The sequence below is a fragment of the Cryptosporangium minutisporangium genome (assembly GCF_039536245.1).
Lineage (GTDB): Bacteria > Actinomycetota > Actinomycetes > Mycobacteriales > Cryptosporangiaceae > Cryptosporangium > Cryptosporangium minutisporangium.
Genome location: NZ_BAAAYN010000037.1, coordinates 1 through 55,632, shown reverse-complemented (window position 1 = coordinate 55,632; position 55,632 = coordinate 1). Strand labels below are relative to the sequence as shown.

The window sequence follows — 55,632 nt, the reverse complement described above, 5'->3', positions numbered from 1 at the left end:
CTGCGGGCACCGCCAGGCTCTCCTCGCGCAGCAGCCGCAGCCGGCCGACGACCACCTTCCGGCCGTCGACGGTGCCGCGCACACCGAGCCCCTCGACGTTGCCGAACTCCTCGACCGGCGGCAGCGGTCCGGTCGCTTCGGCGGCAGCACGGGCCACCGCCTGTGCGATCGGGTGCTCGGAGCCGGCCTCGACCGCCCCGGCCACGCGCAGCAGCTCGTCGCGGTCCTGCCCGTCGGCGGGCACCGTGTCGACGAGGGTCATCCGGCCGGTGGTGACCGTCCCGGTCTTGTCGAGCACCACGGTGTCGACCGTGCGGGTGGACTCCAAGACCTCCGGACCCTTGATGAGGATGCCCAGCTGCGCACCCCGGCCGGTACCGACCAGCAGCGCCGTCGGAGTGGCCAGGCCCAGCGCGCACGGGCAGGCGATGATCAGCACCGCGACCGCGGCCGTGAACGCCGCGGTCCACCCGGCGCCGGAACCGGCCCACCAGCCCAGCGTGCCGACGGCCAGGGCGATCACGATCGGCACGAACACGCCGGAGATCCGGTCGGCCAGCCGCTGCACGTCGGCCTTACCGGTCTGCGCCTGCTCGACCAGCCGGCCCATCTGCGCCAGCTGGGTGTCCGCCCCGACCCGGGTGGCCCGGACGATCAGCCGCCCGCCGGCGTTGACCGTTGCACCCGTCACCGAGTCGCCGACGCCGACCTCGACCGGCACGGACTCCCCGGTGAGCATGCTGACGTCGACCGCCGACGTGCCGTCCTCGATCACACCGTCGGTGGCGACTTTCTCTCCCGGGCGGACGACGAACCGGTCGCCGACCACCAAGTCAGCCACCGGGACGCGCTGCTCAGCACCGCCGCGCAGCACCGCGACGTCCTTCGCCCCGAGCTCGAGCAGCGCTCGCATCGCGGCGCCGGCGCGGCGCTTGGACCGCGCCTCGAAGTAGCGGCCGGCGAGGATGAACGCGGTCACCCCGGCGGCGGCCTCGAGATAGATCGCTCCCGCACCGTCCGTGCGGCTGATGTCGAGGCTGAACGGGTGCGTCATGCCGGTCGTACCGGCGGTTCCGAAGAACAGCGCCCACAGCGACCAGCCGAACGCGGCGAGCGTGCCCATCGACACCAGCGTGTCCATGGTGGCGGCGCCGTGGCGCAGGTTCGTCCACGCCGCCCGGTGGAACGGCAGCCCGCCGTAGACGACGACGGGCGCGGCGAGCGTCAGCGACAGCCACTGCCAGTAGGTGAACTGCCACGCCGGCACCATCGCCAGCACCACCACCGGCACGGTGAGGACCACCGACGTCCACAAGCGGGTACGCAGTGCGGACAGCTCGTCGGCCGGCTGGGCCTTCTCGGCCGGATCGTCGGTCGACGCCTTCGGTGGCGGAGGCAGCTGCGCGGTGTAGCCGGTCTTCTCCACGGTGGCGATCAGGTCCTGAGGGCTGACCTCCGCCGGGAAGCGCACGCTCGCCTTCTCGGTGGCGTAGTTGACCGTGGCGGTGACGCCGTCCAGCCGGTTGAGCTTCTTCTCGATCCGCGCGGCGCAGGAGGCGCAGGTCATGCCACCGATCGACAACTCGATCTGGTTCGGGGCCGTCGGCAACGGCCTGACGACGGATGCCATGGCTGCTCTTCCTATTCGTGGGAGTGCTCGTCGGCCGCGGACGGGGAGACCGCGGACGGGGGGACCGCGGACGGGGAGGCCGCAGGCGGGGCGGTCGCCGATGGGGTTCCGGCCGGCGCCGACCCGGAAGGCCCAGGCTCAGCCGTGCCCTCTCCGGACGATGCCGCAACCGCGGTGAACTCCGCCGTCCGGACCCGACCGCCGTGCTGGAAGTCCAGGTACAGCCGGTACGTGCCCGCCGTCGGCACGTCGGCGTAGAACGTCACCTGCGGTCCGGCCGGAGTCCTGCCGTCACCGGGAACACCGTCCGGGTGTACGTGAAGGTACGCCAGGTCGCCGTCGCGCAGCACCACCAAGTGACCGTACGCGCCCAGGTAAGGCTGCAGGTCGGTCACCGGCTTGCCGTTCCGGCTGACCGACAACGTCAGTTTCGACGACGATCCTGCCGTCAGCTGCCCGCCGAGCGTGACGGTGTATCCGTCGACCGTCGCGGTCCGCGCGGCGGCAGGCAGCGCCACCGGCCGGAACTCACCGGGCGCAGGTACGTCGACGCCCAAGGTCAGCCCTTCGGACCGACCGGCCGGCTGGAAATCGGCGAACACCCGGTACTGCCCTGCCGCGGCGACCCGCAGCGGAACCGACCACGTGCCGTCCGCCGCCAGGCTGGGGTGCACGTGCTGGAAGCCCGACAGATCCCGGCGGACCACGATCAGGTGGAGATCCTTGTCGTGGCTGCGGGTGTATCGGGTCACCGGTGCCCCGTCCGGCCCGAGGACGCGGAAGCGGAACGGCCGGACGGCGTCCGTGGCCAGCGCCGTGCTCACCGGCGCCAGCCGGTAGCCGTCCTCGGTCACCTGCAGGCCCGCCGGAACGGGGTCCGCCTCGCTGCGCGGCTCGGCTGCACCGCTGAGACTGTGCTCGGTGTGCGCGTCGGCGACCGGCGTCGCCGCCGTCCCCGGTACCCCGGTTACCTGGCCGAGACCCAGGCTGGCTGCGAACACCGCGACCAGCCCGAGCGCGAAGCCACCCACCCTGACAGAAGTTCGCACGACTACCTCGCTAGTTCATAGCCGGCCTCGTCGACGGCGGCCGCAACCGCGGCTTCGTCGACGGGCTGGTCGCTGGTGACGGTGACCTCGCCACTGGCCAGGTCGACCTGGACATCAGTGACGCCCGGGATCTGCTTGATCTCCGAGCTCACCGAGCCGACGCAGTGCGAGCAGGTCATGCCGGTCACGGTGTAGGTCTTCGTCGCCACGTCGATCTCCTCCTCGCGGCGGCCTCCGGCCGACGGTTGCCGACCGAGCTCGAGGACGCCCGCCTCAGCCACTATACGGCTACCCCCTAGGGGTATCAACCCGGCCCACGTTCCTCGACTCCGCGCGGCTGCCGGTCAGCCATCGGCCGGTTCCGCCGGAACCTGCGCATTCGGCGGCGGTACGGCCAGGATCGATTGCACCGTCGCGGTCACGACGCCGGCGACCTGCGCTGCCTCGAGGCGTCCGAGGCGATGCTCTTCGGCGGCCCCGTTCAAGACGTAGTGCACCGCGTTGACCAGCCAGGTGATCGGCAGGTCGGTGCGGTAGACACCCTGCTGCTGGCCTCGACGGATCAGCTCCTCGACCCGCTCGGCCGCGCCGGCGTGGAGGTCCCGCAGACGGCCGGCGGGCAGCACCCGCTGGGCCGCGGTCAGCAGCGCCGCCGACTCGGCGACCAGCGCCCAACTCGACGCGAGCAGCCGGGTCATCGCGTGGCGCGCATCACCGCCGAGGTCGACGCCGCCGAGCACCTCCTCGCCGCTCCGCAACGCGTCGACCAGGGCCGCCTCGACCAACTCGGGACGCGCGCGGAAGTGCCCGTACAGCGTCATCCGGCCCACACCAGCCGCCTTGGCGATGTCGTCGACGGTGGCGTCCGGATCGCGGCTGAGGCTCGCGCGGGCCGCGGCGACGATGCGGGCGATGCTGCGTTCGGCGTCAGCGCGCCGCCGAGGACGCGTATCGGCGGAGGTCATGTCCCCACATTAGCTCGTACGGGAATGTACGCGTTAGCCTCGGCCTTGTATCTCGTACTCCCGCATACGAGTTAGCGCCTGGAGGCCGACCATGAACACCCCCGACACCGCGACGACCACCGAGACGCCACACCCACTGCGATGGCGCATCCTGGGCTTTCTCGGGATCGCCCAACTGATGCTCATCCTCGACGTAACCGTGGTCGCGATCGCCCTGCCGCACATCGAGGCCGACCTCGATCTGAGCCGGGCCGCACTGACTTGGACCGTGAGCGCCTACACGCTGGCGTTCGGCGGTCTCATGCTGCTCGGAGGTCGCCTGGCCGACCTGGTGGGAAGCAAGCGGGTGGTCCTCGCCGGCCTGCTGATCTTCACGGCGGCGTCCCTGGTGACCGGGCTGGCCGGATCCGCGCAGATGCTGCTGGGCGGTCGCGTCGCCCAAGGCGTCGGCGCGGCGCTGCTCTCGCCGGCGGGCCTGTCGCTGGTCGTCACCCTGTTCGCCGGAGACGAACGCAACAAGGCGCTCGGCGTGTGGTCGGCACTCGGTGGCGGCGGCGCGGCACTGGGCGTGCTGCTGGGCGGACTGATCACCGCCGGTCCGGGCTGGCCGTGGGTCTTCTACATCAACGTACCCATCGGCCTGATCATCGTCGCCGCACTCGCGGTCATGCTCCCCAGCCGCGGCGGGGCGGCGCCGCGCGGCCGGCTAGACGTGTTGGGGGCGCTGCTGGTGACCGCATCGTCGACGGCCGTCATCTATGCCCTCATCCGCGCGGGCGACCACGGGTGGCTCACCCCAGCCACCGGATGGCTGCTGCTGGCGGCGGTGATCGGCTACGCGGCCTTCGCGGCCTGGCAGAAGCGGGCCCGATACCCGCTGATGGACGTCGCCCTGCTCGCCCGGCGACCGGTGGCGACCGGAACGTTCCTGATCCTCATGGCGACCGCGCTGATGATCGCGGTGTTCTTCCTCGGCACGTTCTACTTCCAGCAAGCCCGCGGCTACGGCGCCCTGCACACCGGTCTGCTCTTCCTGCCCGTCGCCCTGGCCACCATCCTCGGTGCCCAGCTCACCGGACGGACGATCGCCCGGCTCGGTGCCCGCGCGCTCGCGGTGGGTGGGCTGATCATCGCCGCCGTCGGCATGGCCGTGCCCGCGCTGTCGACCCACCCCGCCGCCGTCGTCTCCGGTGTGGCTGTCGCCGCAGCGGGCACCGGTGTTCTGTTCGTCGTCGCCTCGGCCACCGCCCTCGGTCAGGTTGCGCCGCACGAAGCGGGCATCGCCTCCGGGATCGTCAGCACGTTCCACGAATTCGGAGCGTCGATCGGCGCCGCCGTGGTCTCCAGCGTCGCCGCCGCCAGCCTCGTCGGAGACACCCTCACCGGGTTCCGCGACGGCTTCCTCGTCGCCGCGCTCGCCGCCGCGGGTGCGGCCGTCGTCGCCGGGCTGCTCACGCCCGGCCAACCGAAGAGCTAACGGCTCGAAGGCCGGGCGGGCACCGAACCGGGACGGCTCGGTGCCCGCCCGGCCGAGCGGGCTGCTGTCTCAGGAGACTTTGCGCCGGTAGACGGCCATGGCGACGGCATACGCGCCGACCAGGATGCCGACGCACCAGCCGAGGGAGATCCAGATGTCGTTGCCGACCGGCTGCTGTTCCAGCAGCGCCCTGATCGTGTTGACGATGGAGGTCACCGGTTGGTTCTCCGCGAACGCTTGCACCGGCCCGGGCATCGTCTCGGTGGGGACGAACGCGGAGCTCACGAACGGCAGGAAGATGATCGGATAGGAGAAGGCGGACGCTCCGTCCGGGGTGGACGCGGACAGCCCGGAGATCACCGCGACCCAGGTCAGCGCGAGCGTGAACAGCACGAGGATCCCGGCCACGGCGAGCCAGTCCAGCACTCCCGCCGATGAGCGGAATCCCATCACGAGCCCTACCAAGAGGATGACCCCCACGGAGATCGTGTTGGACACCAGCGAGGTCAGCACGTGTCCCCACAGCACGGACGAGCGCGCTATCGGCATCGAGTGGAACCGCTCGAAGATGCCGCCCTGCAGGTCGTTGAAGAGTCGATACGCGGTGTACGAGATGCCGGTGGCGATCGCCATGAGCAGGATGCCGGGCATCAAGTAGTTGACGTAGTTGTCGGTGCCGGCCTGGATGGCGCCACCGAACACGTAGACGAACAACAACATGAACGCGATCGGCATGACCGTGACCGTGATGATCGTGTCCAAGCTGCGCGTGACGTGGCGCACCGAGCGGCCGAGCATCACACCGGTGTCGCTGACGAAGTGCGCGCTCATCGCTGGCCCCCCTGGCTGCTCTCGGCGGTCTTGTCGCGTCCCACGATCGCCAGGAAGATCTCTTCCAGCGTGGGTTGCCGCTCCACGTACTCGGCTTTTGCGGACGGAAGCAGCTTCCTCAGCTCCGCCAAGGTGCCGGACACGATGATCGTGCCGCGGTGCAGGATCGCGATCCGGTCGGCGAGCTTCTCGGCCTCCTCCAGGTACTGGGTCGTGAGGAGGACCGTGGTACCGCTGGTGGCGAGGTTCTTGACCACTTGCCAGACCTCGATGCGCGCCTCCGGATCGAGACCGGTGGTCGGCTCGTCGAGGAAGATGACCGGCGGATCGCCGATGAGGCTCATCGCGATGTCGAGGCGGCGGCGCATGCCGCCCGAGTAGGCCGCGACCCGGCGTCCGGCCGCGTCGGTGAGACCGAATCGTTCGAGCAGGTCGTCCGCGACCCGGCGGGGGTTGGGCACCTGGCGCAACTTGGCGATCATGACCAGGTTCTCCCGGCCGGTGAGGATCTCGTCGACCGCGGCGAACTGCCCGGTCAGGCTGATCGACTCCCGGACCTGCGCCGGCTGCGACACGACGTCGAATCCGTTGACGCTCGCCGTGCCGTCATCCGGCTGGAGGAGGGTGGCGAGTATTCGCACGGTCGTGGTCTTGCCGGCACCATTGGAGCCGAGCAGCGCGAAGATGCTCCCGGCGGCCACCTCGAAGTCGACGCCTTCGAGCACGGGCAGCTGCTGATAGGACTTGCGTAAACCGTGGACCCGGATCGCCGGGTTCTGCTTCTCCATGCTTCGCGCCTTTCAGAGCGTTGGTCACGTCGAACAAGCCCGCTCGAGATCAGGAGCGGCGGATGGTGATGTCGCCGTAGCTGGTGCGGCCGCGGACCTCGACGGTTTCGTCGGCCTCATCGGGTCCGAGGGCGTTCTCCAGCAGGTTGCGGACGTGCCCGAACCCGGTGTTCACCTCCAGCCAGGCGGCGGTGCCTTCGGCGATGCCGATGTCCAGATCACCCGCGGCGGTCCCGAGGACGACCGAGCCGCGGACCACCTCGCCGAGGCGGATGTTGCCGTTGGACGTCTTCGCGTCGACGCCGGCGCCGGCCCGTTCGACGTCGATGTCGCCGTTGGCGCTACGCACTCGCACGTCGCCGGTTGCCGTGCCGATCGTGGTCTCACCGTTGGAGTTCTTGGCCAGCACATCGCCCTCGATCGCGCCGATCTGGATCTTGCCGCTGGCGGTGGAGACGTCGGCGCTGCCGGTGACGCTGCCGACGGTGACCGGGCCGAAGCCCGTGTGCAGGCGCAGCGCACCGGTTCGTTCGAGCCAGACCTTGCCGGTGGTCTTGAACGTGCACTCCCCGAGCCGGCCGGCGCTGCGGACATCGCCCATCAGAAGGTGACCGGCTACCTGGGAGTCACTCGGCAGCTCGATCGACACGTCGACCGACTTGGACTTCTTGGAGAAGTCGAAGGTGCGCTTCGGACCGGTGATCCGAAGGACACCGTCGGCGTAGTCGACGTGGACCTGAGCCGCGGTCTTCACGTCGGACTCGTCGGCCTCGTCGCTCGGCCGTACCTCCACCACGGTGTCGGCCCGGTCGCTCGCGGTGAGTCGTACTTCGCCGACGACGCCGAGTTCGATCGTGACGACGATCGGCTCGGGCGTTACGTAATTGGGCATAGTTGTCCCCACATCCTGGGTAGACGAGTCGTCCCCGCAGGTCAGGGACGATGTATGCGGAACGCGGTGCGGCTAGCGCACCCAGCCGGTGAGACCTTGCTTGGCCCGCTTTTTGCCGCCGCGCGACTCGGGACGCTCCTCGCGGTCGGCGCGCTGCAACGCGGCAGCGGCCGCTCGGGTGAGCCAGGCGTTGACCGATCTGCCCTCCTTGGCGGCGGCCTCCTCGATCGCGGCCTTGAGCTGCTCGGGCAGGCGGACGTTGATGCGCGCGGCCGGGCCGTCCTCGTTGATCAGCAGTTCGCTCTCGGGCGCGCCGGCCGCTGGCGTCGAGGCGCCGTCGGCTGCGGGGTCGAGCGGCTCCGCGGGCGGCGCGGTCACGACGAAGTCCGGATCGCGTCCGCGCAGGCGCAGCTCCACCGAGCCGGGCGCCAAGTCGCGGGTGATCTCGTCGGCGGCGGCCGACAGCGCCTCCAGCAGCGTCATCCGGATCGCCGACTCGAGCGACCCGCTCAGGCGCTCGACCAGCGCACGCGTCTCCTCGCCACCGGTTTCGGCGAGCGTGGCGAACTCACGCCCGAGGTTGCTCACATACGAGGTCAAGTCCATGACGCCATGATGGCACACGCATGGCACACAGGCAAGGAATTGTGGCTCAGACTTGGCACCACTGGCGTGCCACATCGATACAACCGCAGTTCAGAGCGGCTAGTGAATACGACGCTCGTGCCCGGCCCAAGCCTGCTCGCGCAGCAGGTACTTCTGGACCTTGCCGGTGGACGTCTTCGGCAGATCGCCGAACGTCACCTGCTTGGGGGCCTTGAACCGCGCCAGCCGCGCACGGACGTGCTCGATCAGCTCCTCCTCGGACACCGACACGCCTTCCCGCAGGGTGACGTAGGCGGCGGGCACCTCACCCCATCGCTCGTCCGGAACCGCGATCACCGCGGCCTCCAGCACCGCCGGGTGGTCCATGAGGGCCTGCTCCACCTCGACCGACGCGATGTTCTCCCCTCCGGAGATGATCACGTCCTTGGAGCGGTCGCGGAGCTCGACGTACCCGTCGGGATGGACGACCCCGATGTCTCCGGTGCGGAACCACCCGTCCGGGGCCGCCGCCGCGGTGGCCGCCGGATCGTCGAGGTACCCGAGCATCACGTTGTTGCCCCGCAGCGCGATCTGACCGGTCGTCCGGCCGTCGGCGGGCACGTCGGTGCCGTCGTCCCCGATCACCCGGGCGGTGCACGAGATCAGGTTGCCCACACCCTGCCGGGCCTTCATCCGCGCCTGCACGTCGGCGTCCAAGCCATTCCACTCCGGACGCCAATCGCAGATCATCGCCGGTCCGTACGTCTCGGTGAGCCCGTAGAGGTGCGTGACGTCGAAGCCCAACTCAGCCATCCGGCGCAGGATCGCCGGCGACGGCGGTGCACCTCCGGTGGCTACCCGGACGGTGTGGCCGGCCGGCAGCGGTGCCGCCTCCTTCGCGTACGCGATCATCGTCAAGACGGTCGGCGCGCCGTTCAGGTGCGTCACCCCCTCCTCGCGCACCAGTCGCCACACCTCCGCCGGGTCGAGCTTCGGCAGGCAGACGTGGGTTGCCGCGGCGGCGGTCACGGCCCAGGGGAAGCACCAGCCGTTGCAGTGGAACATCGGCAGCGTCCAGAGATGGACGGCGCTCGGACTCAGGCCGGTGTGGCCGACCATGGCCACCGACTGCAGATACGCGCCCCGGTGGGAGTACATGACTCCCTTCGGCCGTCCGGTCGTACCGGAGGTGTAGTTGATCGAGAGCAGAGCGCGCTCGTCCTCCGGTGTGCGGTGCAGCGGTTTCGCCCCGGCCAGCAGCTGCTCGTAGTCCGCGCCGGCCCGGATGCGGCGCGGTGGCGACGCGAGCCCGGCGCACACGACGTCGACCAGCGCGTCGAAGGACCGGTCGTGGATCAGCACCGCCGCGTCCGAATGCTCGAGGATGTAGGCGATCTCGGTCGCCGACAACCGCGTGTTGATCGCGACCAGCGGCGACCCCGACCACGGAACCCCGAAGTTCGCCTCCAACAGCACGTGCGTATTCGGCGACAGCACCGCCACCGGACGACCGGAGGCGAGCGGAGCGAGGCCTCCGGCCAGCCGGGTGCAGCGGTCGTGGAGCTGCGCATAGGTCCACCGCTGCTCGCCGTCGAGCACGCCGACGCGGTCGCCGTGCGCCGCGGCGGCGCGGTCTAGGTACGCGGTGGGGGTCAGCGGCTCGAACGAGAGGGACGCGGGCGCGGGGTGAGCTTCATCGGCCACGGTGACCAGCCTGGCCGTGGCTGGTCCGCATGGCAACGGCCCGGTGACGCGTCAGCCGGTCGCCTTCGATCAGGCCAGCAGCTGGTGAACGGCGGTTTTGAGGTCGGCCAGAGCCGCGCGGTAGAAGCGAGGGCCGTAGGACACGCGCGCCACCCCCAGTTCCCGGAGCGCGGCGAGATCCAGCTCCTTGCCGGTGTTGCCGTTGATCGGGCCGGGTAGCGCGACCAGGGCGGCGACGTCCTCCCTGCGCTGGGCACCGATCGGGTAGATGCAGTCGGCGCCGGCCTCCCGGTACAGGCGGCCTCGCCGGATGGCCTCGGCCAGGCGGTCCGGCTCGGCTACCCCGCTGTTCGGCAGGAACGCGTCAACCCTGGCGTTGATCACGACCGGCACCCCGGCGTCGTCGGCGGCCGAGCGTACGTCCGCGAGCCACTGCGCGTGCGCGCCGGCCTCGACGAGTCCGCCCGCCCGATGGTCGGTGTCCTCCAGGTTGCAGCCGACCGCGCCGACGTCCAGCAACCGGTCCACCAGTTCCCGCGGCGGCAAGCCGTACCCCGCCTCGGCATCGACCGTGAGCGGGACCGTCACTACCCGGCCGATTCGTCCCGCCGCGGCGAACATCTCCTGCCAGGGAGCGCCCTCGCCGTCGGGGTAGCCGAGCATCGCGGAGACGGCTGCGCTGGCCGTCGCAACCGCCGGGAACCCCGCCTCGGCCACGATCGTCGCGCTCGCCGCGTCCCACACGTTGGGCAGCACCAACATCTCACCGTGGTGCAGCGCTCGGAGCCGTTCCGCACGCGCTGTGAGATCCGCCAGGTCAGTCGCCATCGACAGCCTCCATGTTCGATCGAGCCCTTGGTCTGCAGCAACAACCCGCCCGATCGCACGCTTCCACTCGTCCTTGTGCAACCCGAGGGTTGCAGCTCATTGGGCAATGTGCAACTGTCGGGTTGCACCTGGGAAAGCGACGAAGGGAACGACCTCATGACCATCGATCGAGACGCGCCGACACAATTCAGCGGTCGACAGCGGCTGACGCTGGTCGTGCTCCTCGGCGCCGCCTTCATGCTGTCCGTGGACTTCTCCATCCTCAACGTGGCGCTTCCCCAGATGGGCGAGGGCGTCGGCCTCGAGATCGCCGACCTGCCCTGGATCGCCAGCGCCTACGCGTTGCCCGCGGCCGGCTTCACCCTGCTGTTCGGTCGGGTGGCGGACCTCTTCGGACGCCGCAGGTTGTTCCTCATCGCGATGGTCCTGCTCCTCGTGGCCTCGCTGTTGGGCGGGTTCGCCACCAGCGCCGGAGCCCTGCTGACCGCACGCGTCCTGCAGGGCTTCGCCAACGCGATCGCGATCCCCGCCTCGATGGCCCTCCTCATCACCGCCGTCGCGGACGACCGGGCCCGGGCACGCGTCCTCGGCCTCAACGGCGCCCTGCTCTCCGGCGGCTTCACCGTGGGCGCACTGGTCGGTGGCGGCCTGGTCAGCGCGCTCGACTGGCGATGGGCGTTCTGGATCAACGTGCCGGTCGCACTCATCATCGTCGCGCTGACTCCGTTCGTGGTGACCGAGAGCGTCCGCCCGACGGGCGTGCGACTCGACGTGCCCGGAGCCGTCTCGGTCACGACCGGCCTACTCGCGCTCGTCTACGGGGTCTTGCTCCACAACTGGGTCGCCGTCGTCGCCGGCGCGGTCCTGCTGGGCATCTTCTGGCTGATCGAGACCCGCGCCAAGTCGCCACTGGTCTCCCTGCGACTGCTCAACCGGCCGACCGTCAAGTGGGGAAACTTCGCCGGCGTAGTGGCGTTCGTGATGGCCACCGGCCTCAACTTCGTCCTGACCGTCTATCTGCAGGAGGTGCTCGACCTCGCGCCGTTCACCACGGGCCTGGTGTTCGGTCTCCCCGGTCTTGCCGCGGTGTTCGCCGGGATCCTCGCCGGGCGCCTGATCGGCCGCTACGGCTACCGGCCCGTCCTCGCCATCGGTCTGCTCGCGCAAGGGCTCATGGTGGCTCCGATGCTGCTGATCAACGGGTCGATGACGAGCCTGTACCTCGTCGTCCCGTCGTTGTTCCTGCTGTACTTCGGGCACGTCACCGCGATCGTGGCCTACACGGTCACGGCCACCTCGAACCTGGAGGAGTCCCAGGCCGGCCTGGCGACCGGCCTCACGTCACTCGCTCAGCAGATCGCGGTGACGATCGGCATCCCGATCTTCGCCGCCATCGCCGCCACTCAGGCAGATCTGACCGAGGGCGTTCAGCTCGCGATGCGGGTACAGGTCGTCGCGATTCCGCTCGCAGTCGCTCTCATCTGGATCGGGCTCCGCTCGTGGACCACGTCGACGCCCGTAGTGGACGCAACACCGGCACCGGACGCCATGGCGGAACGCTCGTCGGCCGCCTAGCGGGAGCGTTCCGAGCGGGTTACGGGTCCGCCCGCTCGGCCAGTTCCTTGATCCTGGCCAGCCGCGCGTCCCACCGGCTCGCCGCCTCGGCCATCCACCGCGCGGTCTGATCCAGCCGTTCGGTGCGCACCGAGTAGCGCATCTCCCGGCCGGCGCGCCGGCTCGTCACCAGGCCGGCGCGCTCCAGGACGCCGAGATGCTTCACCACGGCCTGTCGGCTCACCGGCCGGCCGACGGCGAGAACGGTCGCGGTGGTGCCGCCCCGGTCGGCGATCTCGTTGAGCAGTTGCCACCGGGTCGGGTCGGACAGAGCCGAGAGCACCTCCAGCTCGGCGACCATCTCCGCACTCCTCGACCCGACACCCTTTGCGCAACCCTAAAGTTGCTCTTCGTCGCTGGTCAAGGCGGGCCAGTCACCGACAACGAACCCGTCCGGTCCGTCCGCGCCGGAGAGCGGGCAGGTCTCTGGACCCCGCCCGCTCGATCGGCATGCACTCCTACGCCGGCGTATGAGCCGACAGGCGTCCGGCTCGGGCGCGCTCGCCTCCGCCGGACGCCTGGCCCTCTCAGATCCAGAACAGTCCCCAGTACACCGCCCAGGGGACGAACAGGGCGCCGCCGACGGCGAGGAAGCCGGTCCGGACCCGTCCGACCGCCCCGATCGTCTGCGGGTTCCGGAAGGCCACCGCTACCGCGACGGCCGCCACCGTGGCGGCCACCGCGAGCAACTGCGCGACCAGCCAGGCAACCGGTGCGCCCGCGACCACCGGACCGGTCACTTTGCCTGCGGTGACCAGGAGGAAGAACTGGTAGCCGAGCGTCCAGAGGATGGTGACCGGGGCGAGCACGGCGAGCCACCGGAAGGCACGCGGGGACCGGCCACCTCGGAGCACTCCGAAGGCGAGCGCGCACAGGAGGATCACCGCGGCGGCGATCGGCGCCCAGATCGTGCCGTGATCCCTCGGGTCCGGGCCGGCGGACTCCGACGCGAGAGCTACGCCGGTCGGCGGGCGGGACGGATCGTCGATCCACGCCACCTCCGCGTCCCCGTAGTCGCTGGGCAGGGTCGCAAGGCGGTCGAATCCGCTGTCGGCGGTCGTGTGCAGGTTGTGGTTGACCGACGGCACGATCCGGACGCTGTGCTGCGGGTTGCCGCCCCGGTCGAGCGCCGCCCGGATGAGCCGGCTGCTCTTGGCGGGCACGGCGTCCTGGTCGAACTCACCCCACTGGGCGAGGACCGGCTGGCGGACACGCTCCCAGTACGGCACCGGATCGAAGTCTGCCTCCGCGAAGAGCCCGGCGTCGATCGCCGTTCCGAGCACGGTGGTCTGCATCGTGCGGGCCAGGTGCCCGGTGACCCCGGTGTGCTCCAGGTACTCGCCGTACTGCCAGGCGGTCTGCTCCGCCGGCGTGACCCCGACCGCGCCGACCGTGATCACGAACGCGATGTCGGTCGACCGGCCGGCTGCGATCGGTGCGACGAACGCACCCTCGGACAACGCCCAGAGCCCGACGCGGGCCCGGTCGACGTCCGGACGGCCCTGGAGCGTCCGGACGCCGGCCAGCGCGTCCTCGGCGAGCAGCGTAGTCGCGCTTCAGCATCGAGTACCCGACCGACCGCTTGTCGTAGGTCAGCGTCACGACGCCGCGCCGCGCATACGCCTCCGCCTCCGCCCGGAGGTAGGAACGGCCCCGGTTACCTGCGCCTTCGAGCAGCACCAACCCGGGACGACGTCCCGCCGCGTTCTGCGGAGCGAACACCGTGCCGTGCAGTACGACGCCGCCGCTGCCGGTGAACGTGACCTCGGTGGTCTTCGTGGCCGTGGTCGCCGGCGCCGCGGATGCCCCGGAGGGCACAGCCGCCACCAGCAGCGCCGTGACCAACAACGCCAGTGTCATCAGTGCCGTGCCGATTCGCTTCATCGTGCCTTCCCGGGGTCGTTGTCCGTCGGGAACCACACTGGTCGGACGGGCCTCCGCGTCCCAGGGCGCGGAAACCCCGGTTCGTCGGGGTGCAGGCGCCCTGTTCCGTCCGTCGACGCGAGGCCTACCGTCGCCCCGTGCAACGTCTCCGAAGTCGAGTAGGTGAACTCGGGTCCCTCGCGGTCGGCGCCGCGCTCGGGTTGCCCGCGCCTGCGCTCCTCGCGCTGGCCGTCATAGCCGTGCCGACCAGCGTTCTGGGCGTGGGTGTCGTGCTGTTGGCCGGCGTGATCTGGGCATCCCGTCGCCTCGCCGCCGTGCAGCGACGACGCGCCGCGATCCCGTCCCCGTACCGGCCGCTGCCCGCCGGCTTCACCGCGCAGCTGCGGACCGTGTTGAGGGACCCGGCCACCGCACGGGACGCGGCGTGGCTGGCCTGCCAGTTCGTGGTCGGCGTCGGGAGCCTTTTGGTCTCGGTCACGCTCTGGCTCGCGGCGCTGCAGTGCCTCACCGCGCCGGCGCTGCGGGCAGCGCTACCGGAGCGGACCAGCTTCGACCCGCTCGTCCTTGAGTTGGTCGGTCGCTCCGGGCCCTGGACGTGGATCCTGGTGCCGGTGGGCGCCGCGCTCCTCGTGATCGCCGACCGCGTCCCCCGGTATCTGGTCCGCGGGCAGCTAGGGCTCGCGGCCGTGCTGCTCCGCCCGACGTCGGCGGCTCGCCTCGCCGCGCGGGTGGATCGGCTGACGATCGACCGCACCGCCACCGTCGACGCGTCCGCCACCGAGCTGCGCCGGATCGAACGCGACCTGCACGACGGCGCTCAGGCCCGGCTCGTCGCCATGGCACTGAACCTCGGCGTCGCCGAGGACCTGATCGACGAGAACCCGGCCGTCGCCAAGGCGATGCTCACCGAAGCCCGCACGGGGGCCAGCGCGGCGCTGACCGAGCTGCGCGACCTGGTTCGTGGCATCCATCCGCCGGTCCTCGCCGACCGCGGGCTCGCCGACGCGGTGCGGGCGCTGGTCCTGCCCAGCCCGATTCCGGTCGAACTCGACCTGACGCTGGAGCGGCGCCTGTCCGCGCCGGTGGAGTCGGCCGCCTACTTCGCGATCGCCGAAGCCGTGACCAACGCGATCAAGCACGCCGACGCCACCCGCATTCGCGTCACGTTGCTCGACGACGGCGCGCTGCTGCACGTCACCGTGCACGATGACGGGCGGGGCGGCGCGGACTCGATCAACGGGACGGGTCTACTGGGCATCCAGCGTCGGCTCTCCGCGTTCGACGGCACGGTGGAAGTGACCAGTCCGCCGGGCGGTCCGACCGACGTGCGAATGGAGCTGCCATGCGTGTCCTGATCGTCGAGGACCAGGTGCTGCTGCGGGACGGGTTGAGCCGGATGCTCACCGCGTACGGCTTCGACGTGACCGTCGCGCCACCGGACGGCACGCGCCTGGCGGACGAGATCGTCGCCGAGCGACCGGACGTCGCGGTGGTGGACGTACGGCTGCCGCCGACGTTCACCGACGAGGGCCTGCGGGCCGCACTGGACGCTCGGCGCGCGATCCCCGGACTGCCGATCCTCATGCTCTCCCAGTACGTGGAGCGGCTCTACGCACGCGAACTACTCGCCGACCGAGCGGGCGCGATCGGCTACCTGCTCAAGGACCGGGTCGGCGACGTCCGCCAGTTCGTCGACGCGATCCGGCAGGTCGCCGGCGGCGGCACGGTCATGGACCCGGAGGTCGTCACCCAGTTGCTCCGCGGTCCGGACACGCTCAGCGCACTGACCAGCCGCGAGAGCGACGTCCTGCGGCTGATGGCCGAGGGGCACTCCAACGCCGCGATCGCGGAGCGCCTCGTGATCACCGAGAAATCCGTCAGCAACATCATCAACGCGCTCTTCGGCAAACTCGGCCTTCCCCCGGCCGGCCAGCACCACCGCCGGGTACTCGCCGTCCTCAACTACCTCGATCACCGCGCTGCCGGCTGACGGCGCAGGTCGCGGCGGTCGAACTGCCGCGGGTCGGAGCGCCGGAACGGCTCCTGCGCCGCGGGTGGGCGATAGGGTGGCGGCAGCCTTGCGACGTAGGAGCGGACCTGTGTCCCAGTCCATGCGCGACGCCCAGCACATTGCCGACGATGTCCTGTTCCCCGCAGCGATCGAGGTCGAGCGGTCGGGACGGGTGCCGAAGACCCATCTCGACCTCTTGGCGGAGAAGGGCTTCTACAGCCTCGCGGCGCCGGAGGAGCTGACCACTCTCGACCTGCCCGACTACCCGGCGGTGCAGCGGGTGGTCGAGTTGCTCGCCGGCGGGTGTCTCACCACGGCTTTTGTGTGGGTGCAGCATCACGGCGCGATGTCCGCCGCGGCGAAGACCAGCAACGAGACGATCCGCGCGGAGTACCTGGCACCGCTGGCCGCCGGTGCGCGCCGGGCCGGCATGGCGATCGGCGCCGCCGCGCGCCCCGGCCCACCGATGCTGCGCGCCACCGCCGTTCCCGGTGGATGGCGGTTCACCGGCACCGCGCCGTGGGTGACCGGCTGGGACATGGTGGACACGCTCTACGTCGCAGCGCGCCAGGAAGACGACGTGCTGGTGTGGGCGCTCGTGGACGCGACCGAGAGCGCTTCGATGACCGTCCGGCCGCTGGAGATGATCGCGGTGCAGGCCAGCCGGACGGTGACGCTGGAGTTCCACGACCACTTCGTGCCCGACGACCGGGTAACCGCCCTACAGCCGAGGTCGGAGTATCTGGAGGGCGACGCCGAATCGCTGCGGTTCACCGGCTCCCTCGCCCGCGGGGTGGCCGACCGTGCGATCAGGCTGATGGGTGAGGACGGCGCGGCACTCTCCGCCGAGCTGGCCAGCGTCCGCGAACGGCTGCAGCAGGCGGCGCCGCAGGACGTGCCGGTCGGACGTGCGGTCAGCTCCGAGTTCGCGTTGCGCGCCGCGGCCGCGCTCTTCGTGCATCAGGGCAGCAGCTCGGTGTTGATCGACAGCCATCCGCAGCGACTGCTGCGGGAAGCGGCATTTCTGCTGAACTTCGGCACCCGGCCGACGATCCGGCAGAGCCTGCTGGACCAGCTCACCACACCCCGCGATCACGGCGTCGGCACAACGCCGAGATTTGACGAGCCTCACACTCACCCGTAAATCGGGGTTCTTCGCCCAGCCAAGTCATAGGCTCCGCCGCACTGCTGCATCGCTGCCGGGCGCCCCCCGGAGAGGCGTCGGGTGCGGCTCGCGGTGGCAGGAGTCTGGCGCGGTGTTCCAGTCGTCGTGTCGTCCGGTCTCGACCGGACGCGCCGGTGTGCGAGCGATACTGCTGCTCGGTGTGTCGTTGCTGCTGGTGACCATCGGTGCCCGGCCCGCGAACGCGGAGACGCTGGACGATGCCCAGTGGTACCTGCGCAGCCTTCAGGTCGCGAAGGCACACCAACTGTCCAACGGCGCCGGCGTGATCGTGGCGGTGGTCGACACCGGCGTCGACGCCGGGCATCCGGACCTACGCGGCCGGATCTTGCCCGGTGCGGTCTTCGGCATCCCGGGGAGCACCGACCCGACCGTCGACCCGGACGGACACGGCACCGCCATGGCCAGCCTCATCGTCGGGAAAGGACCGGCCGGCGACCACGCGCTGGGGCTGGCGCCCGCCGCCCAGGTCCTCCCGGTCCGAACCGGTGACTACTCCCCCGACATCGCCGCCGGAATACGCTGGGCCGCCGACCACGGCGCGAAGATCATCAACTGCTCATTGGGCACCCACGCCGACGACGCCTACCTCCGCGCGGCCGTCGACTACGCCCACCAACGCGGGGTGCTGGTAATCGCCGGGGCCGGCAACCAGCCCAGGGACACCACGATGCTCTACCCAGCGGCCTTACCCGGAGTCCTCGCCGTCACCGCCACCAACCAGACCGGCCAGATCGCCGCCGTCTCGACCACCGGCCCGGGTGCTGTCCTCGCCGCACCAGGCCAAGGCATCGGCACGGCCACCTCACGGCTCCACGCCAAAGCCGGCTACACCATCGGCGACGGGACCAGCGCATCAACCGCGGTGGTCTCCGGTGCCGCAGCGCTGCTGTGGTCGCGGTTCCCCGACCTGACCGCCGGCGGAGTCATCCAGCGGCTGATCACAACCGCCGACGACGCCGGTACGCCGGGCCGCGATCCCCTCTACGGCTTCGGGCGGCTCGACCTGATCGAAGCGTTGACCGCGGACGTACCCCCCGTGACACACAATCCGCTGGTGTCCCGGGCACAGCCGACGACGCCGCCGACCAACGCCGACGTGGCGGCGGCCCGCCGGTTCGAATCGGCCTCCCGGCCCGCAGCGCTCACCTCGTACGGGCCGGGCATCGGTGTCGTCCTCGTCGTGGGCATCGCGCTGTTCCTGGTCGTGCGATCGGTCCGCCGAATCAGACGACCCGCGTCGTTCGCCGGGCCGCCTGCCGCCGACCCTCGCCAGCAGCCGCCAGCGGGTCTCGGCGTCTCGGTGCCACCAGCCGAGATGCCACAACTGAACTCACCTGCTGCGGCGGAGCTACTGCGGCTCTGCGCGCACCTCGACCCCGACCTGATCGACGTCCAACTGCTGCTGTCCCGCCCTGAGCTGTTGGACACGCCCCTGACCAGCCAGTTGGCGCGGGCCGCCAGGTCGGACCACGAGCGCGAGGACACGATCGCGGCGCTGATCGACAGCGGATCGGTCACGCGGCGGGACGAGCGCCGGATCCGCATGAGTCCGCGAGTGGCCCAGGCCGCCCTCCACGAGCTCGCCTCCAAATCGGGCCTTCCGGGGCGGGGCCGTAAGCGGGAGGCCTGGGCCCGCCATGCCGTCGACGTGATTCTCGGGTTGTTGCCGACCGAACCGTGGCGACGAGAGAACTGGCCGGCGACCGCGCTTCTGGTCGTTCACGCGACGACCGCGGTCGAGCACGCCACCAGTAGCGGCGCGAAGACCCACCAGGACGCCGAGGTCCTCCTCCGGGTGGGTACTTACCACTCGGCCCGCGGCGACTACGACGCCGCACGCCGCGTCTTGAGACGAGCCCTCGTGACCTACGAGGCGGCGCTCGGACCGAACCACCCGGACGTCGCCCACACCCTGATGAACCTCGGCCTCGTCCACCACGGTCTGGCCGACGCGGCGGCGTCCGGTGCGGTGTTCGCGCGCGCGATCGGCATCTTCGACGGCAGCTACGGGCCGGAACACCCGTACACCGTGCGGGCGAAGTCCCTGGCGTCGGCACCGGACGCCGCCTCGTCGGGACAGGTCTGGCGCAGCGACGTCGAACGGGCGGTCGGGACCCCACCGGCCGGGTGAGGTTCGAGCCGCAGCCGGTCTGCTCTGCGGGCTGATACGTGCGGGACCGATTCTTTTTGCGGGTGGCCCAGGTCTACACATCGCGGGGAGCGGTCCGCGCGGCGAGCCCGGTCGATTCCTCCGATGTGTCGACGCGAACGCAGGGCTGATCGCCGATGAGCATTCCCGCGACCATGCGCGCGCTGCAGCAGACCTCCCTGGACGGTCCGCGGGCCATGCGGCTGATCGCCGACGCCCCGGTGCCGAACCCCGGCCCAGGCGAGGTCCTGATCCGGGTCGGTGCCGCGGGCGTCAATTTCCGCGACGTGATGCAGGCCTACGGGACGTCTCTCGGAGGTTGCGGCTGGCGCTGATCGCCAGCCTGCAGCACCTTCCGGCGCGCCAGCGCGCGATCCTCCTCCTGCGCGAGGTGCTGGCGTTCTCCGCTACCGAGACCGCGGAGATCCTCGGCACCACCACCGCAGCGGTCAAGAGCGGCATGCAGCGCGCCCGCGCCCGGCTGCACGAACTCGACCCCCGACCCGAGGAACTCCTCGAACCGACCGACCCGCGGGCACGGGCGCTGCTCGACGGCTACATCGCGGCCTTCGAGCGCGCCGACGCACGCATGCTGGAACAGGTGCTACGCACGGATGCCACGCTGGAAGCGACGCCGTTCCGCGAGTGGCAAGCCGGCCGGACGAGCTGCGTCGACATGCTCGGCACGCACGTTCTGGGCGCACCGGGCGACTGGCAGATGGTCGCCACCACGGCCAACGGCCAACCCGCCGCCGTGGTGTACCACCGGGACGCCGAGGGCACGCTCCGAGCCGACGGCGTGGTGGTGTTGGCCGCCACCGCCACCGGCGTCTCCCGCGTCATCAAGTTCCACGACCGCGCCCTGGTCGCGGCGTTCGGCTTCCCGGAGTTGCTCAACCCGTGAGTGACGAGGGCCGTCGGCAGCGGCCGAGGCCCTCGTCGCCGAGCTCGGCGGGGCGCCGGACACGGCGCCCCGCCCCGCTCACCGGTGGGCGGGCTTGAAGTCCGCGCCCGGTGTGATGCCGGAGGCGAACGTCATCAGCTCGGCGTCGCTCATCGTCTTCGGCACGAGCACTACCGCGATCTGCCCGTCGGCGTACCGCACCACCGCGCTCTTCCAGAGCCTCTGACCACTCTCTTTCCGGATGATCGTCCGGTCCTCCACCCGCACGGTCTGCAGCACCGGATCCCGGGGTGCGTAGCCGGAGAAGCCTTCGACGGCGTCCGGGGAGCCGAGGTAGATCATGATCGGCGTGAGGCTCTTCTGTCCGGAGTCGTCGACCCTCCACTGCTCCTCCGCCGGCGGCCCGGACGTGAGGACGAACCCGATGGTGGCCCCGAACCACTCGGAGTACCGGCTGAAGGCCATCTGCAGCCCGTCGGCGTCCGCCACGTCCAGCAGGTCCGGGACCCGACGCTCGCGGTCGACCAGGTTGTCCGCGATCCGGAGCAGGTCGTCGCGCGTCAGACCGAGGGACTTCGTCCCGCCGGCGAGGTGCGCATAGACGCGGATCCACTGGCCGGATTTCCGCTCGAACGTGATGGACTCGGTGGCGCCGTCGGCGTCCGGTGGGACCGTGCCGTACGGGGCGGCCCCGACCGGGTGCGGTGGCACCGAGTACGTCGTCGCGGTGACCCCGTTGACCTCCACGGTGCCGGTCTCACCAGTGCCGCGGATCTCCGGGATCTTGGTGGAGGAGACGGTCAGCTCGATCTCGGTGGGCGCCGACTTGTTGGAGGCCGTGAGCCGCCAGCTGTCGGACGCGACCAGAGCCGCTTCGAGGTTGTCGTACCCGGTCGGCAGCCAGCCGAAGTCGACCGGCGAGGGCGGAGCGCTGTCCGCCGGACGGGGTGGCGAGGCCGGGACGAGCCGGTCCGTAGCCTCGTTGTCCACGCGCCACGGTGCGATGGCCCAGAGCACACCGGCGCTCGCGAGTAGCACCACAGCGGCGAAGGCACTGACGAGTACCTTCCGCCGGCGCTTCCGGCGATCGCGCGCCAGCACGGCGTCGGCCAGATCGGAGCGGGCGGAGACGCCGGAGGCCCAGTCGACCATCACGTCCCGCAGGAGCTTCTCGGTGTCGTTCATCGGGCGCGCCCCCTCGAAGACGTCTCGGCCGTGCTCGTCGATTCCTGCGAAGGCAACTGCCCACGTAAGCGGGCCAGCCCTCGGCTGGCGTGGGCACGGACGGTGATGGGCGAGCAGCCGATGAGCTCGCCGATCGACGTGTCGTCGAGGTCTTCGTAGAAGCGCAGGACGAGGACGGCACGCTGCTGCCGGGGTAGGGCGGTGAGCGCGTTCCGGAGCGCATCCCGCTCGGCGTAGCGTTCCGCGTGGTCGCTGCCCGGGAGCGGCGTGTCGGGGGCGACCGCCGACGGCATCTCCGCCGACGAGCGGAGCCGCCGCCAGGACAGGTACTGCCGCAGGATCGCCTTCCGGACGTACTTGCTGATCGCCTCCGGGCGTTCGAGTTTGGTCCAGCGCCGGTGAACACGCATCAGGGCTTCCTGAAGCATGTCCTCGGCGAGGTGGTAGTTGCCGGTCAGCAGAAACGCGAAGCGCAGCAGCGCGGTGCCGTGTGCTGCCGCGAAGGCGTCGAAACCGGCCCGGTCAGGTGTGCTCGGCACCCTGGGCCCCTTCCCTGTTGTGGTCCACGTACCCCACACGGGCGAGCCCACCGAATCCGTGTAACTACAGCGGCATCCAGATCACAGAGGATCAGCTGAGTGCCACGACGACCCCGCTGCTACCGAAGTCCGCGTAGAGCTGAACCTTGGCGGCTTTCTGGTCCTTCGGGATGTCCCAAGCCAGAACCATGTCCTCGCTACTGCCCGGGTTGACCTTGCTCAAGAACTTCGAGGTGTCGTCCGGATTCGCCGAAACGGTCGCTCCGGTGTCCGCCTCGTACTTCTGCCCCGAGTCGGTGATCAGGTCGCTGGTTCCCGCCACCACCAGCGAGATCGCCTCGTTGCCGACGTTCTTCAGGCTGGCCTCGATCAGGCAGAACTGACCCTTCGGGGTCTTCTTGGCGTACTCGCCCACCTCGGTGACGCCACACTTCACGGACTTCACCGTGTACTCGGCGTCCCCGTCGCGAACCGGCTGGTTCAGCGAGCCTTCGGACCCGGGGGCCGGCTGGTTGCCGCTGGGCTGGGGGTCATCGGGGACCCCGCTGGTGACGGCGGGCGGGGAGAAGCTGTAGTCGGGCGTCGCGGTGTCGTCCGAATCGCTGAGGCTGAACACGATCGCGCCGATCACCCCGAAGACCAAGCAGACGGCGACGACGGCGCCGACGATGATCAGCGCGATCTTGCCGCCGGACGACTTCTTCGGCGGCTGCCCGAACGGCGGTTGTCCGAACGGTGCCTGGGGCGGCTGACCGTACGGCGCCTGGCCGTAGGGCTGCTGACCGTACGGCGCCTGGCCGTACGGCGCCTGCCCGTACGGGGGCTGGCCAGGAGCCTGCTGACCGTACGACGGCGGGGGCGGTAAGGGCCCGGTACCGGACGGCCCGGCACCGTAGGGGCCCGGGTCGTACGGTCCCGCACCGGGCGCTCCGGGATCGGACGGTCCGGAGCCGGACGAGCCGGACGAGCCGGACGAGCCGGCGCCGGACGACGGCGCGGGAGTGCCGTACGGCTGCTGCGGGTCGGGAGGGTACGTCATGGCTAGCGACGGTACCGGGGCCCAGCGGCCCGTCGCTCGCTCTGCGTCGAGACTCTCAGTAAGTGGCCTCGGCGCGGCAGGCCGAGGACGCCTGTGTTGTCCGCGGCTATCGCGTCGTGTCCCAAAAATCTTGTGCCGTGATCCAACGACGCGGTCAGGCGTGATGCTGCTGAGCGGTGAGCGCCGCGCGCAGGAGCAGCATGTCCGGACCGGGTGTGGTGTCCAGGCCGGTCAGGGCCGTGATCTTGCGTAGCCGGTAGTCGACGGTGTTGGGATGCACACGCAGATCGGTGCCGGTACGGCGACGGTCGAGGTCGCAGGCGAAGTAGGCGCGGAGCGTGCCGAGCAGCTCCGGACGCTCGGCGAGAGGAGCAAGTAGGACGGCGAGTTGGTCGCGGGCGGGTCCGGGACGGCTGAGCTGATACTCCAGCAGCACGTCGGTGAGCCGATGGACGCCCGGGCCGCGGCCCACGGCGGTGGCCACCTCCCGAACCTCGGTGGCGAGGCGTGCGGCGGCCGCAACACCGCTGGGTTCGGCGGCGACCACGCCGACGGTCAGTTCGGCCCCGCAGTGCCGACGGAGCTTCTCCACATCGCCGGCGAGCCGCAGCCACTCGCTCTCGGGTAACGAGTCGGGTTCACCGGCGATGGGTAGCAGCACCAGGCCACCGGCGGTGGAAAGCCTGGTCAGAGCCGCGCCGCGACTGACGTGCTGCAGTTCGGTGCTGAGCCGTCGCAGCTTGCGGCGGCCCGCGATCAGGGGATCGACGCCGGGAGTCGTCTCGTCGGGATGGGCGGCGATGTCGATGCTGAGCACCAGGTAGCCGGCGGGGAGCGTGGCGCCCGCGCGATCGGCGGCTTCGGCAGCGGGCTTCCCGTCCAACAGCGCGGCGAGCAAGGTTTGCTGCGCGCCACGCTCTGCGCTGTCCGAGGCGCTGAGGTGTTGCGCGTACCCGGCGAGCACCGCCCCCGTCACCGGCCGCAGGTAGGCCAGCAGCAGTCGGCACAACGCTGGCAGCGAGGCGATCCCTCGGTGATCGGTCTGGCGGGTGAGCTCGTCGAGCACGTACTGGGCGCCCAGGAAGTACGCGTCGATCACGGCCTCGAGCGGTATCCCCTCCTCCGCGCGGCGGGTCGCCGACTCGCGAAGGGCAAGAACGTCGTCGTCGGTGGGGAGCACGCCGTCGCGGAGAAAGCGTGCGAACGCTCGGAGCGAGCGCTGGACGACACCGGCGATGTCCCGTCGGAGCTCCTCCGACGGGAGCGATGCGTAGACGGGCAGGCGGTCCACCAACTCCGCGACGACGGCGGGGGTGAGCGCCGGGATCGAGCGGGTCAGCCACTGGTCAGCGCTCACGCCGCCGACGGTGAGCGCAACCGGGCTGTTGTTCGGCGTCACAACGAACCTCCCGAAAAGCTGGAGTCGGTGGGGAAGCGCCCCGGCGCGCACGGCCAGATGATGAACCCGCCCGAATTTACCGGCCAGTAATACGCGGTGACCTGGTTTTTCAGCGTCGGTCGCAGCAGCGACCGCGCCGAGCCGTCGTGTCCGCTGGCAGAACGGAGTCCGCATGAAGGTCGGCAGGCGCACCGTCGCGCTCCTGCTCAGCCTGGCCAGCGCCACGGTGCTGGCCACTGTTCCGATGGCCGCGTCAGCGGCCCCACCGAAGCCACTGAAGTACGTGGCGCTCGGCGACTCGTACGCCGCCGCGCCACTGGTGCCGCCCGCCGACGTGACGAACCTGGCGTGTCTGCGGTCGCTCGCCAACTACCCGCACGTGGCCGCCAAGACGCTCGGTGCGCGGCTGACCGACGTGACCTGCTCGGGCGCGAAGGTCGGCGACCTCAGCGGGTTCCAGCTCCTCACCGTCCCGCAGCTGTGGGCGGTACCCGCGGACGCCGACGTCATCAGCATCACGATGGGAGGTAACGACGTCGACCTCGTCTCCATCGCGTTGTCCTGCATCAACCTGCTGCCGGAACCGCGAGGCAAGTCCTGCGCGGACAAGTACACCGCCGGTGGCGTGGACCAGGTCGAGCAGAAGATCACCGCGTGGGCCCCCGAGTTCGGTGCCGCGCTCGACACGATCCGCAAGCGGGCTCCCAAGGCCCGCATCGTCGTCGTCGGCTACGGCCAGTACATCCGCGCCGGCGGATGCCCGGGCACCCAGCCGATCTGGGCCAGGGACGCGGACTATCTGCAGGCCAAGGTCGTCAGCCTCAACGCCGTCCTCCGCGACCAGGCAGTCGCCCGCGGCGCCACCTACCTCGACACCACTGCGCTCACCGCCGGCCACGACGTCTGCGCCGCCCCGGCCGACCGCTACATCGAGGGCCTCATCCCCGCTTCGGCGGCCACCCCGATCCACCCCAACGCTGCCGGCTCCAAAGTCATCGGCACGGCTCTGGCCGACGTCATCCGCTGACACAGCCCCTGCCGCCCCGACGCGACGGACGGTTCCCACGACCGTTCCGCCGCGTCGGGTCAGGACTGACTGCCGGGCGTGACGAGGCCGGTTTCGTACCCGAAGACCACGGCCTGGACTCGATCACGCAGGTCCAGTTTCTGCAGGATCCGGCTGACATGCGTCTTGGTGGTCTGCTCCGAGATGTACAGCGCGGCGGCGATCTCGCCGTTCGACTTGCCGAACGCCATCAGGCGCAGCACCTCTCGCTCACGGGCGGTGAGCCCGTTGAGTGCGGTGGCGCCGGTCAGCTGCCGCGGCCTCGTCTCGACGAAGTTCTCGATGAGCCGACGGGTGATGCTCGGCGCCAGCAACGCCTCGCCACCGGCTACCACGCGCACGGCCCGGATCAGGTCGTCGGGCTCGCTGTCCTTGAGGATGAAGCCGCTGGCGCCCGCCTCCAGCGCGGCATAGATGTAGTCGTCCAGGTCGAACGTGGTCAGCATCAACACCCGCGGCGTGTGCCCCTCGGTGCTCTGCGGTCCGAGCAGGGCCCTCGTCGCGGCCAGTCCGTCGAGGACCGGCATCCGGACGTCCATCAGCACGACGTCGGGGCGCAGGCGACGCGATCGTTCGACGCCGAGCTGCCCGTTCTCCGCCTCGCCGACGACCGTGACGTCGTCCTGCGACTCCAAGATCGCGCGGATCCCCATCCGGATCATCGACTGGTCGTCCACGATCAGCGCGCGGATCACTCGTGGTCTCCCATCGGCAGCCGCGCCACGACCCGGTAGCCACCCTCGTCGCGCACGCCGGTCTCCACTGTTCCGCCGACCAACCGGACCCGCTCCCGCATTCCCGACAGCCCGTGGCTGGTCCGGCCGGGCGCCTCCATGGGCTGAGCCGGCTTCGTCGCCGCATCGTTCACGACCGACAGAACAAGATCAGAGCCCTCAATATTCAGATCGATCACCGTGGGGGCTCCTGGTGCGTGCCGGATCACGTTGCTCAGCGACTCCTGGATGATGCGGTAAGCGGTCAAGGCGACGGCCTCCGGCAGCGCGGATGCCCGCACGGCGTCGGCTTCGCGCACCTCGACCGGCACGCCCGCGCGCCCCGCCGACTCGACCAGTTCCGCCAGCCGGTCCAGATCGGGCACTGGCGCGAGGGCGGCGTCCGTGCTCTCGTCCCGCAGCACGGCCAGCAGTTGCCGCATTTCCCGCATCGTCGACCGGGCGCCGGCGGCGATGCGCGCGAACTCGGCTTTCGCCTCCGGGTCCAGGCTCTTGATCCGGTACGACGCCGAGGTGGCCTGCATGTGGATCACCGACATGCTGTGCGCGACGACGTCGTGCAACTCGCGTGCGATCCGGGTGCGTTCCTCGGCGACCGCCCGCTGACTCTGCTCGAGTTCGACGTCGCGCCGCGCGTCGGCGAGCTCCTTACCGATCGCCCGCCAGCGGCGAGTAGTCAGCACGGCACCGACTGCGAGGGAGGAGAAGATCAGGTAGAGGATCGTCATCGTCAGCCCGTCCGTGATGGTCCGGCCACGCGGATCGAGCAGCACGACGACGATGAGCAACAGCGCGCTCGCCGACCAGGTTTCCAGTGCCCTGCGCCGGGTGGTACGAGCGGCAATCAGGCCCACGTGCGCGATCAGCGTGAACATGCCGGTCACCGTGAGCGGCCAGGGCGCCGCCGCCGTGTCGGGCGGGATGGCCACGGAGAAGACCGTGACGGCCAGGAACTGCACGGCCGTCGCCGTCCACGGCCGGACCATGATCAGGATCAAAGCGACGCTCTGCCCGATGCCGGCCACCAGGGCGATCAGTGGCAGCACGTCGAACTGCTCGGCGGCGAGCGCGACGTTGAGAGGGAGGAGCGCAAGCGCGAGGAAGCCCGCGACCAGCCACGGCAAGAGCCACGAGAACGCCGGGTTGTGCTCGCCGATGACGGCGGCGACCGGCCTCGAGCTGCCGATCCTCGCGACGGCCCGCCCGGCGAGGTAGCGAAGCCGCGTCAGCGCGTGTAGGCCGACGCGCAGCCACCGCAGCAGACGCCTGAGCACCGGCGGAACGTTCTCCTGATTCCATCCCGAGCGCTCCGTCACGCGGCGACCCTACCCAGGCCAACCGCGGGTCACGTCCAACCAGCGAGGGAGACGACCCCCTACGCGGGAGCGACCCGCAACGGCACCGGAGATCGACGCCGTGGGCGGTACCCCGCGCCCACGCTCGGCCCATGGATCTGATGCCTCTGGTCGCGCCGCTGATGACGTCGCCGCTGCTCTACCCGCTACTGGTGGGCGTGAGCACGCTGGACGGCGTGCTCCCGATGATCCCCTCCGAGGCGGCGATCCTGGCGGCCGGCGTCTTCGCTCACGGCGGCACGCCGAGCCTGTGGATCGTCGTCGTGGCCGCCGCCCTGGGGATCTTCCTCGGCGACCACCTCGCGTACGGCCTCAGCCGCAGCGTCTTCGGCCCCCGGCTGATCAGTCGCTTCACCCACGTCAGCCGGGCCGTCGCTGCGGCGAGCCGGCAACTCGACCGCCGACCCACCCTGTTGATCGTGACCTCCCGATTCCTGCCGGGTGGCCGCGTGACGATGAACGCCGCCTGCGGCACGGCCCGGGTACCGCTGTCCCGGTTCACCCCGGCCTCGGCGATCGCGGCGCTGGCCTGGGCGGCGTACACCGCAGGGCTCGGCTTCCTGGGCGGTGCGGCGTTCGTCGAGAGCCCCGTGCTCGGCCTCGCCCTCGGCCTCGGCCTGTCGTTCGTCATCGGGGGCATCGCCGAGCTGGTCCGGCGCCGGTCCGCCCGCCGCGAGGTCCGACCGGAGGATTCCCCCGTTGCCGGCCGAGGCCTCACGCCGCCGCACGGCCCGACGCCCGGTCGGGTTCGGGAGGGTGCTTGCCACTAGCGTCGCGGACAGGCACTCGCGATCAGTGGCCTAAGCCTGCTGATCGCTCTGGCCCCGCTCGCGACGGGTCTGCTGTCCAGGCTCCGGGTACCGCAGGTGGTCATCCTCATCGTGGGCCCGTTCGGGCCAGCACCGCTGGCTCGTGGGGAGCGCTCGGCCCGACTGAACCTGCCGTAGCGTCGGGCTCCACTCCCGGCGGGTTCGTTACCGGAGGCGTCCGAAGCCGGTCAGCACGGTTCTCCGGTGTCGAACGTGTCGAGGCAGGTCCAGCCCAACCGCATGGTGGCGACCGGCGTCTTGCCCGGCGGCGTGACGCTGGCGTTGGCCACGTAGCTGAACGCGATCTTGCCGTCGCTGGTGTTCAGCTCGGGATGGATGACCGGCGCATAACACCCAGAGGCACATTTCCCGGCGGGGAGAAGACCGCTACCGGCGACCGGGTCGAAGACGCCGCTGCTGTCGGCCAGTCGGACCGCGGCCACCTCGTCGTTGGCGAAGACCGCGTACGTGACGAACAGGTAGCCACCGATGCTCGCCACCGACGGCGACCCGGAGACCCGCGTCAGGGGATCACTGCCCGCCTTGATGACTGGCTTGGGAAGCGGCATCGTGCCGCAGGTGACGTAGGGGGTCGGCGCACAGCCGCTGCTGGGCAGCGCCTGCCAGGCGTCATCGGTGTTGGCCGAGGACGCCCCCTCGGTGCGGTAGGCCCAGTTGGCGGCGGTGGCGATTCGGGTCAGCGAGCCGGACAGGTTCGCGGAGTCGACCAGCAGACGCGCCTGGGTGCAGTCGGAGTTCTGCCCGCAGGCCAGCAGGTTGAGGTACTTCTGGTTGCTGCTGGGCCCGTCCGACAGGTAGGCACCGGCGCCGTAGGTGTAACCGGGCTTGTTCACGGCCCAGGCGTGGTCCCGCCACGTCCCCGGCTGGAACAGGGCGTTGCCCAGTGTGGTCGCGTGCGGCGGAGCGTCCGGGCTGTACGCGTCCCAGACGTACCGCGCCGCACCGCCGGTCTTGAACAGGTACTCGAGGTTCGGGTCGGCTGTCGTCGGCAAGTGGACGCAGAAGTCCTGATAGAACACGACCGCGGTCTCCCGCCGGGCGTCGGAATCCGGCATCCGGACCAGGCCGTTCGGCCAGCGCGCCTGGTAGTAGTAGTTGGCCGGTTTGCCGCTCGGAGCGGGGCAGGCGGGCCGGGCGCCGTCGGTGATGAACTCGGTGAAGTACGACGGAACCCCGTTGACGTACGCCACTTCGACGGGCATCGGCGGCACGGCCGGCACCGAGCCAGGCGTCACCGGCGGCACCAGCGACGCGGTGTTCGTCTTGAAGTACTGCATCTTGGCGCCGGTGTTGGCGTTCCAGGCGTCCGTGTCGCCGAACGTCCACAGATCCCGGGTGACGGTCTGGCCGGCCGAGTTCGTACCGGTCAGTCGCGCACTGAAGCCCGCATCGCGGTTCGTGTAGTAGGGCGTGTTGCCGTGACCGGGATCGACGGCCCTGATCACGCCGAGATCGGTGGTCTGACCGACTTCGCAGGCCGCGAGGCCGCCGGCCGTGAGGACAGCGGCTAGTGCGGCTGCGGTCAGCCGTCGCGTCCGCCGAGAGATGCTCATGCGCGCCCCTGAAGGTGTTCGGGGACCAGTGGATCGGCCAGCCCGCCGGTTCCGATGCGATCGGGCATCAGAGTGGCTGAGGGCAACGGGTGGGACAACCGATCTGGAAGCATCTACCCGAATTGGTATCCGTTCCCGTTTCGCGACGTTGAGTGGGCACTGCGGTCTCGTGGTCGCCGACGTCACTCAGCGGTGCGGGGAAGCGCCAGGCGGAATGCGCAGCCGTCGCCGGTCGGCCCCGGTGACTGCAGCGAGAGGCTGCCCCCATGTGCGAGCGCCACCTGACGCGCGATCGGCAGGCCGAGGCCGGCGCCTGCCGGGTCGCGGTGGCCGCGCCAGAACCGCTCGAAGACGCGGCTCTTCTGGTCGGCGGGGATGCCGGGGCCGTGATCGGTGACGACGACGGCCACGTCCGTGTCGGTGACCTCGACCACGACCTCCACGTCCGAGCCGTCCGGTGTGTACCGGATGGCGTTGTCGACCAGGTTGGCGATCGCCCGCCGTACCGTCGGCGCGTCCACCGGACACGCCGCCGTGGGTGGCCCGGTGACGGTCAGCTCCCCCGGCTCGGCCAGCACCCTCGCGTCGGCGACCACCTCTGCGACGAGAGCCATCACGTCAGTGGGCCGGCGGTCGAGGACGCGGGCGCGCCCACGAGCGTCCACCAGCAGACCATCGATCGTGGCCTGGAGTCGGATCGCCGCTCCGCGCGAGCGCCGCAATCCCTGCTGGTACACCTCGATCGTCGGGTCGGGGTGGGCGAGCAGCACCTCGGCGTTGGTCAGCAGGACCGCCAGCGGCATGCGGAGTTCGTGGCTGGCCTCCTCGATGAGTCGCCGTTGGGTGTCGGCCGACTGCTCCAACCGGCCGAGCATCGCGTCGAAACTCGCCGCCAGCGACACCACCTCGGTCGGGCCGTGGTCGAGCGCGATGCGCCGACCGAGATCGGTCCCCTGGATGTCCTCGGCGACCGCCCGGATCCGCTCGATCGGACGCACCGCGCGGCCGGCCCACCACCACGCCAGGACGGCCGCCACCGGGGCGAGACCGACGACGGTCCAGGTCACCGACGCGGATCGCTGGACCGAGGTGACCATGACGGGCTCCGCGCCGCCGGTGACGGTCGCGGTCGTGTCGATGTCGGTCGCCAGCACCACGCCGAAGAGCAGCAGTACCGGGACGTAGCCGGCGAGGAATCCGAGCACCGCGAGTCGTACCCGCAGCGACCGCCAGATCCGGTGCGGACCGGCCCGCTCACCGGGGCTCATGCTCGGCCCTCAACTGGTAGCCCACCCCGGTGACGGTGACGATGAGCGGCGGATCGCCGAGCTTGCGGCGTAACCGGCTGAGGATCACCCGGACCGAGGCGGTGAACGGGTTGGCGTGGGCGTCCCATACGTGCTCCAGCAGGTCTTCGGCGGAGAGCACCACGCCGGGATGGTGCATGAAGTAGCGGAGCAGGGAGAACTCGCGGGCGGTCAGGTCGAGGCCGCGACCCGCTCGCCACGCCTGGTGGGTCGCGAGATCGACGGTGAGCTCGCCGACCCGCAGCGTCGCCCCCTGCTCGTTCCCTCGGCGGCCCAGCGCCCGCAACCGGGCCACCAACTCGGCGAAGTGGAACGGCTTGACCAGGTAGTCGTCGGCGCCGGCGTCGAGACCGGCGACCCGGTCGGCCACCGCGTCCCGAGCGGTGAGCACCAGCGTGCGCCGCGGCCGGTGCAGGTCCGGGTCGTGCGAAACCCGGCGGACCAGGTCGAGTCCGTTGCCGTCGGGCAGCCCCAGGTCGAAGCAGGCGACGTCGTACGGCGTCGCCCGGAGCAACTCCTCGGCGTCGGCGTAGGTGCCGGCCACGTCGACCGCGTACGACTCGTTGCGCAGGCCGAGCGCGGTGATCTCAGCGAGGTCCGGATCGTCCTCGACGAACAGAATGCGCATGCTGTCAGCCGGTCCGCCGCGCGACCGTGGTGCCGCGCGGGGTGGTGACGGTCATCCGGTCGTCGGCGAACTCGACGGTCACCTCGGGCCCCGTGCCGGTCGGGTCGTCCGGCCGGTAGCGGCCCGCCCCGGACGGGACGAGTGCCAGTGACGGCGATTCGGTCGGAACCTCGACCGCGGCGATGCCGCCCTCCTTGTCGACGGAGAACCAACCGAGAACTGATCGCGATCGGGTACTGATCGTCACGTAGGTGCGGATGTCGTTGTCGTGGAACACCGTGCCGGCCAGTGCGAGGTCGGTGATCGGCCCGTAGGTGGACTCGAACAACGTGCGCTCCTTGCGCCCGTCGGACGACTCGCCTCGCAGTACCGCCAGCACCCGGCGCTCGTGGTCGCGGATGTCCTCGGCGGAGAGTCCGCGTGGTGGCAGGGCCGCGACGACGGCGTCGACCCCGCGCGCCGCCATCACCAGGCGGTTGCCGCTCGCACTCACGTCGAGTGAACCTCCGGTGGGCAGGCGGTAGGTCCCGACCCTAGCTGCCGTGTCGGCGTCGGCGGGCGGGGCGCCGGGCGTCGGCAGCCGATGCCCGGCGACCAGCGCCGGCGCCAGCGCCTCCACGAGCTTCCCGGCCGGCAGCCGCGACTTGTTGGACATCACGACGATCGCCTGCTGTCGCTCCGGTAGCCACACGACGACCGCGTTGTGGCCGACGTCGCCCCCGCCGCCGGACGCCGTGAGGAACGGCTTGCCGTAGACCGACGCGTCGATGGCCCCCCAGCCGGGGGTCTCCGCCTGGCCATCACCGAGGTCCTGCACTGGGGTGCTGATCGCCCGGACCGACTCGGACGACAGCAGCCGACCGGTGAACAGTGCGTGGGTCCAGGCGGCCAGGTCGCGGGCCGTCATGGCGAGCCCGCCGTTGCCGTCCACCGCCCAGTGCGGCCCGGCGAACTTGCCGGCGTGACCGGGAGCGCCCTTCTCGGAGTAGCCGACGGCTCGGGGCCCTGGCGCCGCCGGCTCGCCGTCCCAGAAGCCACCTGCCACCTTCCCGCCCGGCAGCGTCAGGATGTTCCTCGCGGTGTAGTCCCGGTAACTCGAACCCGACACCTTCTCGATGAGAAGTGCGAGCAGCGTGTACCCGGCGTTCGAGTACAGATAGTCGGTGCCGGGGGGGAACGCGAGTTCCAGCCGGCTGATCGCGGTGATGGCCGCGTCGCGGGAGAGCGGTTGGTGGTCTTCGCTGTGCGATCCATTCAGGCCGCTGGTGTGCAGGAGCAGTTGCTTGACCGTCACGTCGGCCACCGGCCCGGTCAACTCGGGCAGTAGCCGGCCGACCCGGTCGTCGAGCGACAGTTTCCCGGCGTCGACGAGGTGGAAGATCGTCGCGGCGGTGAGCGACTTGGTGACCGAGCCGATGCTGAACACCGTGTCAGGAGTGTTGGGGGTCCCGGCGCTGTCGTTCGCCGTACCGAAGCCGGCGAGGCAGTCGAATCGACCCCTGGTCGAGATGGCCACCGTCCCGCTGAAGCCGGCTCGTGTCCAGGCGCTGAACGCTTCGTGGAGTCCGGCGTCGCATTGCCCGGTGCTGGCGCGCGGCGTGGGCTCGGGGTCGGTGTCGTCGGTACAGGCGGTCAGCGTTGCGATCAGGAGTACTGCCACGAGGAGCGTGCGCATGGGGGCACGCTAGGAATCGCGCTGCGAACGGGATGTAAACGAAGCCACTCCGAGGCAGTTCGCGCACCGACGGTCGCGGCCGAAGACCGCCAGCAATCACTCGTCGATCGACGTTGGCTTGGCGAATGTCGTCCTCCACCGCGTCTTCGACCGACGCTTCGCGTCCTGCCGTCCGCAAGTCGTCGAAGCGCGGCTGGCCGCTGCGGGCCACCCTGATCGCCGTGCCGCCGCGATCGCCTACGCCACTGCGCTGCTCCCCACGTTCGGCACCGCACCGATCGGCGCGTTGGGTGCTGCTCTCCGTGGGGTGTCGCCTACGGCGCCGTGCCGATCTGCTCGCAGTCATGGTTCGCCGCCGCGGGCGCTAGCGAGCCGCGTCCGTCCTGTTCACGGCGTCGTTCCAGGCCAGCCTCGGCGCGGTCTTCGGCGGCGCGGTGGTCGACGCGACGTCACCGTCGACGCTCATGGTGGTCCTCGGCTCGGGCATCGCACTGCTCGTCGCGCTCGTGGCGGCGATGTCGCCGAATCCAGCTGACGTCGGCGAGGCCGCGTGAACCAATGGAGCCGCCACAGAAAGCGGAATGCTTTGTTCCGTTCCAGGCGATGACGTGTTAGGGTTGGAGGGAACAAAGCGTTCCGTTCCAATTCGCAGGGAGCTCGCAGTGACCGAGATCCGCCCCTTCCGCATCGACGTCTCCGACACCGACCTGGCTGACCTGCGCGACCGCCTCAACCGCGCCCGCTGGACCCCGGAGATCCCCGGTCAGGGCTGGCGGCGCGGCGTTCCGGTCGAGTACCTGCGCGGGCTGGCCGCCTACTGGGCGAACGAGTTCGACTGGCGCGCCGCCGAAGCGAAGCTCAACGAGCTGCCCCAGTTCCTCACGGAGGTCGACGGGCAGACGCTGCACTTCGCGCACGTCCGATCCACCAATCCGGACGCCACTCCGCTGCTGATCACCCACGACTGGCCGGCGTCGTTCGTCCTCTACTTACCGGTCGTCGAGGCGCTTCGGGCCGACTTCCACCTCGTGCTGATGAGCAACCCGGGCATCGGCTACTCCGGGCCGCTGACCGGGCCGGGCTGGAACACGCCGAAGACCGCCGCGGCTTTTCACGAGATCATGGCCCGTCTGGGCTACGAGCGGTACGGCGTGCAGGGCACCGGCGGCGGCGGCGCGACGGCTGTCGAGATGGGCCGGCAGACCCCCGAGAAGGTGATCGGGGTGCACGTCAACGGGCACATCACCTTCCCCTCCGACGACCCCGGCGACTTCGCCGGGCTCACCGACGCCGAGCAGGACCGGCTGCGTCGCCTGCAGGAATTCCGCGACGACAAGATGGGATTCAACGTCATCCAGTCGACCCGGCCGCAGACCTTGGCGTTCGGGCTGCACGACTCGCCCGTGGGACAGCTCGCCTGGATAGTGGAGAAGTTCCAGGAGTGGACCGACCCGTCGGCCGAGCTGCCCGAGGACGCCGTGGACCGCGATCTGCTGCTCACCAATGTGAGCCTGTACTGGTTCACCGGGACGGCCGGCTCTTCGGCGAATCTGTACTGGGAAGCCGCGCACGACCCGACCGCCTGGGCGCCGAAGCCGAAGTCGGAGGTGCCGCTCGGCGTCGCCCTGGGCGTCACCGACATCACTATCCGGCGGTTCGCCGAGCGGGAGGCGACGGTCACCCACTGGACCGAGCTGCCGGCCGGCGGCAACTTCCTCCCGGCCGAGCAGCCCGAGCTGTTCAGCGACGACGTGCGGACGTTCTTCCGCACCCAGTAAGGACCATCAGTCAGGAGGCCGCCGGCAGCAGCCGCGCGGCCTTCTCGCTGCCAGCCCGCTTGATCCGCTCAGCGTCGTCCCATCACGGTCCACACGACCGGCGTGGTGCCGGCGTTGAATGACCGATCGGCGAGCAGCCGACTTCCGCCTGCGATGTCAGCGGTCGCGGTCAGCCCCGCGAGCGGCAGCTCCGGATGCGTGTCGGCCGGTAACGGCAGTGCGGTGATCGCGCCACGCCACCAGACCACCGGCCGCCGGATCCCGGCCGCGTCTTCGCTGTCGCCGAAGATCAGACCGCTGTCGGAGATGAACCAGGCCCTGGCGTCCCGGCCGCCGAGCGTTCCGAGTTCACGGACCTGCCCGCCGGACCACAGCAGCGCCCGCCGCGTCCCGTCGGCGGCGTCGCCCCAGCCGACGATCCGGCCGTAGTTGTCGATGTCCCTGGCCTCGCCGGTGCTGAGGCCGGTCGGCAGCGGCAGCCGGCGCACCCGGCTCCCGACGGTGAGCTGCGGCCGGGACGCCGCGTCGGAACCGACCAGCTCGCCGTTTCGGCCCACGTCCCGGAAGCGGTAGCTGTCCCCGTCCCCGACATACCGCACCGGGCCGCCATCCCACTGGAAGACCTGCCAACGCGGACCGGTCAGCACATAGCCGGTGACCAGGCCGGCGTTGGTCAGTTCCAGCCCGAGCAGGCGGCTACCGGGGAATTGGTGGGAGCGCAGAATCCGGCCGCCGCGCCACAGGGCGACGGTGTCCGACTCGCCGCCCGGCGCCGAGTAGGTGAACGCCACCGTGCCGCTGTCGTTGAGGGCTGCGCTGTTGCCGGCCGAGGTACCCGCCGGGTTGATTCGGGCACGGGACCCGTCCACGGCCCAGAACTGCGCTTCCGAGCCGCTGCCGCCGCGCGTCGTCGAGGTCAGGACCGCCTGGCCGCGGGCGTTCAGGTCGACCGGCAGCACGTACTCTTCCGCCCCGCCGATCAGCTCGGTGCGGCCGCCCCGGATCCGGAACGCCTGCTGCACCATCACCGGGTCGTAGTCGATGGTGTTCATACCGATCACGTCGCCACGGCTGTTGACGTCGATGCCCCTGGCTTCGTGGCCGCCGACCTTGCCGAGGTCGGTGAGGGTGATTCGGGGAGGCGCCGGCTTCGATGGCGCCGCTGGCGTTGCCGTAGGTGCCGCCGCGGCCGGTGCCGCCCCCGCGGCGACGACAAGGGCTGTGACCAGTCCGGCTCCGAGGGTCTTCAGTACCGACATGTCCGCGCACTCCCGTTGCCTCGGCGACGTTGCCAGCGCGCGGTGGCGCCGTGCCGGTCAGGCTCTCACGGGCATTCACAACTGGGCGACGGTTCGGTGCCGCTGTACCGCTGTACCGCTTCAGCGCGGCCGGCCGCGCTTGCGAAGCCGCGGACACTGACCTTCGTCCTATCTCGCGACGAAAGGCAGCGCCGGTGAGTCGACGCGAGTGCGACCCGACCGTGAGCGCGTCGCGGCCGACCGGCCCGCGCCTGCGATCCACCTTGGGGTCGAAATCCCCCCGAGGTCTCGACTTTATCGAACGCATGTACGTATCCTGCGTCCATGGCTCGTGGCTCACGCACCCTGGCCGAATACGGCTTCGGACTCACCATCGACGAGGCGACCTACCCGATCCGGATGTTCGGCCGCAGCGAGGACGACGTCCGAGCCAAGGTCGAGGTCAACTTCGGGCGTCGGGTGCCGAGGTATCACCGGTGCCAAGACGACGATCAGCCCGCGGTGCGGATCGAATGGGGCGACGTCAAGGAGTGGTCGATCTCGACGCCGATGCTGCTGCAACGCGGGCCGAGCCTGCCGCAGGCCGGCAACTAGGCGACTCGGTCTCACGCTTGGGCCGCGGAGCCCTGCACCGGCGGCACGGCCGTCGCGGCGACGATCTCCTGCAGTGCGGCGACGTGACCTCGGTAGGCCTTGAGGCCCTGACGGGTCAACGACAACCACACGCGGCGGGAGTCGGTGCCGAGGCGCTCCTGCTTCACGTACCCGGCGTCGACGAGCGCCGCGACCTGCTTGCTCAGGGCCGAAGGGCTCAGGTCGAGGTTGTCCTTGATGATCGACAACTCGAGCGTGGTGCCCGCCGCGAGCATCGCGCAGATGCGCAGGCGATGCGTCGGGTGGATGACGGGGTCGAGCTTCCCGGTCACCGGGGCCGTCCTGTCGATCGGCGGTGCACCACGCCACCGACGAGGTAGATGACGGTGGCGGCGATCGCTAGGACGACGACTGGCCACGCGCGCTCGGTGAGATCTGCGACAACCATCGCGGCGAGCACGCACAGGAACGATGCGGCGACCGCAGCGAGGAAGGTCCGGCTGGTGGGGACGGTCCACGGGGCTCCCATCCGGTAGCCAGCCGCAACATTGAGACCCACGACGGTGGAAGCGACGGCAAGGAGCGCAAGTGTGCCGTGCTCCGCCAGCAGGAACGTCGACGCCATGGCGCCCACCAGGACGGCGTTGACCGGGTAGATCCAGGTCGGCCACGGCGTGTCCCGCACGGCCCGTTGCGCGTGCTCGATGCTCGCCAGCGCATCGCGGGCCTCGGCGGGGCCGGGGGTTCGATCGATGCTTTCCATATCGGCAACTCTATCCGTTAGTTTCCGCCACGGCAAATATTGAGCGCCCGGAAAGTATGTGCGCGTCGGGGCGGATGAGCGGCCGGAGCGTGGACGCCCGGGTCACCTACCCACCTGGCACAGTCAGCCCGTTCACGGGCGACGCCACCGGACCCGTTCGGCTGTCCCACCTGGTACCCAGCACCTCCGGCAGCATGGCGTTGCACATTCGCGTCCGGCACAGGGGCCGCAGGCGTGCAACGCCCCATCCGCCGCCGATTGAATCCGCGCCGCGTGCAGTGAGCGTCCGGCCGAACGAGGTGCTCATGCCTCGCTCTGGCTGGTCAGGCGAGTGCTGCGCGGGCCAGGGCGCAGAGCTCGGCCCGGTCGTCGATCACGTCCGCTGGGACGCTGTAGTACCTGTGCACCACCACCTCGCGGCCTGCGGCACGGTAGGTGCACGGCGTGGACCCGGCCTTCTCGTAGGAGGGGCGGGCCGCGCCGTCGACGCGGAGGTAGAGGGTGTCCATCACCATCGCGAACTGCCGACCGTTGCTGCGCAGTGCCCAGCCGCCGAAGTAGCGGTGGACGGTGACCTCGCCGAGCGACGCCAACTGATCGGCAACATGCTCGGCGAGGCTGCGCGATCCGCTCACGCAGGGAGGAAGAACCCGGTGATGTCGGCGAGCCGGCCGTCACGGTGGAGCGCGGTGCTCACGCCCGCCATCGCGGGCTCGCCCAGTTCACCGAGCTGGGTCCAGCGTGCGAGCGACCGGTCGTGGTGGTCGAGTACCTCGTCTATGCGGAACCGGTGACCGGGGAAGGCTCCGGCGAATCCGGTCATGTAGGCGGCCAGTTCGCTCAGCCCGCTGACCTCCGCGCCCGGGTCCCGGTAGGCAACGTCTTCGATCGCGACCGCACCGAGGGCTGCGAGCCGCTCGTCGGGGTCGGCCGACCAGCACGCGGCATAGTTCGTCCAGAGCTGCTGTGAGTCATTCATCGCTGTGCCTCTTTCGCGGGGCCGAGCGACGCCAACGCGCCGTCGGTGATGGTGTGCAGTTTCGTGCGAGGCGTGCCGGCCCTGACCAACACCAGCAGGCCCTGGTAGAGCGCCAGCAGCCGGGCTGCCGACTCCTCGACGTCCAGATCAGCCGGCAGCAGGTCCAAGGCGCGGGCGCGCGTCAGCGCGTCGGCGAAGCCGGATTCGATCGCGTCCAGCCCTCGGTGCACTCCGCTCACGGCCTGCGGAACGATGTAGGACTCCACGGCGGTGTTGGTGAGCAGACAGCCCGGATCGGGATCGAGGCCAGTCTCGAACGCCGAGGTGAAGAACGACCGAATGCCCGCCACCGGGTCCGACGGCTCCAGGAGATGGATCCGAACCCGGTCCTGCACCACCTGGTCGTTGTAAGCGTCCAGGGCTGCGCGGAACAGGCCGTCCTTGCTTTCGAAGGTCCGATACAAGCTGCCGGGGTGCAGCCCGGTCGCCTCCTCGACGTCCCGCAGCGAGGCCCCGTGGTAGCCGCGGCGACGGAACAGTCGCATGGCGGAGGTCAGTACCTCCGCCCGATCCCAAAGCTGCTTGCGGCCCACCGACGCTCCAATAGTTGAACGATCGCTCACAAAAACTAGCACACGTGCGCCTCCACGATCTTCGGGGCCACCGCGCCAGAAACCTCGAGCCGCTGAGCTCGGCGCTGCAAAGTCTCAATCCTCCGGGGTGGGGCGGCTCCAGGCGGCAAGCGTGATGTCGGCCGGCCCCGGGCCGCCTCGCTCGCCGGTCTTCAGACCGTCGATAACGGTCAGTTCGGCGTCGGTGAGTTCGAAGTCGAAGACGTCGAAGTTCTCGGCGATGCACGCCGGCTCCACCGGTTCACCGGTGACGTCTGGTGGGACGTCCTGTATGCCGCTCGGGAGCCCGCCCGTGCCCGGCTGAACCTCATGCGGTTCAGCCCCGGTGCCCGCACCAACTGGCATACCCACGCGCTCGGCCAGGCCCTGCACGTCGTCTCCGGCATCGCGCTGATCGGCACCCGCGACGGCGCGGTCTTCGAAGCCCACCCAGGTGAGACCGTCGCGTGCCCGCCCGGCGAGGAACACTGGCACGGCGCCGCGCCCGACCGGTTCACGGAGCACCTCGCGCTCTGGAAGGCGACGACACCAGCTGGGCCGAACCGGTCATCGACGACCAATACACCGCGGCCCGCACCACCAGCCGCTGACGGGCGCGGCCTTCACAGCGGATGCGGACCACCTGCGGAGGCAGATCGCGCACCGATTAGGTTTCCGCGCCGCGCCCGTCTGTACCTGTGAGATCGACTCACGGAGGCTGGCACGATGCGGAAATTGATCTTTGGCATGAATGTGAGCCTGGACGGCTACATCGCCGCGCCGGGCGACGACCTCGGCTGGAGCGAGCCGAGCGATGAGCTGTTCCAGTGGTGGCTCGACCAGGAGCGGGCGATCGGTCTGTTCCTGTACGGGCGCAAGCTGTGGGAGAACATGAGTTCCTACTGGCCGACCGGCGATCAGCAGCCGGGCGCCACCCCGGCGCACGTCGAGTTCGCGCGGAACTGGCGGGATACGCCGAAGGCGGTGTTCTCTTCGACGGTCGACAAGGTTGACTGGAACACCCGTGTGGTCACCGGCGACGCGGTCGAGGAGATCACCCGGCTCAAGGCCGAGGACGGCGAGCCGATGAGGGTTGGTGGCGCAGCGCTCGCTGGCGCGGCCATGCGGGCCGGGCTGGTCGACGAGTACGAGGTCGTGACCCATCCGGTGCTGGTGGGCGGCGGCAAACCGTTCTTCACCGCAGTGGACAGCTGGGTGAACCTGAACCTGGTGGAGACGCGGACGTTTCCCGGCGGCGTGATGCTGACCAGGTACGAGACGAAGCGGTAGTCGGTCCGCTCGGTTTGGTGGGTGCTGGCATCGGCAGTGGCCGACAACTACGCGTGGTGTGGACGATCGTCCACACCACGCGTAGTTGTCGTCGGGCCGGTCCGTGCGCTGGACTCGTCGACGATGGGGACCCGTCTGGTCACAGCGTCGCGGGCAAGCCCAGCCATGGTTTGTCGGTGGCGTCGAATCCGGTGAGCTCGGCCACCTTCCCGTCGACGATCCGCAGGACCGCGATGTTGAACAAGCGGTACGTCGAGTCGTCGGGGGTGCGGCGGTACAGCACGGCAGCAGGCATGCGGTTGACCGTCGTGGTGATGCAGCGCCAGTCGTCGTAGCCGCGCTGGAAGAGCCCACCGGAGACCCAGCCGTCCACCGCGTCCTTGGCCGTCACGGTCAAGGTGCCCGACTCGGGCAGCATCATGAAGCGCAGGTCGTCGCGCAGCAGGGACATCAGCCCGTCGAGGTCGTTGTGCTCATGGGCGTCGATGTACGACTTGACCACGCCGCGTTCGTCATCCGACAGCTCGTGGGTGGCGGGGCTCCGCCAGTCGAGGCGGCGGTCGGGCAACTGCTCGCGCATCGTCACGCGTGCCCGCTGCAGTGCGCTCGTCACCGACGCGACGGTCAGCTCCAGTGCGTCGGCAGCCTTCGACGCCGGCCAGCCGACGACGTCGCGCAAGATGAACACCGCCCGCTGCCGCGGCGGCAGGTGCTGGACGGCGACGATGAACGCCAGCTCGATCGTCTCCCGCGCCACCACCGATTCCTGCGGGTCCTCCGGGAGCATCCGGTCCGGGTAGGGCTGCAGGTAGAGCACCTCCGAGCCCTCGGCAGGCAGCTCGGCAGGCACGGGCGTGCGGTCGTTGCGCTTCTCCAGGAAGTCGAGGCAGGCGTTGGTCGCGATCCGGTACAGCCAGGTCCGCAGCGCAGCGTGACCCTTGAACGACTTCCGCTTGTTCCACGCCCGCAGGAACGTCTCCTGCGTCATGTCCTGGGCGTCCTCGTAGTTCGCGAGCATCCGGTAGCAGTGCACCTGCAGCTCACGCCGGTGGCGCTCGGCGACGAGTGCGAACCGCGCCGTGTCGTCCGAGCGGACCGCCGCTATGAACGTGGCCTCGTCGGCGCCCAGCGGTCTGACGTCGGTCATGATCATCGATCCTTCCACCGGTGCGAGAGAGCTACCAGAACTGACGACGCGGCGGAGGATTTCTGATCGGTGAAGACCGCTGACACCGGGCCGCGCGTGATCGACGTCTGGCTCGAAGACATGCTCGACCCGAAACCCGACAGCTGATCCCACTCCGAGGCTCGAAACCCCGCGGTCGGCGGCGGGAAAGAATCGTGTCACGACTTGACCCTCGACCTGCTCGAGGCCTCAGGGTTCCACGGTGTGGAGAGCGACATGCGGAGCATCGGCGAGACCGCGCGGACAAGCGGGCTCACTGTGAGCGCGCTGCGGTTCTACGACCGCGCAGGGGTGTTGGTACCGGCTGTGGTCGATCCGGACAACGGCTACCGCTGGTACAGCGTGCAGCAGGTCGACCAAGCGCGGTTGGTGGCCGGCCTGCGCCGGGTCGGCATGCCGGTGGCCGATATCGCCGCGGTGCTCCGCGCCGACCGGGCTGTCGCGCACGAACTGCTGGACCGGCACCTACGCCGCCTCGAAGACGGCCTGGCCGATGCCCGCCGCGAGCTCTCCCGCGTTCACACCCTTCTCGACACGCAGGAGAACCCGATGACCACCGTGACCCTGTCCCGCGCCGTCCTGGCCGCCGCCCTCGGCTCCGTGCGCTTCGCCGTGGGCCACGACCCCGAGCTGCCGATGCTGGCGGGCGTCCTGGTCGACGCCGACGCCGACGGCGTGACCTTCGTGGCCACCGATCGCTACCGGATGGCCATCCACCGCGAGCCGGCGACCGTCGACGGCCCGGCCACCCGGTTGATAGCCCCGGCCTCCTGGGTCGACCGGCTCCGCAACCACCCCGAGCAGGATGAGCCGGTGAGCCTGCAACTGAAGAAGGTGGAGATCGAGGCGGTCGGCGATGGTTGGACGATCAAGGACACCCCGCTGGCGTACGACTACCCCGACTACCGCCGGGCCGTCCAGACCCGCACCGTCGCCGGCAGCCCGCGCCGCGCGTCGGTAGACGCGGCCGCACTGCGGGCCACCGTTAGCGGCGCGCCCCGGGTCGTCCACTCCTACGAGGGCGTCGACCACGAGCTGGCCGTGCTGGCAGTCGACGCCGAGGGCCGGATCGACGTGGTCGGCGCGGAGGAGTGGCGCGCCGGACAGGACCGGCACGTCGCGGTCAACCGGGAATTCCTCCTGGAGGCGCTGAGCGCTGTCAGCGAAGGCCAGCTCGTGCTCGAACTGGATGGCCCGATCCGCCCGCTGGCCGTCCGGCGGCCCGCCGACGACCGCGCCTACTCGCTGCTGATGCCGGTCAAGCCGTAGGGCCGACCCCGGGACCGCCCGGCGTCGGCGCTCGCACCGTCGGCTTCGACAGCGCGTCCCCGCGCCGAGGCGCTCGGACCCTCGCGTGTCGTCCGCGGCCGATCCGACCGCCGCTCTGCCCCTGCCGTTTACCGTGGTCGTGTGAGTAGGACGCGCGCCGTCGACGGGTTTCGCCTCCGTTATGACCGCGGCGGCAGCGGCGTCGCTGCGGTGCTGTTACACGGATGGCCAGGGGACCGCACCGAGTACCGCGCGGTAGTCGACCTCTTGCCGGAGAGCGATGTCGTGGTGCCGGACCTGCGCGGATTCGGCGGCTCGGATCGGCACGCCGCCGATCCTGCGTCCTACGCCGCCGATGCACAGGCACGCAGCGTGATTGGTCTGATCGAGGAATTGGGGCTGGATCGGCCGGTGGTGGCCGGGCACGACATCGGTAGCCGGGTGGCGGTCGCGGTGGCTCGGCTACGGCCGGACCTCGTTGGTGCGCTGGTGCTGACACCGCCGCTACCGGGCATCGGTGAACGAATCCTCGATCCACGGGCGGCACCGGAGTTCTGGTACCTGTCGTTCAATCAGCTGCCGCTCGCGGTGGAATTGCTCGATGGCCAGCCCCAAGCGGTACGCGCGTTCCTGCGGTTCTTCTGGACCCACTGGGCCGGCCCGGGGTACACGCTGCCCGACGGACATCTGGACCATCTTGTTTCGGTGTACTCCGCGCCCGGTGCGGCGACCGCGCTGCTCGGTTGGTATCGCGGCAGCGTCGGTGGGCTGGCGCGGGTGGTCGCCGAACAGCCACCTGCGCCGGCGGATCGGATCGCCGTGCCCACCACTGTGCTCTGGCCAGACTTGGATCCGCTCTTCCCGCTCGAGTGGTCGGACCGGCTCGAGTGGTACTTCGCCGACCTCGACCTCCGACGTCTGAGCGGAGTGGGGCACTTCGTGCCGATGGAAGCACCGGACGAGTTCGCCCAGGCCGTCGCCACGGCGAGCGCAGTCAGCCGTTCCGGCCCAAGCGAACGCGGGAGGTGAATGCGGTATCGGGGTCGGCGGACGAGAGGACGACTTCGCCGCCGCCGGAACACCGATCGACCAGCGCGGCCGGCTCTTGGAGCAGCAACTCACCGATCTCCGCGCGATCTGGCGGGGTGAGCCGTACGCGGGTGCCGATATCGGCCCCCTGCCCTCGGCGCCCGGCGGACCGCCCATCCTCATCGGGGCGTTCGCACCCGCGGCGCTGCGGCGTGTCGCCCGCCACGGCGACGGCTTCTTGTGTGCCGCGCCGTTGGCCTGGGCCGGAGGGCTGGTCCAGACCGTCCGCGACGACTGGGACGCCGCCGGACGCCCCGGGCAACCCCGCCTGGTCTGCCAAATCAACACCGCGATCGGGTCGCCGGAGACGGTTGAGCAAGCACGCCACGCGATCGCCGACTATTACGCCTTCACCGGCCGCCCCGGATGGGGCATGCCGCTGAGCGACCCGGCCGAGATCGCCGACACCGTGGCCGCCTACCGCGCGTTCGGCGCCGACGAACTCGTTCTGTACTGCTACGGCGAGGACGTCGAGCAAATCGACGCGCTCGCTGCAGTCGCACTCCCCTTTAGACAGACGCCGTCCGCCGGGACGGCCGCGAGCAGACCTCGCCGCCGTCCCGGTCGGAAGGCCGCTACCAACGACCGCGCTCCTGAAGAGGAACGCACCCGGAGGCACCAGATGGCAGGAGCGCTCGGCGGCCGGGTGACAAGCTAAAGACCGTCCTGTCGACCCGCGATGAGGATGAGGTCACCATGGCGCAGGCGCTCATTGCGGTGTTGGCTGTACTTGGTTCGCTCGGCGGAGTCATTCTGGGTTCTTACCTGTCGGGCCGAGCGCAGACACGGGCCTGGCAGCGTGAGGCCCTGGACCGGGACAAGCGAGACAAGCGCGTGGTCATGTCAGCGTTTGCGACTGCGGCTCGCGAATGGCGCGCCACTGTCATGAGCGAGACGCAACTCTGCTGCAGGCTTCGACAGTTTCGCGCACCAGACATGCGTTCGGCGGCGAAGCGCAAGCGGAGACCCTCCGTCGCCTGCAAGAGATCCGGCTGGTCAGCTCGTCTCTAGAAACTGCCCAAGCGGCATACGGGGTGGTGAGTGCGCTGACGCGCTTGGCTGAAGTACGTGTTGACCACGATGCTGGAGAGATCCCCGACGAGACGATCCAGTTGTGCCGCGACGCCGAAGCCGCGTTCCTGGCCGCCGCGCGATCCGAGCTCGGAACGCCCGGTCCGGGCTGGTACCGACCGCCACAGCCGTAGGGACAGGCGGTGGGCCGCCGAGGCGGCATATCGAGGTCGAAGGCACCATGCGGCAGGTGCCGGTGTCCTGCGGCTATCAAGACTTCTGCGGGAGTGATGACGGATTACGCGAGTGCCCGCAGCAGTACTCCGGATGAGTACGAGGTTCGTCATCGTCTTCGTCTGTCGTTGCCGGAGGGTTTGTCGGGTCAGGCGCTCGTCCTGGCACCGCTGTGCGGTGACCCGGTACGCCTCGGGTGCACGGCGGCGATCACCGCTGCTGCGGCGCACAGGATCGCGGTCCACGCGAGGGTGGCGTCGGTGGAGAGATGGTCGGCAGCCGCGCCGGCGAGCCAAGGTCCGGCCGTCTGTCCGATGGCGAACACCGTGGTGAAGGCGGCCAGGGTCGCGGTCCAGTCGGCCGGAGGAATGTTTGCCTTGATGAGCGCGGTGACGGCCGCCGGAACTCCCATGAACGTCGCTCCGTAGAGCACCGCGGACAGCAGGATGACCGGTGCCGTGGGCAGCGCCAACGCCAACGCCGATCCTGCGCTGAGAACGAAGAGCAGGATCGCCAGGACTCGCGCGCCGGGCCAGTGTTCGGTGGGGCGTCTCCACAGCGCAGGTGCCGCAAGGACCGCCGAGCCCAGCGCGATCCAGGTCAGCGTCGTCTGCCTGAGCGAGGCCCCGTGGTCGGCCAGGTACGCGGAGAGGAACGTGATGTACGTGATGTAACCGGCCGAGAAAAGCAGGTAGGCGAGAGCCGTCCGCCACAGAGTGCGCATGCGCGCCCGGCCGGACACCGCGTCTCGAAAGTCGTCGCCCGTGCTCGCTGCGGTCCAACTGATCACCGTCGCCAATGCGGCGGCGACGGCCAGGCCGACCCAGGCCAGGCGCCAGTGCTGACCTGCGGCCGGGATGGTGGCACCGCTGACGGCGATGCCCAATCCGGTTCCCGCGAAGTAGATGGTGATGGGAAGGCCGGAGTCGGCCCGGGCGGCGAGACGCGACGCGATCACCCCACCGGTGATGAAGACGACCGCCCCCGTGACGCCAGCGAGCGCCCGCGCGGTCAATAGCGCTGGATAGGCATCGCTCGACGCCGTGGCGGCCAGCGACGCCGCAGTGAGCGCCATCGCCGCGCGGAAGGAAACGCGGGTACCCCAGCGGCGGACGATCACGGCGGTGGCCAATGCACCGACGAGGTAGCCCAGTCCGTTGGCGGTACCCATACCCCCGGCTTCGGCCAAGGTCCAGTGCAGATCGTGCCGCATCGCCGGGAGGAGCAGACCGTACGCGAAGCGGGCCAGCCCCAGCGCCGAAGCGGTGCCGAGGGCCAACTGCGCAGCCTGCCTGTTGGCGCGCCACGTGAGCGACCAGTTCGTTCCCGTGTCGGCGGGCCTCACCCGCGCGATGGGGCGGGTAGGACGATCCGGGCCTCCGGAAGCGTGGCGGCACTGGTCATGACGACTCCAGAGATCGAACCGGTCGGTACGATCCAGACGCTAGCAGTCGATCGAACCAACCGGTACCATCCCTGTCGTGCCGGTTCCCAGAGGCTCGACGATCGATCCGGCGCGCACCCGAGCCGCGATCGTGGACGCCGCTACACCGCTCCTGTACGAGCGAGGCCTCGACGGCATCGGCATCGCCGAGTTGTGCGCTCGCCTCGGGGTGTCCAAGGAGACGCTCTACCGGCACTTCGGCACCAAGGACGGGCTGGTCCAAGCCGTCCTGGAAGCGCGCAGCGATCGGGTGTTCAGATGGCTGGCCGAGGCAGTCACGGCCGCTGGACCGCGCCCCACCGACCAACTCGCCGCGGCGTTCGACGCTCTCCAGGGCTGGTACGACGACCCGGTGTTTCGCGGGTGCGCCATGGTCAACGCGGCAGCCCAGCACCACGACGAAGCGGTGCGCACCCTCACTGCGCGTCACCTCGACCGCTACCTCGAACTTCTGACCAGCATCGCCGAGCGCGCCGGCGCCGCGAACCCGGCCGTCCTCGGGCGGCAATGGCTCATGCTGGTCGAAGGAGCGACCGTCGTCGCCGCTCACCACGACGCCGCCCACGTAGGGGAATTGGCGTACGCGGCCGCGGTCGCGCTATTGCCCGGCAACGTGCCGACCGGCCAAGACTGACGCGCCGAAGCAGGCGCTGGGGATCGAACCCAGAACCCGCGGATCAGCTGTCCCCCGTGCGAGCTACCGGCAAGTGTCCACTGCGCGGTGACGATTGCGGACCGTTGGATCCCTAGCGTTCATCGCAGGCGCGGCGCTTGGTCCGCAGCCCTTCCCATGGAGTGGTCATGCGTCTGTTGTTGCAGTTCGGGGCCGTCGCGGCGGTGGCTTTCGTCGGCAGTACGGCGGTCGGCGCGGTGCATTGGAACGCGCCCCTCACCCTCGTGCTGGGCGTGATGACGGCGGGGCTTTCGGTGCTCGCGTACGCCTGGGTGGTGCGCCGGACGGAGCGCCGAGCGCCCGTGGAGGTGGCGAGGAAGGGCGCTGGCGGGGCTCTCGTCCGCGGGGTGCTGATCGGCGTCGGGATGTTCGGGGCGGTCATCCTGAACATCGCGTTCCTCGGCGGCTACCGGGTCGCCGGCTTCGGTTCGGTGACCGGTGCGGTGGCGTTGTTCGGCTTCATGGTCGCGGCCGCGACGACCGAGGAACTGCTCTTCCGTGGCATCCTGTTCCGCATCGTCGAGCAGCGCATCGGTACCTGGCTCGCGCTCATCCTGACCGGCCTGGTGTTCGGGCTGTCGCATCTGTTCAATCCCCACGCCAGCCTGTGGGGCGCGATCGCGATCGCGGTCGAAGCGGGCGGCATGCTGGCCGCTGCGTACGCCGCCACCCGCACCCTGTGGTTGCCGATCGGCCTGCACTTCGGCTGGAACTTCGCCGAGGCCGGGATCTTCGGGACCGACGTCTCCGGCACCGACGCGCCGGACGGCTTGCTGGACGGCGTGATGTCCGGTCCGGTGTTGCTGACGGGCGGCGAGTTCGGTCCGGAGGCCAGCCTTTACTCGGTGCTCGCGGGCGCCCTCCTGACGATCGTCTTTCTGTGGCTGGCGCACCGGCGCGGTCGCCTGGTGCCGCTCCGCCGCCCGGCGACCGCGGCCGACCAGGCCACTACGCTCGTCCCGTGATCGACCTCCGGCGCCTCCCGGACCTGTGGCGGCGTTCCGACGTCACAGTCCGGGACTTCGCACTGGCGCTCGCGCTGATCGCCGTGTCGCTGGTGCCGGCGATCCGCGGCTACGGCACGCAGCTCGGCGGCCTGCCCAATCGTCCGTTCGACGCGCTCGCCGTCGCGGTGATCGCGCTGGAGTGCCTGCCGCTGACCGTGCGCCGCCGCTGGCCGGCTGCATGTCTCGCCCTGGTAGCCGTCGGCTTCGCCGTCGACCAGCTCACCGGGTATCACACGGCCGGGGGCTCGGCCCTGCCGATCGCGCTGCTGAGCGCGGCGGCGCACTTGGAACGTCACCGGCTGACCACGGTCGTTCTGGCGTCGGCGGCGTACGTGTCCCTGGCGATCGCGCTCGACCAGCGAGGATCACCCGAAGGCGTCACCGGATTCGTCACCTTCTACCTGGCGATGGTCCTGGCCTGGGGCGTCGGCGCGTGGCTGCGGACGTCCCGGGCGGCCGAGGCCGCGCGCCGCCGCCACGTCGCGCAAACCACCCGTGCGGCCGAACGCGCGCGGATCGCCCGCGAGCTGCACGACGTCGTCACCCATCACGTGACCGCGATGGTGGTGCAGGCCGAGGCAGCGCGCTACCTGACCGGCGCGCCGGACCGCCTCGACCAGGCCCTGACCGCCGTCACCGACACCGGCCGACGAGCCATCACCGACCTCAGGCACCTGCTCGACGTGCTCAACCCCGATCACGGGACCGACCACCGAACCCCGTCCGTCGGCGAACTGCACGCCCTGATGGAGCAGGTTCGACAGGCCGGACAGCCGGTCGAGTTCCGCGAGGAAGGCCGGCCGGCGGAGGAGGCAGGCAGCGCCGAGGTCGCCGCCTATCGGGTGGTGCAGGAGGCGCTGACGAACGCGCTCAAGTACGCCCACGGCAGCCGCACCGCGGTCAGCCTGCACCATGGAGCGGAGGAGATCACCGTGGAGGTCAGCACCGACGGCTCCGGTGCGCGGGCCGCGTCGCCGGGCGGGAGCGGACGCGGCCTCACCGGGCTCCGCGAACGGGTCGACGTCCTCGGCGGCGAGTTCAGCGCGGGCCGACGACCGGACGGCGGCTTCGTCGTGCACGCCCGCATCCCCGCGGGAAACCGGTCGTGACCTCCCCGATCCAGGTCGTGGTCTGCGACGACCAGGCGCTGATCCGCACCGGTTTCGCGACGATCATCGACGCCCAACCCGACATGACGGTGGTAGCCGAGTGCGGAGACGGACGCACCGCCGTCGACCTCGCCGAACGTCTGCGGCCGGACGTCGTCGTGATGGACGTTCGGATGCCGGTGCTCGACGGCATCGAAGCGACCCGGATGCTCGCCGGCGCTGGGGTGGCGAATCCCGTGAAGGTCCTCGTGGTGACAACGTTCAATTTGGACGAGTACGTCTACGAGGCGCTGCGCGCGGGTGCCAGCGGTTTCCTGCTCAAGGACGCTCCTCCGGCGCAACTACTGAACGGCATCCGGACGGTCGCCACCGGCGCGGCTCTACTGGCCCCCGAGGTGACGCGCCAGCTGGTGGGTCGGTACGCGACGCGGATCCGGCCCACGCCGGGCACCCCCGAGGACACTCCGCTCACCCCCCGCGAGCTAGAAGTGCTGCGTCTGATCGCGGACGGCCTGTCCAACAGCGAGATCGCCGCGACGCTGGTCCTCAGCCAGGAAACCGTCAAGACGTACGTGTCGCGCATCCTCACCAAGCTCGGCCTCCGTGACCGCGTGCAGGCCGTGGTCTATGCCTACCGTCAGGGCCTGGCCACCTGAGCAGGGCCCTGACGCTGCTGGGGCGCGGATGTGCCCCGCGGTGCCGTCCGGGACTAGAACGAGCTGAAGCTGTCTACGTCCATCAAGGCGAGCACCTCCGTCCGCACGGTCGGGCACTCCGCCTTGGTCGCCGCGTCCAGTACAGCGCCGTTCTCCGGCTTGCCGTGGGCCTCGAAGAAGGTGGCCAGCTTGCCGGCCAGGTTGGCATGACGCCCGACCGGGCTGCCGATCTCCTTCAGCGCCGGGATCTCGCCCTCCAGGTAGGCGCAGACGTCTTTCGCCGAATAGGCGCCGCTCGCCGCTGGTGCGGCAGATTGTGGATCGGCGGACGGCGGATCGGCGGCGGTTGAGGAGCAGCCAGACGCCACGGCTGCGCCGAGGATCAGTGTGAGGAACACTGCGAGGCGCCGGTCAGAGGTCATGGCGTGCTGGTCCTGTCCGAGCGGGCGGTGATCAACCAGAGTCCGGCCGGCAGCCGGTAACCAGTACCGGGAGTGCGAAATCGTCCGAGCAGGCGTGCCGACCCGGACCGGGCGCGGTCCTGAGTGGTGGGCGCGGCGTCCCGGTAGGCCGCACCGGCGGGGCCGACCTCGATGAGCCATTCGGTAACCGCCTCCGGATCGTCCGGGGCGTCAAGCGTGACGTCGTATGGATGGATGCCGATGTCGGTGAAGCCGGCGGCGGTGAACAGGCGGGTCACCCGGGTCGGATCGGCGAAGGCGAAAGGTCCCGGCTCTTCGCCGATCGGCAGCGGCGGCAACCGTTCCAGGTGAGCCGCCGCTCCGAGCATCGCCGCTGATAGCCAAGGGCTCACCCGACCGTCGCGAAACACCGTGGCGGCCAGCCGACCACCGGTACGCATCGAGCGCCGGATCGTGGTCAGGCCGACGACCGGATCGGCGAGCAACATCAACGTCATCCGGGAGTAGACGGCGTCGAACGGCGCCCCGGGTACGAGATCGAGCGTCTCGACGTCACCCGCCACGAACCGCGGTCCCGCGGCGCCCGGCCCGGTGAACCGGTCCCGCGCCGCCGCCACCATCGCCTCGGCGAGGTCGAGACCGAGCGCGCTGCCCAGCGGCCCGACCGCCCGCGAGATCTCGGCGGTCGTGCCGCCACACCCACAGCCGACATCCAGCACCCGCTCACCGGGCCGGAGTCGCAGCCAGTCGAGTGCCACGGCGCCCAGCGGCCGGCCGATCTCGTCGTGCCGTTCGGCCTGATTGACCCACCCCGGTGCCGTTCGGGCCCAGAAGTCGGCGTTGCGGGCACGCAGCGTGGCGGTGTCGGCCATCAGAACGGCATTTCGGAGCCATCGACGCTCGCCGATCGGAAGGAGGCGGCCTTCGCCGGATCGAAGCCCTCTTCCTGGGCGGCCAGCCCGGCGGCCCGGATCAGCCGTTCCGACTGGAACCTGCGGAACGCCTCTTCGTCAGCCCAGATGTTGATGATCCGCCAGCCCTCGTCGGACGGCCCGGCCACGTGGGCCAGCAGGCCCGGCGGCCGGTCGGGACCGAGATGCTTCTCCACCTGCCGGTATTCCTGCTCGGTAACGCCAGGCATGTCTTGAACGACGCCGTACGGCATAGCTGCCCCCTGAGGCAGTAGTCGATAGAGTGAAGCTCTATCGAATAGAGCACTACACTACCCCCGTGGGTGTCAATCGGCGTTACGTCTCGCCCCGCCGGCAGGAACAGGCGCAACAGACTCGGCGCGCGATCCTCGACGCCGCTGCCAAGCTGTTCGTGGACCCCGGCTACGGCGCCACGCCGTTGACCGCCGTCGCCGCCGAGGCAGGCGTCGCCGTCCAGACCGTCTACGCGGTGTTCGGCAACAAGCGCCAGCTGCTCTCCGACCTCGTCGACGTCACCCTGGTCGGCGACGACGAGCGGGTGGCGATGGCGGAGCGGTCGTTCGTCGCCGACATCCGCGCGCTGAGCGGCCTTCGGGCCAAGCTCACCCGGTATGCCCAGCATCTGGCCGAGACCCATGCCCGGCAGGTGCACGTGATGCTGGCGCTGGCCGGTGCGGCGTCCGCCGACGCCGACGCCGCGGCGATCTGGCGCAAGAACCTCGAGGACCGGCGCCGCGGCATGGAGATGTTCGCCGCCGATCTCGCAGTCACCGGCGAAGTCCTGGTGAGCCAGGAGCGGGCCGCCGACGTGCTGTGGCTCGCGCAGGACATCCGCAACTACGACTGGTTGGTTCGCGAGCGCGGGTGGCCGGTCGAGCGGTTCGAGCGGTGGTTCGTGGACAGCGTCGCCGCCGTACTCAGCGCGCCGGACCGACCGTGAAGCTGCCCGTGATCACGTCGTCTTGGCCTGGTCTCGGGTGGCTGCCCAGCTGGCCTGGAGACGCAGGGCGTCGTCGTCGGCCGAGCCGGCGGGTGCGCTGAGCGCGGTGAGCGCCAGGCCGGGATCGGCGTTGAGCTGCATGGTCTCGAAGTTCAGGTCGAGGTCGCCGACGGCCGGGTGATGGAACTGCTTGACGCCGGTGCGGTGTAGTCGCACGTCGTGGGAGGCCCAGCGGTCCGGAAGTCTTCGCTGCGCGTCGACAGCTCGCCGACCAGATCCGTGAGTGCTCTGTCGGAGGGGTCGCGGCCGTTGCTGACGAACGCCGGACCTCGGTCATCAGTTCGAGCAGCCGGGTCACGGACGGCCGGATTTGCGAGGCGGCCGTCAGTACACCTCCAGCAGCAACTTCTCCGGCTTCGTGGCGAACGGTTCCCTCGGAGACATCACCACTCACCGACTTCTTCCTCGCCCGTCGGGAGTCTGACCGCAGACGCGGTGATCGGCCGGCTCATGAACTGATCTGCCAGATATGCCCATCCGGGTCAGCGAAGACACCGGAGTAGCCCCACGGCTGGCTCTGCGGCTCGCTGACGATCTCCGCCCCGGCGGTCCGTGCCCGCTCGACCTTCTGGTCCACCGCTACGCTGTTCTCCGCGGCCAGACTGAACAGACATTCGCTGGTCCCCGGCTTCGCGACCTCACGGCCACCGATGACCCAGCCGAAGCCGCCCGTGGGAATCAGCATCAGGCGGACGCCGCCGTCGAGCACAAACTGCAGGGGCTCGGGAAGGCCGTCGTCGGCGAGGTCCCCGATGGCTTCGAAGCCCAGGCCGTCCCGGTAGAAGCGGTACGAGATCAGTCGATCGGCGATCGGCAGGCTGACTATGACAGGCATGGAAAGTCCTTCCCTGTGGTGTTCTTGCTCTACCGACGAACGGGAGCGCCTAGGGAGGACAGGAGCTTGCCTGGGCTGGATCCTGGCCATCGCCTCCAACCGGTAGGTGGCCATCAACGACGGCCGCACCCGCATCCGCGGCGACACCCTCGCCGCGGCACTGCCGCCCTCGGCACCGGCAACGCCACTCCGCCGGCGTCGGGGCGAACGGACCCCGCGACGGCGACTGGGTCCTGGATCAGCATCGGCGACCAACCCGTCTATCCGGCGTATGACCCGGCTTGGGATCTGCTCGGCTTAGCAGCGTTAGGTTGCTAGTCGTGGAGGGTCGCCGAGCCCCGGTGCAGTTCTCGGTGTCGACGTGGCAGCAGCCGTTGCCGTCCTGGGCGTCGGAGCAGCGGTCGGCGTTGCTGGCTGAGGTCGCTGAGCGGGTGCTGGCGTGCGGTGGCCAGCGGCTGCGGGTGGGCATCGACGGGTTGACCGCTGCGGGTAAGACCAGTTTCGGGCACGAGTTGGCGCAGCAGATCAGCGCTGGTGGCCGGCCGGTGCTGCGGGCGACTTTGGATGACTTCAAGAAGCCCTGGCGCGACCGGCACCTGTATGACCGCGAGTCCGGTCAGGGTTATTACCGCAATGCGTTCGACTACGAGTCGGTCACGCGGCTGTTGCTGCAACCGGCGGCGCCCGACGGGTCCGGCGAGTGCGTGCTGTGCAGCATCGATCCGCTGACCCAGGTGCAACATCGTGATGTCGTCGCGGTGGCTGCGGCCGACGCGGTGCTGATCGTCGATGGTGTCTTCGCGTTCCGCCCGCAGATCAACGACTTTTGGGACTTCCGGGTCTGGCTCGACGTTGACGAGCGCAGTTCCGTGCATCGGGGCACCCGCCGTGACCAGGGTTGGGCCGGCGCGCATGCCGAGGCGGTGCACCGTGATCGCTATCTGGCGGCGGAACGGCTGTACCTGGCCGAGGTGGATCCGCTGCGATTGGCCGACGTGGTGATCGACAACACCGTGTTTGACCAGCCACGCCTGCTGCGCGACCTCGGTTGAGTGATCATGCCCGCAGCATGGCGGCCTTCCGCAGCGTCAGCAGCTCCCCGAGCAGCCGGGCGTTCTCGGCGCGGAGCTGAGTGTTCTCGGCCCTTCCGCTACTGGTTCTGGGCCTCCGACGAGCGCCGCGTTCTGACGTTCGAGCGCCTTGACCGCCCCTCTGTTCCAGCTATCGGCAAGCGCCTGCGAGAAGGGATCGGGGAAGATCTCGTCCTCTCCCTTGGCCAGCGCGTCAAGGATGGCTGCGGCTACCGACTGTGGTGACGCCTTCGGGATCTCGAGGTCACGCACCATGTCGGTGTCCACGGGACCGGGCAGTACGGCGTGGACGTCCACGCTCTGGCCGGCGAGAGTGGCTCGCAGCGACTGCGTCCACGAGAAGGCAGCCGCCTTGGAGATCGAGTACGCAGGACTGATGGGCACGGCAGCCACCGCAGCCAATGACAGCACGTTGACGATCGTGCCTTGTGACTCGATAAGTCGGGTCAGAAAGGCCTGTGTGACGGCGTAGAGGCCGAAGAGGTTGACCGCGAGATGATGTTCGAGGGCAGCCCGATCGGCCAGGTCTTCATAGCCGTGGACGCCCGCGTTGTTGATCAGGACGTCGAGCGAATCAACGGTCTCGGCGGCGA

General features: G+C 70.2%; 57 protein-coding genes and 3 pseudogenes (1 of these 60 only partly in view). 23 read left to right on the top strand and 37 right to left on the bottom strand.

Annotation, left to right across the window (positions count from 1 at the left end):
- The 4 genes from ABEB28_RS26890 to ABEB28_RS26875 form a co-directional block, all read right to left on the bottom strand.
- Positions 1-1,630, bottom strand: partial view of a heavy metal translocating P-type ATPase gene (locus ABEB28_RS26890; RefSeq protein ID WP_345731001.1) — the 5' portion only. It extends 635 nt beyond the left edge of the window; the window shows 1,630 of its 2,265 coding nt (coding positions 1-1,630); it begins with the start codon at positions 1,628-1,630; its stop codon lies off the left edge, out of view.
- An 11-nt stretch (positions 1,631-1,641) separates the two neighbouring features.
- Positions 1,642-2,679, bottom strand: a complete 1,038-nt coding sequence (locus ABEB28_RS26885) for a hypothetical protein (RefSeq protein ID WP_345731000.1) — start codon at positions 2,677-2,679, stop codon at positions 1,642-1,644.
- 2 nt (positions 2,680-2,681) lie between these two features.
- Positions 2,682-2,888, bottom strand: coding sequence for a heavy-metal-associated domain-containing protein (locus tag ABEB28_RS26880; RefSeq protein ID WP_345730999.1), 207 nt, complete (start codon positions 2,886-2,888; stop codon positions 2,682-2,684).
- 135 nt (positions 2,889-3,023) lie between these two features.
- Positions 3,024-3,644, bottom strand: a complete 621-nt coding sequence (locus tag ABEB28_RS26875) for a TetR/AcrR family transcriptional regulator (RefSeq protein ID WP_345730998.1) — start codon at positions 3,642-3,644, stop codon at positions 3,024-3,026.
- A 91-nt stretch (positions 3,645-3,735) separates the two neighbouring features.
- On the opposite strand from ABEB28_RS26875, the gene ABEB28_RS26870 reads away from it, so the two are divergent.
- Entirely contained in the window at positions 3,736-5,121 is a 1,386-nt protein-coding gene (locus ABEB28_RS26870; RefSeq protein ID WP_345730997.1) for an MFS transporter, read from the top strand.
- 69 nt (positions 5,122-5,190) lie between these two features.
- Here ABEB28_RS26870 and ABEB28_RS26865 read toward each other — a convergent pair whose 3' ends face one another.
- From ABEB28_RS26865 to ABEB28_RS26840, 6 genes are all read right to left on the bottom strand, one after another.
- Positions 5,191-5,952: an ABC transporter permease gene (locus ABEB28_RS26865; RefSeq protein ID WP_345730996.1), complete on the bottom strand. Its 762-nt coding sequence runs from the start codon at positions 5,950-5,952 to the stop codon at positions 5,191-5,193.
- Positions 5,949-6,740 carry an ABC transporter ATP-binding protein gene (locus ABEB28_RS26860; protein ID WP_345730995.1) on the bottom strand — a complete coding sequence of 264 codons (792 nt, stop codon included), beginning with the start codon at positions 6,738-6,740 and terminating at the stop codon, positions 5,949-5,951. Before ABEB28_RS26860 ends, ABEB28_RS26865 begins: the two co-directional genes overlap by 4 nt.
- A 49-nt stretch (positions 6,741-6,789) precedes the next feature.
- The gene (locus ABEB28_RS26855; RefSeq protein ID WP_345730994.1) at positions 6,790-7,632 is read right to left on the bottom strand and encodes a DUF4097 family beta strand repeat-containing protein; all 843 of its coding nucleotides are present in this window, start codon (positions 7,630-7,632) and stop codon (positions 6,790-6,792) included.
- A gap of 72 nt (positions 7,633-7,704) precedes the next feature.
- Complete coding sequence (locus tag ABEB28_RS26850) at positions 7,705-8,238, bottom strand: ribbon-helix-helix protein, CopG family (protein ID WP_345730993.1); 534 nt, start codon at positions 8,236-8,238, stop codon at positions 7,705-7,707.
- A 99-nt stretch (positions 8,239-8,337) separates the two neighbouring features.
- The gene (locus tag ABEB28_RS26845; protein WP_345730992.1) at positions 8,338-9,921 is read right to left on the bottom strand and encodes an AMP-binding protein; all 1,584 of its coding nucleotides are present in this window, start codon (positions 9,919-9,921) and stop codon (positions 8,338-8,340) included.
- Between the two features lie 69 nt (positions 9,922-9,990).
- The gene (locus ABEB28_RS26840) at positions 9,991-10,749 is read right to left on the bottom strand and encodes an isocitrate lyase/PEP mutase family protein (RefSeq protein WP_345730991.1); all 759 of its coding nucleotides are present in this window, start codon (positions 10,747-10,749) and stop codon (positions 9,991-9,993) included.
- 156 nt (positions 10,750-10,905) lie between these two features.
- Between ABEB28_RS26840 and ABEB28_RS26835 the strand changes: the two genes are divergently transcribed.
- Complete coding sequence (locus ABEB28_RS26835) at positions 10,906-12,324, top strand: MFS transporter (protein ID WP_345730990.1); 1,419 nt, start codon at positions 10,906-10,908, stop codon at positions 12,322-12,324.
- Positions 12,325-12,343: 19 nt separating this feature from the next.
- Here the strand turns inward: ABEB28_RS26835 and ABEB28_RS26830 are convergent, their stop codons facing one another.
- Positions 12,344-12,664: an ArsR/SmtB family transcription factor gene (locus ABEB28_RS26830; protein WP_345730989.1), complete on the bottom strand. Its 321-nt coding sequence runs from the start codon at positions 12,662-12,664 to the stop codon at positions 12,344-12,346.
- A 226-nt stretch (positions 12,665-12,890) separates the two neighbouring features.
- Positions 12,891-13,889 (bottom strand): alpha/beta hydrolase family protein, encoded by a 999-nt coding sequence (locus ABEB28_RS26825; protein ID WP_345731021.1) that lies wholly within the window; start codon positions 13,887-13,889, stop codon positions 12,891-12,893.
- A 495-nt stretch (positions 13,890-14,384) separates the two neighbouring features.
- Here ABEB28_RS26825 and ABEB28_RS26820 point away from each other — a divergent pair, with 495 nt between their 5' ends.
- The 6 genes and pseudogenes from ABEB28_RS26820 to ABEB28_RS26795 all read left to right on the top strand — a co-directional run bounded on the left by ABEB28_RS26820 (position 14,385) and on the right by ABEB28_RS26795 (position 20,497).
- Positions 14,385-15,602 (top strand): sensor histidine kinase, encoded by a 1,218-nt coding sequence (locus tag ABEB28_RS26820; RefSeq protein WP_345730988.1) that lies wholly within the window; start codon positions 14,385-14,387, stop codon positions 15,600-15,602.
- On the top strand, positions 15,590-16,237 hold the full coding sequence (locus ABEB28_RS26815) for a response regulator (protein ID WP_345730987.1): 648 nt from the start codon (positions 15,590-15,592) through the stop codon (positions 16,235-16,237). The genes ABEB28_RS26820 and ABEB28_RS26815 overlap by 13 nt, the downstream gene beginning before the upstream one ends.
- A gap of 109 nt (positions 16,238-16,346) precedes the next feature.
- Positions 16,347-17,402, top strand: coding sequence for an acyl-CoA dehydrogenase family protein (locus ABEB28_RS26810; protein WP_345730986.1), 1,056 nt, complete (start codon positions 16,347-16,349; stop codon positions 17,400-17,402).
- A gap of 157 nt (positions 17,403-17,559) precedes the next feature.
- On the top strand, positions 17,560-19,575 hold the full coding sequence (locus ABEB28_RS26805; RefSeq protein ID WP_345730985.1) for a S8 family serine peptidase: 2,016 nt from the start codon (positions 17,560-17,562) through the stop codon (positions 19,573-19,575).
- A 155-nt stretch (positions 19,576-19,730) separates the two neighbouring features.
- Positions 19,731-19,913 (top strand): annotated as a pseudogene (locus ABEB28_RS26800) (NADPH:quinone oxidoreductase family protein); the annotation flags it as partial.
- The gene (locus ABEB28_RS26795) at positions 19,913-20,497 is read left to right on the top strand and encodes a sigma factor-like helix-turn-helix DNA-binding protein (RefSeq protein ID WP_345730984.1); all 585 of its coding nucleotides are present in this window, start codon (positions 19,913-19,915) and stop codon (positions 20,495-20,497) included. The pseudogene ABEB28_RS26800 and the gene ABEB28_RS26795, both read left to right, overlap by 1 nt.
- A gap of 78 nt (positions 20,498-20,575) precedes the next feature.
- Here the strand turns inward: ABEB28_RS26795 and ABEB28_RS26790 are convergent, their stop codons facing one another.
- The 4 genes from ABEB28_RS26790 to ABEB28_RS26775 form a co-directional block, all read right to left on the bottom strand.
- Entirely contained in the window at positions 20,576-21,682 is a 1,107-nt protein-coding gene (locus ABEB28_RS26790; protein ID WP_345730983.1) for a hypothetical protein, read from the bottom strand.
- Positions 21,679-22,221 carry a SigE family RNA polymerase sigma factor gene (locus ABEB28_RS26785; RefSeq protein ID WP_345730982.1) on the bottom strand — a complete coding sequence of 181 codons (543 nt, stop codon included), beginning with the start codon at positions 22,219-22,221 and terminating at the stop codon, positions 21,679-21,681. The genes ABEB28_RS26790 and ABEB28_RS26785 overlap by 4 nt, the downstream gene beginning before the upstream one ends.
- A gap of 91 nt (positions 22,222-22,312) precedes the next feature.
- Positions 22,313-23,260, bottom strand: coding sequence for a DUF4352 domain-containing protein (locus ABEB28_RS26780; protein WP_345730981.1), 948 nt, complete (start codon positions 23,258-23,260; stop codon positions 22,313-22,315).
- Between the two features lie 154 nt (positions 23,261-23,414).
- Positions 23,415-24,617: a PucR family transcriptional regulator gene (locus ABEB28_RS26775; RefSeq protein WP_345730980.1), complete on the bottom strand. Its 1,203-nt coding sequence runs from the start codon at positions 24,615-24,617 to the stop codon at positions 23,415-23,417.
- Between the two features lie 214 nt (positions 24,618-24,831).
- Between ABEB28_RS26775 and ABEB28_RS26770 the strand changes: the two genes are divergently transcribed.
- The gene (locus ABEB28_RS26770) at positions 24,832-25,686 is read left to right on the top strand and encodes an SGNH/GDSL hydrolase family protein (protein WP_345730979.1); all 855 of its coding nucleotides are present in this window, start codon (positions 24,832-24,834) and stop codon (positions 25,684-25,686) included.
- A gap of 59 nt (positions 25,687-25,745) precedes the next feature.
- On the opposite strand, the gene ABEB28_RS26765 is transcribed toward ABEB28_RS26770, so the two are convergent.
- Together ABEB28_RS26765 and ABEB28_RS26760 are read right to left on the bottom strand one after the other, a co-directional pair.
- Entirely contained in the window at positions 25,746-26,420 is a 675-nt protein-coding gene (locus ABEB28_RS26765) for a response regulator (RefSeq protein ID WP_345730978.1), read from the bottom strand.
- The gene (locus ABEB28_RS26760; protein WP_345730977.1) at positions 26,417-27,775 is read right to left on the bottom strand and encodes a sensor histidine kinase; all 1,359 of its coding nucleotides are present in this window, start codon (positions 27,773-27,775) and stop codon (positions 26,417-26,419) included. The genes ABEB28_RS26765 and ABEB28_RS26760 overlap by 4 nt, the downstream gene beginning before the upstream one ends.
- Positions 27,776-27,906: 131 nt before the next feature.
- On the opposite strand from ABEB28_RS26760, the gene ABEB28_RS26755 reads away from it, so the two are divergent.
- On the top strand, positions 27,907-28,584 hold the full coding sequence (locus tag ABEB28_RS26755) for a DedA family protein (protein ID WP_345730976.1): 678 nt from the start codon (positions 27,907-27,909) through the stop codon (positions 28,582-28,584).
- Between the two features lie 227 nt (positions 28,585-28,811).
- On the opposite strand, the gene ABEB28_RS26750 is transcribed toward ABEB28_RS26755, so the two are convergent.
- The 4 genes from ABEB28_RS26750 to ABEB28_RS26735 all read right to left on the bottom strand — a co-directional run bounded on the left by ABEB28_RS26750 (position 28,812) and on the right by ABEB28_RS26735 (position 33,807).
- Positions 28,812-30,197, bottom strand: a complete 1,386-nt coding sequence (locus ABEB28_RS26750; RefSeq protein WP_345730975.1) for a hypothetical protein — start codon at positions 30,195-30,197, stop codon at positions 28,812-28,814.
- A 182-nt stretch (positions 30,198-30,379) separates the two neighbouring features.
- Positions 30,380-31,465 (bottom strand): HAMP domain-containing sensor histidine kinase, encoded by a 1,086-nt coding sequence (locus tag ABEB28_RS26745; protein ID WP_345730974.1) that lies wholly within the window; start codon positions 31,463-31,465, stop codon positions 30,380-30,382.
- Positions 31,452-32,132, bottom strand: a complete 681-nt coding sequence (locus tag ABEB28_RS26740; protein WP_345730973.1) for a response regulator transcription factor — start codon at positions 32,130-32,132, stop codon at positions 31,452-31,454. Before ABEB28_RS26740 ends, ABEB28_RS26745 begins: the two co-directional genes overlap by 14 nt.
- 4 nt (positions 32,133-32,136) lie before the next feature.
- Positions 32,137-33,807 carry a serine hydrolase domain-containing protein gene (locus tag ABEB28_RS26735; protein ID WP_345730972.1) on the bottom strand — a complete coding sequence of 557 codons (1,671 nt, stop codon included), beginning with the start codon at positions 33,805-33,807 and terminating at the stop codon, positions 32,137-32,139.
- A 662-nt stretch (positions 33,808-34,469) separates the two neighbouring features.
- On the opposite strand from ABEB28_RS26735, the gene ABEB28_RS26730 reads away from it, so the two are divergent.
- Positions 34,470-35,585, top strand: coding sequence for an epoxide hydrolase family protein (locus ABEB28_RS26730; protein WP_345730971.1), 1,116 nt, complete (start codon positions 34,470-34,472; stop codon positions 35,583-35,585).
- Positions 35,586-35,653: 68 nt separating this feature from the next.
- Here the strand turns inward: ABEB28_RS26730 and ABEB28_RS26725 are convergent, their stop codons facing one another.
- Entirely contained in the window at positions 35,654-36,844 is a 1,191-nt protein-coding gene (locus ABEB28_RS26725; protein WP_345730970.1) for a hypothetical protein, read from the bottom strand.
- A 324-nt stretch (positions 36,845-37,168) separates the two neighbouring features.
- Here ABEB28_RS26725 and ABEB28_RS26720 point away from each other — a divergent pair, with 324 nt between their 5' ends.
- Entirely contained in the window at positions 37,169-37,438 is a 270-nt protein-coding gene (locus tag ABEB28_RS26720; protein WP_345730969.1) for a hypothetical protein, read from the top strand.
- An 11-nt stretch (positions 37,439-37,449) separates the two neighbouring features.
- On the opposite strand, the gene ABEB28_RS26715 is transcribed toward ABEB28_RS26720, so the two are convergent.
- From ABEB28_RS26715 to ABEB28_RS26690, 6 genes are all read right to left on the bottom strand, one after another.
- The gene (locus ABEB28_RS26715; RefSeq protein ID WP_345730968.1) at positions 37,450-37,770 is read right to left on the bottom strand and encodes a transcriptional regulator; all 321 of its coding nucleotides are present in this window, start codon (positions 37,768-37,770) and stop codon (positions 37,450-37,452) included.
- Positions 37,767-38,201: a hypothetical protein gene (locus ABEB28_RS26710; protein ID WP_345730967.1), complete on the bottom strand. Its 435-nt coding sequence runs from the start codon at positions 38,199-38,201 to the stop codon at positions 37,767-37,769. Before ABEB28_RS26710 ends, ABEB28_RS26715 begins: the two co-directional genes overlap by 4 nt.
- 323 nt (positions 38,202-38,524) lie before the next feature.
- Positions 38,525-38,836, bottom strand: a complete 312-nt coding sequence (locus tag ABEB28_RS26705) for a TfoX/Sxy family protein (protein WP_345730966.1) — start codon at positions 38,834-38,836, stop codon at positions 38,525-38,527.
- Positions 38,833-39,180 (bottom strand): nuclear transport factor 2 family protein, encoded by a 348-nt coding sequence (locus ABEB28_RS26700; protein WP_345730965.1) that lies wholly within the window; start codon positions 39,178-39,180, stop codon positions 38,833-38,835. The genes ABEB28_RS26705 and ABEB28_RS26700 overlap by 4 nt, the downstream gene beginning before the upstream one ends.
- Entirely contained in the window at positions 39,177-39,725 is a 549-nt protein-coding gene (locus ABEB28_RS26695) for a TetR/AcrR family transcriptional regulator (RefSeq protein ID WP_345730964.1), read from the bottom strand. Before ABEB28_RS26695 ends, ABEB28_RS26700 begins: the two co-directional genes overlap by 4 nt.
- Positions 39,726-39,887: 162 nt before the next feature.
- Complete coding sequence (locus tag ABEB28_RS26690; protein WP_376980605.1) at positions 39,888-40,049, bottom strand: hypothetical protein; 162 nt, start codon at positions 40,047-40,049, stop codon at positions 39,888-39,890.
- Positions 40,050-40,052: 3 nt separating this feature from the next.
- Between ABEB28_RS26690 and ABEB28_RS26685 the strand changes: the two are divergent.
- Positions 40,053-40,402 (top strand): annotated as a pseudogene (locus ABEB28_RS26685) (cupin domain-containing protein); the annotation flags it as partial.
- A 115-nt stretch (positions 40,403-40,517) separates the two neighbouring features.
- Positions 40,518-41,081, top strand: coding sequence for a dihydrofolate reductase family protein (locus ABEB28_RS26680; protein ID WP_345730963.1), 564 nt, complete (start codon positions 40,518-40,520; stop codon positions 41,079-41,081).
- A 139-nt stretch (positions 41,082-41,220) separates the two neighbouring features.
- Here the strand turns inward: ABEB28_RS26680 and ABEB28_RS26675 are convergent, their stop codons facing one another.
- Entirely contained in the window at positions 41,221-42,228 is a 1,008-nt protein-coding gene (locus ABEB28_RS26675) for an RNA polymerase subunit sigma-70 (protein WP_345730962.1), read from the bottom strand.
- Between the two features lie 255 nt (positions 42,229-42,483).
- On the opposite strand from ABEB28_RS26675, the gene ABEB28_RS26670 reads away from it, so the two are divergent.
- The 3 genes from ABEB28_RS26670 (at position 42,484) to ABEB28_RS26660 (ending at position 45,283) form a co-directional block, all read left to right on the top strand.
- Positions 42,484-43,536 (top strand): DNA polymerase III subunit beta family protein, encoded by a 1,053-nt coding sequence (locus ABEB28_RS26670; protein ID WP_345731020.1) that lies wholly within the window; start codon positions 42,484-42,486, stop codon positions 43,534-43,536.
- A 141-nt stretch (positions 43,537-43,677) separates the two neighbouring features.
- A complete protein-coding gene (locus tag ABEB28_RS26665) occupies positions 43,678-44,565 on the top strand; it encodes an alpha/beta fold hydrolase (protein WP_345730961.1) in 888 nt (295 codons plus the stop codon).
- Between the two features lie 7 nt (positions 44,566-44,572).
- Positions 44,573-45,283, top strand: a complete 711-nt coding sequence (locus tag ABEB28_RS26660) for an LLM class flavin-dependent oxidoreductase (RefSeq protein WP_345731019.1) — start codon at positions 44,573-44,575, stop codon at positions 45,281-45,283.
- Positions 45,284-46,018: 735 nt separating this feature from the next.
- On the opposite strand, the gene ABEB28_RS26655 is transcribed toward ABEB28_RS26660, so the two are convergent.
- On the bottom strand, positions 46,019-47,149 hold the full coding sequence (locus ABEB28_RS26655; protein WP_345730960.1) for a YbfB/YjiJ family MFS transporter: 1,131 nt from the start codon (positions 47,147-47,149) through the stop codon (positions 46,019-46,021).
- Positions 47,150-47,351: 202 nt separating this feature from the next.
- Between ABEB28_RS26655 and ABEB28_RS26650 the strand changes: the two genes are divergently transcribed.
- The 4 genes from ABEB28_RS26650 to ABEB28_RS26635 all read left to right on the top strand — a co-directional run bounded on the left by ABEB28_RS26650 (position 47,352) and on the right by ABEB28_RS26635 (position 50,759).
- Positions 47,352-47,948, top strand: a complete 597-nt coding sequence (locus ABEB28_RS26650) for a TetR/AcrR family transcriptional regulator (RefSeq protein ID WP_345730959.1) — start codon at positions 47,352-47,354, stop codon at positions 47,946-47,948.
- Between the two features lie 167 nt (positions 47,949-48,115).
- Positions 48,116-48,952, top strand: a complete 837-nt coding sequence (locus ABEB28_RS26645; RefSeq protein ID WP_345730958.1) for a CPBP family intramembrane glutamic endopeptidase — start codon at positions 48,116-48,118, stop codon at positions 48,950-48,952.
- Positions 48,949-50,103 (top strand): sensor histidine kinase, encoded by a 1,155-nt coding sequence (locus tag ABEB28_RS26640; RefSeq protein ID WP_345730957.1) that lies wholly within the window; start codon positions 48,949-48,951, stop codon positions 50,101-50,103. Before ABEB28_RS26645 ends, ABEB28_RS26640 begins: the two co-directional genes overlap by 4 nt.
- Complete coding sequence (locus ABEB28_RS26635; protein ID WP_345730956.1) at positions 50,100-50,759, top strand: response regulator; 660 nt, start codon at positions 50,100-50,102, stop codon at positions 50,757-50,759. The genes ABEB28_RS26640 and ABEB28_RS26635 overlap by 4 nt, the downstream gene beginning before the upstream one ends.
- A 53-nt stretch (positions 50,760-50,812) precedes the next feature.
- Here ABEB28_RS26635 and ABEB28_RS26630 read toward each other — a convergent pair whose 3' ends face one another.
- Genes ABEB28_RS26630 through ABEB28_RS26620 form a run of 3 tightly spaced genes read right to left on the bottom strand, consistent with a single transcriptional unit; the run spans position 50,813 to position 52,346 of the window.
- Complete coding sequence (locus tag ABEB28_RS26630; protein ID WP_345730955.1) at positions 50,813-51,181, bottom strand: hypothetical protein; 369 nt, start codon at positions 51,179-51,181, stop codon at positions 50,813-50,815.
- Positions 51,178-52,053, bottom strand: a complete 876-nt coding sequence (locus ABEB28_RS26625; protein ID WP_345730954.1) for a class I SAM-dependent methyltransferase — start codon at positions 52,051-52,053, stop codon at positions 51,178-51,180. Before ABEB28_RS26625 ends, ABEB28_RS26630 begins: the two co-directional genes overlap by 4 nt.
- Entirely contained in the window at positions 52,053-52,346 is a 294-nt protein-coding gene (locus ABEB28_RS26620) for a hypothetical protein (RefSeq protein WP_345730953.1), read from the bottom strand. Before ABEB28_RS26620 ends, ABEB28_RS26625 begins: the two co-directional genes overlap by 1 nt.
- 65 nt (positions 52,347-52,411) lie before the next feature.
- Here ABEB28_RS26620 and ABEB28_RS26615 point away from each other — a divergent pair, with 65 nt between their 5' ends.
- Entirely contained in the window at positions 52,412-53,053 is a 642-nt protein-coding gene (locus ABEB28_RS26615; RefSeq protein ID WP_345730952.1) for a TetR/AcrR family transcriptional regulator, read from the top strand.
- 12 nt (positions 53,054-53,065) lie between these two features.
- Here ABEB28_RS26615 and ABEB28_RS26610 read toward each other — a convergent pair.
- Both ABEB28_RS26610 and ABEB28_RS26605 read right to left on the bottom strand, forming a co-directional pair.
- Positions 53,066-53,361: pseudogene (locus tag ABEB28_RS26610) on the bottom strand (MmyB family transcriptional regulator); the annotation flags it as partial.
- 200 nt (positions 53,362-53,561) lie between these two features.
- Positions 53,562-53,948 carry a VOC family protein gene (locus tag ABEB28_RS26605; protein ID WP_345730951.1) on the bottom strand — a complete coding sequence of 129 codons (387 nt, stop codon included), beginning with the start codon at positions 53,946-53,948 and terminating at the stop codon, positions 53,562-53,564.
- Between the two features lie 341 nt (positions 53,949-54,289).
- Between ABEB28_RS26605 and ABEB28_RS26600 the strand changes: the two genes are divergently transcribed.
- A complete protein-coding gene (locus tag ABEB28_RS26600; protein ID WP_345730950.1) occupies positions 54,290-55,000 on the top strand; it encodes a nucleoside/nucleotide kinase family protein in 711 nt (236 codons plus the stop codon).
- A 36-nt stretch (positions 55,001-55,036) separates the two neighbouring features.
- Here ABEB28_RS26600 and ABEB28_RS26595 read toward each other — a convergent pair.
- Positions 55,037-55,632, bottom strand: a 596-nt coding sequence (locus ABEB28_RS26595; protein WP_345730949.1) for an SDR family NAD(P)-dependent oxidoreductase, incomplete at its 5' end; no start/stop codon positions are given.

Bases quoted from the DNA above. Each gene is read 5' to 3' on its own strand.
- ABEB28_RS26670 (WP_345731020.1), top strand. From the start codon at position 42,484: ATGCGGAGCATCGGCGAGACCGCGCGGACAAGCGGGCTCACTGTGAGC.
- ABEB28_RS26870 (WP_345730997.1), top strand. From the start codon at position 3,736: ATGAACACCCCCGACACCGCGACGACCACCGAGACGCCACACCCACTG.
- ABEB28_RS26625 (WP_345730954.1), bottom strand. From the start codon at position 52,053: ATGGCCGACACCGCCACGCTGCGTGCCCGCAACGCCGACTTCTGGGCC.
- ABEB28_RS26695 (WP_345730964.1), bottom strand. From the start codon at position 39,725: ATGCGACTGTTCCGTCGCCGCGGCTACCACGGGGCCTCGCTGCGGGAC.
- ABEB28_RS26630 (WP_345730955.1), bottom strand. From the start codon at position 51,181: ATGACCTCTGACCGGCGCCTCGCAGTGTTCCTCACACTGATCCTCGGC.
- ABEB28_RS26710 (WP_345730967.1), bottom strand. From the start codon at position 38,201: ATGGAAAGCATCGATCGAACCCCCGGCCCCGCCGAGGCCCGCGATGCG.
- ABEB28_RS26740 (WP_345730973.1), bottom strand. From the start codon at position 32,132: ATGCGCATTCTGTTCGTCGAGGACGATCCGGACCTCGCTGAGATCACC.
- ABEB28_RS26850 (WP_345730993.1), bottom strand. From the start codon at position 8,238: ATGGACTTGACCTCGTATGTGAGCAACCTCGGGCGTGAGTTCGCCACG.
- ABEB28_RS26620 (WP_345730953.1), bottom strand. From the start codon at position 52,346: ATGCCGTACGGCGTCGTTCAAGACATGCCTGGCGTTACCGAGCAGGAA.
- ABEB28_RS26840 (WP_345730991.1), bottom strand. From the start codon at position 10,749: ATGGCGACTGACCTGGCGGATCTCACAGCGCGTGCGGAACGGCTCCGA.
- ABEB28_RS26755 (WP_345730976.1), top strand. From the start codon at position 27,907: ATGGATCTGATGCCTCTGGTCGCGCCGCTGATGACGTCGCCGCTGCTC.
- ABEB28_RS26750 (WP_345730975.1), bottom strand. From the start codon at position 30,197: ATGAGCATCTCTCGGCGGACGCGACGGCTGACCGCAGCCGCACTAGCC.
- ABEB28_RS26855 (WP_345730994.1), bottom strand. From the start codon at position 7,632: ATGCCCAATTACGTAACGCCCGAGCCGATCGTCGTCACGATCGAACTC.
- ABEB28_RS26875 (WP_345730998.1), bottom strand. From the start codon at position 3,644: ATGACCTCCGCCGATACGCGTCCTCGGCGGCGCGCTGACGCCGAACGC.
- ABEB28_RS26835 (WP_345730990.1), top strand. From the start codon at position 10,906: ATGACCATCGATCGAGACGCGCCGACACAATTCAGCGGTCGACAGCGG.
- ABEB28_RS26680 (WP_345730963.1), top strand. From the start codon at position 40,518: ATGCGGAAATTGATCTTTGGCATGAATGTGAGCCTGGACGGCTACATC.
- ABEB28_RS26645 (WP_345730958.1), top strand. From the start codon at position 48,116: ATGCGTCTGTTGTTGCAGTTCGGGGCCGTCGCGGCGGTGGCTTTCGTC.
- ABEB28_RS26815 (WP_345730987.1), top strand. From the start codon at position 15,590: ATGCGTGTCCTGATCGTCGAGGACCAGGTGCTGCTGCGGGACGGGTTG.
- ABEB28_RS26770 (WP_345730979.1), top strand. From the start codon at position 24,832: ATGAAGGTCGGCAGGCGCACCGTCGCGCTCCTGCTCAGCCTGGCCAGC.
- ABEB28_RS26735 (WP_345730972.1), bottom strand. From the start codon at position 33,807: ATGCGCACGCTCCTCGTGGCAGTACTCCTGATCGCAACGCTGACCGCC.
- ABEB28_RS26605 (WP_345730951.1), bottom strand. From the start codon at position 53,948: ATGCCTGTCATAGTCAGCCTGCCGATCGCCGATCGACTGATCTCGTAC.
- ABEB28_RS26700 (WP_345730965.1), bottom strand. From the start codon at position 39,180: ATGAATGACTCACAGCAGCTCTGGACGAACTATGCCGCGTGCTGGTCG.
- ABEB28_RS26865 (WP_345730996.1), bottom strand. From the start codon at position 5,952: ATGAGCGCGCACTTCGTCAGCGACACCGGTGTGATGCTCGGCCGCTCG.
- ABEB28_RS26675 (WP_345730962.1), bottom strand. From the start codon at position 42,228: ATGACCGACGTCAGACCGCTGGGCGCCGACGAGGCCACGTTCATAGCG.
- ABEB28_RS26720 (WP_345730969.1), top strand. From the start codon at position 37,169: ATGGCTCGTGGCTCACGCACCCTGGCCGAATACGGCTTCGGACTCACC.
- ABEB28_RS26745 (WP_345730974.1), bottom strand. From the start codon at position 31,465: ATGAGCCCCGGTGAGCGGGCCGGTCCGCACCGGATCTGGCGGTCGCTG.
- ABEB28_RS26830 (WP_345730989.1), bottom strand. From the start codon at position 12,664: ATGGTCGCCGAGCTGGAGGTGCTCTCGGCTCTGTCCGACCCGACCCGG.
- ABEB28_RS26780 (WP_345730981.1), bottom strand. From the start codon at position 23,260: ATGACGTACCCTCCCGACCCGCAGCAGCCGTACGGCACTCCCGCGCCG.
- ABEB28_RS26790 (WP_345730983.1), bottom strand. From the start codon at position 21,682: ATGAACGACACCGAGAAGCTCCTGCGGGACGTGATGGTCGACTGGGCC.
- ABEB28_RS26725 (WP_345730970.1), bottom strand. From the start codon at position 36,844: ATGTCGGTACTGAAGACCCTCGGAGCCGGACTGGTCACAGCCCTTGTC.
- ABEB28_RS26860 (WP_345730995.1), bottom strand. From the start codon at position 6,740: ATGGAGAAGCAGAACCCGGCGATCCGGGTCCACGGTTTACGCAAGTCC.